Here is a 56,092-nt window from a genome sequence, read left to right as displayed (position 1 = left end):
GAGCCGCACCGGAACCGGCACCGGCAGCTCCAGCAGGAACCAGTGCTCGAGGTTGTGGTCCGCCTCCGGGGCGTAGCGCTCGCGCCAGGGCGGGACGATGGGAAAGCGGCGGGTCACCCCGGCCGCGGACAGCCCGCCGGCAGACAGCCCGGACTCCTCGGCCAGCTCACGCCGCGCCGCTTCCGCCGGACTCTCGTCCCACTCCAGGCTGCCGGTCACCGACTGCCAGAAATCCGCCGGCTCGTGCCGCCGCAGCACCAGCACCTCCCCGGTGCGGGTATAGACCAGCACCAGCACCGACTCCGGCCGCTTGTACGCCATTCCGGCCATGGGGGGGAAGCACCTTAATGGACAGGATTAACAGGATTTACGGGATTGAAGTCGTATACGTATCCGCTGGTAGCGTCCGCAAGTGCCAACCATGCGGACCCGGGGTATCGGCATTCACTGCAAGACAACCTGGTCTCCGCAGCTCTGTAAATAAACGATATCCTGTCAGTCGGTTATAACTGGCTCTCGATCCGCTTCAAATCCTGTCAATCCTGTCAATCCTGTCTATTGGAAAAATCTCAGCCCTCCTGCCCCGGGACGCGGCGCAGGCGCAGGTTGAGATCGCGCAGCTGGCGGTCGTCCACGGCGGAGGGGGCGCGGGTGAGCGGGCAGCTGGCGCTCTGGGTCTTGGGGAAGGCCATGACGTCGCGGATGGAGGCCGCGCCGGTCATCAGCATCACCAGCCGGTCGAGGCCGAAGGCCAGCCCGCCGTGAGGCGGGCAGCCGTACTTCAGCGCCTCGAGCAGGAAGCCGAACTTGTCCCCGGCCTCCTCCTCGGAGATGCCGAGGATGCGGAACACCTGCTGCTGGACGGCATGGCGATAGATACGCATGGAGCCTCCGCCCACCTCGGTGCCGTTGAGCACCATGTCGTAGGCACGCGAGCGGCAGGCGGCGGGATCGGACTCCAGCAGTTCGAGGTCCTCCTCCTTCGGGGAGGTGAAGGGGTGGTGCAGGGAGATCCAGCGGCCGGCCTCGTCGTCCCACTCGAACATGGGAAAGTCCACCACCCACAGGGGGCGCCAGCCGCGTTCCATCAGGCCGCGGTCCTCGCCCAGCTTCACCCGCAGCGCGCCGAGGGCCTCGTTCACCACCTTGGCCTTGTCGGCGCCGAAGAAGATCAGGTCGCCGCTCTGGGCGCCGGTGCGCTCCAGGATGGCGGCCACCGAGGCGTCGGGCAGGAACTTGAGGATGGGCGACTGCAGCCCCTCCCGCCCGGCGGCGACGTCATTGACCTTGATGTACGCCAGCCCCTTGGCGCCGTAGATGCCGACGAACCTGGTGTAGTCGTCGATCTCCTTGCGGGTCAGCTCGCCGCCGGCGGGCAGGCGCAGGGCGGCCACCCGGCCGTTGGGGTCGTTGGCGGGGGCGGAGAAGACCTTGAACTCCACCTCCGCCATGACGTCGCCCACGTCCACCAGCTCCAGCGGCACGCGCAGATCGGGACGGTCGGAGCCATAACGGCGCATGGCCTCGGCGTAGGTCATGCGCGGGAAGGGGTTGGGCAGGGCCTCCTCGAGGGCGTGGGCGAAGACCTCGCGGATCATCTCCTCCATCAGGGTCATGATGGATTCCTCGTCCATGAACGAGGTCTCGATGTCCAGCTGGGTGAACTCCGGCTGCCGGTCGGCGCGCAGGTCCTCGTCGCGGAAGCAGCGCACGATCTGGTAGTAGCGATCCATCCCGGCCACCATCAGCAGCTGCTTGAACAGCTGGGGCGACTGGGGCAGGGCGTAGAACTCGCCCTGGTGGACCCGGCTCGGCACCAGGTAGTCGCGGGCGCCCTCGGGGGTCGCCCGGGTCAGCACCGGAGTCTCTATGTCCATGAAACCGTTGCGATCCAGGTACTCGCGCAGGGCGCGGGTGACCCGGGCGCGCAGCTTCATGCGGGTCAGCATCTCGGGGCGGCGCAGATCCACGTAACGGTAGCGCAGGCGGGTCTCCTCGCCCACTTCCACGTGTTCGTCCACCGGGAAGGGCGGCGTCTCCGAGGCGTTGAGGATCTCGACCCCGGAGGCGGCCACCTCCACCTGCCCGGTGGGGAGATCGGGATTGGCGGTGCCCTCGGGCCGGCGGCGGACCCGGCCGCTGACACGGATGACGTATTCGCTGCGCAGCCGCTCGGCGTGGGCGAAGTTCTCCGGGTTGTCCGGGTCGAACACCACCTGCACCAGACCCTCGCGATCGCGGAGATCCACGAAGATGACTCCACCGTGGTCCCGGCGGCGGTGTACCCAGCCGCAGAGTTCCACATCCTGATCCAGATGGCTTTCGTTCAGATGGCCGCAATAGTGGCTGCGCATGACTCGCGGGGTCCTGTTGCTCGTTGAAACGCGTGAGATGGGATCAAAAGCGGGAATGTTACAGCCCCTGAAATGGTCAAAGCAAGGCTCGGCACCACCCGGACGCCCTTTCCGGACAAGGGCCTGCCCGCCGCGGCGCGGCTATGCCGTCGCCTTGTCCGGAGACGGACGGCGGCTGCCCGGCTTCACCACGCCGAGGGAGATGATGAGCTTCAGCGCATCATCCACGCTCATGTCCAGGAACTGGACCTCGGCCCGGGGGACGAAAATGATGAATCCCGAGGTGGGGTTTGGCGTGGTGGGCACGAACACGGTCACCAGATCCTGGCCGGTGCGGGTGCTGGTCTCCTCGGTGCCGGCCCCGGTCTGGAACGCAATGCTCCAGATGCCCTTGCGGGGGTATTCCACCAGCAGCACCCGGCGAAACGATTGTCCATCCCCGGCGAACAGGGTCTCGGCCACCTGCTTGGCGCCGGTGTAGACCGAGCGCACCAGCGGGATGCGGGAGAGCAGGCTCTCCCACAGGCCCACCAGCCGCCTGCCGAGCAGGTTGGCCACCAGCATGCCCGTGGACAGCACCACCACCACCGAGAGCACCACCCCGAGGCCCGGAACATGGAACCCCAGCAGGGCGTCGGGACGGTAGTCCGGCGGCAGCAGCAGCAGGGTGCGGTCCATGAGGTCCACCAGGACCTTGACCACCAGGACCGTCACCCCCAGGGGCAGCCAGACCAGCAGCCCGGCGATGAGATAGCGGCGCAGCGTGGTGACCACGGAGGGGCCGGTATCAGTCGGAGCAGGCCGGGCAGGCCCCGGTGCCGCAGGCGGGCGCCGAACCGCTGTCGGAGCTGGCGACGTTCTTCTTGCCGCCGCCCTTGAAGTCGGTTTCGTACCAGCCGCCGCCCTTGAGACGGAACCCGGTGGCGGAGATCAGCTTGCGCAGCTCCGGCTTGCCGCACTCGGGGCAGTCCACCAGCGGCTCGTCACTCATCTTCTGCATGGCCTCCAGGGCGTGGCCACAGGCATTGCAGGCATACTCGTAGATAGGCATTGCTTCACCTCGGAAAGACCATGGGTACGGATGGATACCGCCCACATGGGGACACGGTTTCGGATGTCAAGGCCCGCATTATACAGCGCTTTGGGGCAGAGCCACCGATTACCGCGCGGCACACGGGTAACCCCACGCGGACAGGGTGATTGGGCGCGAAAGCCGGCCCGCCCGCCACAACCCCGCCGGTTTCTGCTACCGTTTCCCTCCCCGCGGCTCCCGCGGGACACACGTTTCCGGGATTGACGGCATGATACACGGCGCACGTTACACCGAGGCGCCCCGCGTGCGGGGCCGCGACCTGAGGATCCTCGCCGGGCTGCTGCCCTTCCTGCGCGAATACCGCGGGCGGGTGCTGCTGGCGCTCGCCAGCCTGGCGCTGGCGAAACTGGCCAACGTCGGCGTGCCGCTGGTATTGAAGGAGATCATCGACGCCCTCGACACCGAGCGGGCCACCGCGCTCATCCTGCCCCTGGGGCTGCTGCTGGGCTACGGCGCCCTGCGCCTTTCCAGCGCCATGTTCAACGAGCTGCGCGACTCGGTCTTCGCCCGGGTTCGCTACCGGGTCATGCGCCGCATCTCCATCCGGGTGCTGGAGCATCTCCACGCCCTCAGCCTGCGCTTCCATCTGGAGCGCAATACCGGGGCCATCTCCCGCGACATCGAGCGCGGGACCCGCAGCGTGAGCACCCTGCTCAACTACCTGGTCTTCAACATCCTCCCCACCCTGTTCGAGTTCATCCTGGTGTCGGCCATCCTGTTCGGCAAGTACCCGGCCGGCTTCGCCGGCGCGGTGCTGGTCACGGTGGGCGTCTATGTCACCTTCACCCTGCTCATCACCGAGTGGCGCATGCACTACCGGCTGCGCATGAACTCCCTGGACTCCCACGCCAACAGCCAGGCCATCGACGGGCTGATCAACTACGAGACGGTGAAGTATTTCGGCAACGACCGGTTCGAGGTCAGCCGCTACGACGGCAGCCTGTCGGAGTGGGAGGACGCCGCGGTGAAGAGCCAGACCTCCATGTCGCTGCTCAACTTCGGCCAGGGCGCCATCATCGCCCTGGGGGTCACCGTGGTCATGGTGATGGCGGGACAGGGCGTGGTCGCGGGCGCGCTGTCCCTGGGCGACCTGGTGCTGGTGAACACCATGATGCTGCAGCTGTTCATGCCGCTCGGGTTCCTCGGCGTGGTCTACCGCCAGATCAAGCACACCCTGGTGGACATGGGCCAGATGTTCGACCTGCTGGAGCGCACCCCCGAGGTGCGTGATGCGCCCGACGCCGGCGAGCTGAGGCTGGCGCACGCCCCCGAGGTCCGCTTCGACCGGGTGAGCTTCGCCTACCAGCCGGAACGGCCCATCCTGCGGGAGGTGGACTTCGCCATCGCCCCGGGGACCAAGGTGGCGGTGGTGGGTCCCTCCGGCGCCGGCAAGTCGACCCTGGCGCGGCTGCTGTTCCGCTTCTACGAGGTGGGCTCGGGCGCGATCCGGGTGGACGGCCGGGACATCGCCGGCGTCACCCAGGAGAGCCTGCGCCGGGCCATCGGCATCGTTCCCCAGGACACGGTGCTGTTCAACGACACCATCTTCTACAACATCGCCTACGCCCGCCCCGAAGCCAGCCGGGAAGAGGTGGAGCAGGCGGCCCGGCTGGCCCACATCCACGACTTCATCGCGGGGCTGCCCCAGGGCTACGACACCCTTGTGGGCGAGCGGGGCCTGAAGCTCTCCGGCGGAGAGAAGCAGCGGGTCGCCATCGCCCGGGTGATTCTCAAGAACCCGCCCATCCTGGTGTTCGACGAGGCCACCTCCTCCCTCGACTCGCGCTCGGAGAAGGCCATCCAGACCTCGCTCGCCGAGGTGGCGGAGAACCACACCACCCTGGTCATCGCCCACCGCCTGTCCACCATCGTCGACGCCGACACCATCCTGGTGATGGACCAGGGCCGGGTGGTGGAGCGCGGCACCCATGCCGGTCTCCTCGCCGCCGACGGCATCTACGCCCGCCTCTGGGCCCTGCAGCAGGCCGAGTCCCGCGAGCCCCGCCTGCCGCCGACGGCGGCCGTGCCCGAACCGGCCGAGCGTTGAAAACCGTCAAGCAACCGCAGGTTGGCGTTGCTTCAGTGTCAATCTGCGCTTGAATCCCGACTTCTGCACCACCGTAGCCACCGGCTGGCGCGCGGTGCCGGCGGCGCCCGTCCCGGCTCTGGCCCGGACCCCGTCCGGGGTGTAAATTGGCAGCATGGGCAAGGAACCGAACGGCAACGGGCTGCTGCGGCTGCGGCGGGTGGATATCGACACCTACCGGGAGAACGTGGGCTACCTGCACCGGGAGTGTCCGGTCTACCGTGCCGAGGGCTTCCAGGCCCTCTCCAAGGTGGAGATCACCACCAACGGCAAGACGGTGCTGGCACTGCTGAACGTGGTGGACGACGAGGCCATCGTCGCCCCCGACGAGCTGGGGCTCTCGGAGCAGGCCTTCGACCAGCTGGGCGTGGAGGCCGGCGCGCCGGTGCGGGTGGCCCAGGCCGAGCCCCCCGCCTCCATGGACGCGGTGCGGCGCAAGATCGCCGGCGAACGGCTCACCGAGGAGGATTTCCACGCCATCACCCGCGACCTGGTCCACAACCGCTACTCGAAGATGGAGATGGCCGCCTTCCTGGTGGCCTCGGGCCAGACCGGCCTCGATCGGGACGAGGTCCTCTACTACACCCGCGCCATGGCCGACTCGGGACGGCGGCTGGACTGGCACGAGCCGCTGGTGGCGGACAAGCACTGCATCGGCGGCATTCCCGGCAACCGCACCAGCATGCTGGTGGTGCCCATCGTCGCCGCCCACGGCATGCTCATCCCCAAGACCTCGAGCCGCGCCATCACCTCCCCGGCCGGCACCGCCGACACCATGGAGGTGCTGGCCCGGGTCGAGCTCTCGCCCGAACGCCTGCACAGCATCGTGCGCAAGGAGCGCGGCTGCCTGGCCTGGGGCGGCACCGCCCACCTGGCCCCCGTGGACGACATCCTCATCGCCGTGGAGCGGCCGCTGGGCATGGACGCGGTGGGCCAGATGGTGGCCTCCATCCTGTCCAAGAAGCTGGCGGCGGGGGCCACCCACCTGCTGGTGGACATCCCGGTGGGGCCGACCGCCAAGGTGCGGCACATGCGCCAGGCGCTCGCCCTGCGCAAGCTGTTCGAGTTCGTGGGCGATCGCATCGGCATCCTGCTGGAGGTCATCATCACCGACGGCCGCCAGCCCGTCGGCCGCGGCATCGGCCCGGTGCTGGAGGCCCGCGACGTGATGCAGGTGCTGGGCAACCACCCCGACGCCCCGCCGGACCTGCGCCAGAAGGCCCTGCGCCTTGCCGGTCGGGTGCTGGAGTTCGACCCCGACATCCGCGGCGGTCACGGCTTCGCCATTGCCCGGGACATTCTCGACTCGGGACGGGCGCTGGCCAAGATGAACGCCATCATCGCCGCCCAGGGCGGGCTGGAGGCCAGTCCCGGGCCCAGCGAGCTGACCCACGAGGTCACCGCCGCCCAGGACGGCGTCGTGGTGGGCATCGACAACCTGCAGATGAACCGCATCGCCCGCCTTGCCGGCGCCCCCATGGACAAGGGCGCCGGGGTGGACCTGCTCAGGAAGCTGGGCGACCCAGTGCGGAAGGGTGAACCCATCTACCGCATCCATGCCGAGTTCGAGGCCGACTTCCGCTTCGCCCGGGGGCTGGCCGAGCGGGACAGCGGCTACAGCATCGGCACCACCGAGCAGCTGCCCGGCACCTACGTGGATTTCTGAACCCCGGCCACGGCGCGCCGGCGGCTGCGAAACCGGTGCCGGTGAGCTATTGTTAGTGGTCCAGGACAACCGCCAACCGGTCACCGCGATGATTCCAGACCTGAGAACGGCAACGGCAGGAGAACCCGGCCATGTCTGACATGCTGGTACTCGGATTCCCGGAATACCAGTCTCCCGCCGTACGCCTGGGCAAGGCGCTGGATTGTCCCTGCGATGCGGTCGCGGTCCACCGGTTTCCGGACGGGGAGAGCCTGGTGCGCCTGCCCTCGGAGCTGCCCGCCCACGTCATCCTGTGCCGCAGCCTGGAGCACCCCAACGACAAGCTGGTGGAGCTCCTGCTGGCCATCGACACGGCCCGCAACCTCGGCGCCGAACGGCTGACCCTGGTGGCCCCCTACCTCTGCTACATGCGCCAGGACACCGCCTTCAATCCCGGTGAGGCGGTCAGTCAGCGGATCGTGGGCAGGCTGCTCGGCGAACGGCTGGAGGCGGTGATCACCGTGGATGCCCACCTGCACCGGATCAGCGATCTGCCCGAGGTAATCCCCGGGGCCCGGGCCGTCAACCTGACCGCGGCGCCGCTGATGGCCGCACGGCTCGCCCGGCGCAGCGACGGCCCCCTGCTGCTGGGCCCCGACCAGGAGTCGGAGCAGTGGGTGGCGGGCATCGCCGCCAAGGCGGGGCTGGAGTACGCCATCGCCCACAAGATCCGCCACAGCGATCACGCCGTGAGCATCAGCCTGCCGGAGGTGGAGGTTGCCGGACGGACGGTGGTGCTGGTGGACGACGTGGTGAGCACCGGGCACACGGTGGCCGAAACCGCCGCCGCCCTCAAGGCGGCCGGCGCCAGGCGGGTGGACTGCCTGGTGACCCACCCGCTGCTGGCCCCCGGCGCCGAGCAGCTGCTGGAAAAGGGGGGGATTGACACCCTCTGCAGCAGCGACAGCATCATCCACCCGAGCAACGTCGAACAACTGGCCGGACTCCTGGCACGGGCAATCCGTTCCCTGGACGGCGCGGACACCCTGGAGCCCGACAGCCTCATCGTCGACGGGGGCTGAGCCCGTGCGCTCACCCTTCTCGCCCCTGCAGCTGCTGCTGTTCATCTTCCTCATCGCCTTCCTGGTGGTGTTCGTGCAGCTCGGCGTGCTCACCATCGCGGTGGAGAAACTGGGCCTTTCCCCCTCCTCCGCGCTGCTGCTGCTGGCCGCCTCGCTGTTCGGCAGCGCCATCAACCTGCCCCTGTTCCAGGTGGATGCCCGCCCGCCGCCCCCGGGCCAGCTCGACTGGCGCTTCCGCACCCTGCTGCGCCCGCCCCCGGCCTTCACCGGCAAGACCGTGGTGGCGGTGAACCTGGGCGGCTGCCTGATCCCGCTGACCTTCTCCGCCTACCTGATGCGGCTCCACCCCCTGGGCTGGGGCGAGGTGCTGGCGGCGGTGGCGGCGGTGGCGGCCATCAGCCACTGGATCAGCCGACCCATCCCCGGTCTCGGCATCGGCATGCCCATTTTCGTCGCCCCCCTGGCCGCCGCGGCCGTGGCCCTGCTGGTGGACCCGCAGCAGAGTGCACCGCTGGCCTACATCTGCGGCACCCTGGGCGTCCTGGTGGGCGCCGACCTGCTGCGCATCGGGGATATCCGCGCCATGGGGGTACCCATTGCCGCCATCGGCGGGGCGGGCACCTTCGACGGCATCTTCATGACCGGTATCGTCGCCGTGCTGCTCGCCTGAAGGACGGCAGGAGCGGGCGCCGCGGAAACGCCCCGGCGGCAGCGTCCGTGCAGGCGGCCCCAGTCGAAGACTCCGGGGGGTGTGAACCGGGCCACGTTCCCGGCCCCGGCAGCCGACTACGCTTAAGGACGCGTCCGATGATCGAACACGGCTGCGCCCGATTATCGGATGTGACCTTGCATGGCAACCTCTTGACAGGCGGGAACGGTCCGAGGGATCGGAAGGAGGCATTGGCGGATGCGGCAGGGTTTACTGGAGCGTTCGGGCCATACCCCGCGCCGCCGGGCCTGGTATGCCAGCGGGGGCTTCCTGCTGCTGCTGCTGGCCCTCTGGCAGCTGGGCGGGTACTGGCTGGGCGAACACCTGCGCGCCGATCTCCATGCCCGCATCGACCTCCAGGCCGATGCACAGGTGGCGCGGCTGGAATCCGCGCTCCGGCAGCGCTTCCGCCTCCTCGACGGACTTGCCGCCTTCACCGCCCACACGCCGAAGGATGCCCGCTTCAAGTCCGCCTTCGAGGATTTCTCTGCCCGTCTGCAGATCAACGATCCCGTCGTCCTGGCCTTCAGCCTGATCCCCCGGGAGGGCCGCGGCTACCGCTGGGAAGCGCCGGGCGCCGGGCTGCCCGCCGCCTCGCCACGCCTTCCGCCCGTACCCGGATTGCCGACCCCCGGCCTGGCCCGGCTCGGGCCGGTGCTCGACGCCGGTGCCGGACGCCTGGCCGTGGAAACCATCGTGCCCGTCTACGATCACGGACAGTTCTGGGGCCGCGCCACGGCGCTGCTGGCGATCTCCCCGCTCCTGCGGGAGGCCGGACTCGAGGCGGTGGATCCGGAGCTGGAATGGGCGCTGCTGAAGCCGCCGCAGCGTCTGCTGGGCGGCCACTCGGCGCTCCTGGAACGGAATCCGCGCTACTTCAGGATGAACCTGCCCGGAAGCGACTGGCGCCTGGCCATGGAGCCCAGAAACGGCTGGGAGGCGGCCGTCGCCACGCCGCTGCGCCTGTACGGCGCGGGCGGACTGGTGCTGGTGGTGCTGCTGACCGTCCTGTTCCATCTCCTGGCCGGGCGCCAGGCCTGGCTCGCCGAGAGCGTCCACCAGGGCACCGAGGTCCTGACCCGGACCAACCGTTCCCTGCAACGGGAGGCCCGCGGCCGCCAGCACCTGGAGGAACAGCTGAGGCGCTGCCGCGATCTGGTCGATCACTCGCCGGACGCCTTTCTCATCATCGAACCGGCAACCGCGGGTGTCGTGGAGATCAACAGCTCCGGCTGCAGGCTGTTCGAGCGTTCCCGCGACCTCTTGGCCAACGCCCCGTTTCCGGAACTGGTGAATCTCGGCGACGGAATGGAGGGCTGGAGCGACCTGGTCACCGCCGTGCAGACGGAACCGGGCAAACGGCTGCCCGGAGAGATCCGGTTGCGCGACGGCCGCCGGCGGCCGGTGGAAATCGCCCTCAGCCATGTCAACCGGGGCAGCGAGCGCCACCTGGTGGCGGTGGTGCGGGACGTCAGCGAAAGGAGCCGGGCCGAGCAGGTGCTGCGCGAGGAGGAGTCGCGCCTCCGGCGCATCGTCGAGGAGATGCCGGTGATGCTCGACGCCTTCGACGAACAGGGCCGGGTCCTGTTCTGGAACCGCGCCTGCGAGCGGGTGAGCGGCTACCGCGCCGAGGAGATCGTGGGCAACGCGGATGCCTTCGCCCTGCTCTACCCGGACCCCGACTACCGCCAGCGGATGCTCGAGGAACGCAACCGGCGGGGGCACAACTACCGCGACTGGGAGTGGCGGCTGACCACCCGCAGCGGCGAGGTGCGCAACATTCTCTGGTCGGACATCTCCGCCCGGATCCCGATACCCGGCTGGCCGGTATGGACCGTGGGGATGGACATCACCTCCCTGCGCCACGCCGAGGAGCGCCTCAGCCTCTACCAGGCCATCTTCTCCCACTCCACCGACGCGGTGGGCATCATCGCCACCGACGGCCACTACCTGCGCCAGAACGCGGCGCACCGGCGCCTGCTCGGTTACGAGGACGAGGTCCTGCACCGCAACACCCCCGCCCTGCACATGGGCGAGAGCAACTTCACCGAGATCGTCCGCGAGATCGAAAGCAGGGGGGACTTCCGCGGCGAGGTCACCTGCCGGCGCGCGGACGGCCGGCACATCGAGGTGGAGATAGCCGCCTTCCCGGTCCTGGACGGGACGGGCCGGCCCTTCTGCTACGTGGGCATCAAGCGTGATGCCACCGAGCGCCGGCGGGTGGAGCAGCGCCTGCGCCAGGCCGCGACCGTGTTCGAGAACACCACCGAGGGGGTCATGATCACCGATGCCCGCCAGCGCATCATCATGGTCAACGACGCCTTCACCTCCATCACCGGCTACAGCCGCCGCGAGGCTCTCGGCCGCACTCCCGACCTGCTCGGCTCCGGCCACCACCCGCAGAGCTTCTTCGATGCCATGAACGCCCAGCTGCGTGAGCAGGGCCAGTGGCGCGGCGAGATCTGGAACCGCCGCCGCGACGGCGAGCTCTACCCGGCCTGGCTCAGCATCGGCACCGTCCGCAACGACGCGGGCGACATCAGCAACTACGTCGCCGTCTTCTCGGACATCAGCTCCATCAAGGAATCGGAGCGCAAGTTCGCCCACCTCGCCCACCACGACGCCCTCACCGGGCTGCCCAACCGGCTGCTGTTCCATGCCCGGCTGGAGCAGGCCATCAACGAGGCCCGGCGCAAGGGCGGCCGGCTGGCCGTGTTCTTCATGGACCTGGACCGGTTCAAGGCCATCAACGACACCCTGGGACATGCCGTGGGAGATTCCCTTCTGAAGGAGGTGGCCACCCGGCTGAGCGGGTGCGTGCGCGAGAGCGACACGGTGGCGCGGCTGGGTGGCGACGAGTTCACCCTGATCCTGACCGGACTGCAGCAGCCGGACGACGCCGCCCTGGTGGCGCACAAGATCCTCGCCGCCATGGCGGCCCCGTTCAGTCTCGGTGACGAAGCCCGCCAGGTCACCACCAGCATCGGCATCGCCATCTACCCCCGGGATGCCGACACCCAGGAGCTGCTGGTGGAGTGCGCCGATCACGCCCTGTACGAGGCCAAGGCCGCGGGCCGCAACGCCTTCCGCTTCAGCAATGGCGGAGACGGAGGCGCGGACGTGACGGGGAAACCGGGTCCGGAAGCCACCTGAGGGCCGCGACCGGGTACACTGTCGGGCCGGTTCACCGGCATACGGGCAGCGCCAATGATCGAACAGGGCGGCGCTCGACCATTGGCAGCATCCTCAAAGGAGGCCGTCTTGAACCAACCCCGATCCGTTCTCGTCACCGGCTGCTCCAGCGGCATCGGACTGTGCGTGGCCCAGGGGCTCGCCGGGCGCGGCTGGCGGGTCTTCGCCACCGCCCGCAAGCCCGCCGACGTGCAGCGGCTGACGGCGCTGGGCCTCGAGTCGCTGGTCCTGGATCTCGACGACAGCGACTCCATCGCCACCAGCCTCGGCACGATCCTGGAGCGCACGGGTGGGCGCCTCGACGCCCTGTTCAACAATGGCGCCTACGGCCAGCCCGGCGCCGTGGAGGATCTCACCCGCGACGCCCTGCGGGCCCAGTTCGAGACCAACCTGTTCGGCACCCTGGAGCTCACCAACCGGGTCCTCCCGGTCATGCGCGCCCAGGGGCACGGGCGCATCGTCCAGAACAGCTCCGTGCTGGGACTCGTCAGCCTCCCCTACCGCGGCGCCTACAACGCCAGCAAGTTCGCCCTCGAGGGCCTCACCGACACCCTGCGCCTGGAACTGGCCGGCACCGGCATCCATGTCAGCCTGGTGGAGCCGGGCCCCATCGTCAGCCGCTTCCGCGACAATGCCCATGCCGCCTTCCGGCGCCACATCGACGCCGAGTCGAGTCCCCACCGCGAGACCTACCGCGCCATGGAGCGGCGGCTCACGAAACGGGGACCGGCCGCCCCCTTCACCCTCGGCCCCGAGGCGGTGCTGAGCAAGGTGGTCCACGCCCTGGAGAGCCCCCGCCCCAGGGTGCGCTACTACGTCACCCTCCCCACCCACCTGTTCGCCACCCTCCGCCGCCTGCTGCCCCACCGGGCCCTCGACGCCGTCCTGCACCGCGTCTCCCGCGGCGAGAACCGGTGAGGCATTTTTTCACCACGAAGGCACGAAGAACACGAAGATAAAGACTTGTTAACCGCAGATTACGCAGATTACGCAGATTTCTTTGGAGCGATACCGGGGTTGCCCAAGGGGGATTAAACCGGCAACCGAGTTGTTGTCGGTTCGTAGAGACCGTTGAGGTATTTCTGTATGCATGGCCACGCATAAGCCCATGCACCGCGACACGGAACAACAATAGTTGGGTTCTTTTTAATCTGCGTAATCTGCGTAATCTGCGGATAGATTGCTTTTGTCTTTTTCCTTCGTGCCTTCGTGGTGAACAACTTTTCCACGACGGGTATCGAAGCCCGGATGCTGACGCTTCCCGGCCGAGTGCATACAATAGGGGTTTTGCGCCCACGACCCAGGACAGCGAAACCCGACCATGCGAACCTCACGACTGCTGCTCGCCACCCTCAAGGAGACCCCGGCCGACGCCGAGGTCATCAGCCACAAGCTCATGCTGCGCGCGGGCATGATCCGCAAGCTGGCCGCGGGGCTCTACACCTGGCTGCCCCTGGGGCTGCGGGTGCTGCGCAAGGTGGAGACCATCGTGCGCGAGGAGATGGACCGGGCCGGGGCCCAGGAGGTGCTGATGCCGGCGGTGCAGCCGGCGGAGCTGTGGCAGGAGTCGGGGCGCTGGGAGGACATGGGCGCGGAGATGCTGCGCCTCAAGGACCGTCACCAGCGGGAATTCTGCTTCGGCCCCACCCACGAGGAGGTCATCACCGACCTCATCCGCAACGAACTGCGCAGCTACAAGCAGCTGCCGGCCAACTTCTACCAGATCCAGACCAAGTTCCGCGACGAGCGCCGGCCCCGCTTCGGCGTCATGCGCGCCCGCGAATTCCTGATGAAGGACGCCTACTCCTTCCACCTGGACATGGCCTCCCTGGAGGAGACCTACCGGGTGATGCACGAGGCCTACTGCCGCATCTTCGACCGCATCGGCCTCACCTACCGCCCGGTGCTGGCCGACACCGGCGCCATCGGCGGCAGCGGCTCCCACGAGTTCCATGTGCTGGCCGACTCGGGCGAGGACGCCATCGCCTTCTCCGACGCCAGCGACTACGCCGCCAACGTGGAGCTGGCCGAGGCCCTGGCCCCCGCGCAGGCGCGGCCGGCCCCCGGCGCCGGGATGGCCACCGTGGACACCCCGGAGCAGCACACCATCGAGGAGGTCTCCGCGTTCCTCGACGTGCCTCCCGGACAGACACTCAAGACCCTGGTGGTGAGGGGCGACAGCGCCGAGGCCCCGCTGGTGGCGCTGGTGCTGCGCGGTGACCACGAGCTCAACGCCATCAAGGCGGGCAAGCTCACGGCCGTGGCCGACCCGCTGGAATTCGCCGCCGACGCCGACATCCGCGCCGCGCTGGGCTGCGGCGTGGGCTCCCTCGGCCCGGTGGGTCTCGCCATCCCCGTCATCGTGGATCGCAGCGCCGCGGTAGTGGCCGACTTCGTCTGCGGCGCCAACGTGGACGGTAAGCACCTCACCGGGGTGAACTGGGGCCGGGATCTCCCCGAGCCGGCCGTCGCCGACATCCGCAACGTGGTGCCGGGCGACCCCAGCCCCGACGGCAACGGCACCCTCGCCATCGCCCGCGGCATCGAGGTGGGGCACATCTTCCAGCTGGGGGAGAAGTACAGCCGCGCCATGAACGCCACGGTGCTGGACGAAAGCGGCCAGGCGGTGGTGATGTCCATGGGCTGCTACGGCATCGGGGTCTCCCGGGTGGTGGCGGCCGCCATCGAGCAGAACAACGATGAGCGGGGCATCATCTGGCCCCAGGCCATCGCCCCCTACCAGGTGGCCCTGCTGCCCATGAACATGCACAAGTCCCAGCGCCTGCGCGAGGCCGCCGAAACCCTCTACCGGGAACTCACCGCCAACGGCTTCGAGGTGCTGTTCGACGACCGCAGGGAGCGCCCCGGCGTGATGTTCGCCGACATGGAGCTCATCGGCATTCCCCATCGCCTGGTGCTGGGCGAACGCGGCCTCGACAGCGGCGAGATCGAGTACAAGGGCCGCCGCGACAGCGAGTCCCAGAACATCCCGCTCGACGGCGTCATGGACTTCCTGCTGGAACGACTGGCGGGGTAGGCACCGACTCCGCCGTGGCGACCTGAAGGCGGAAGGAAAAAATCTGAACCGCAGATTGACTGAACCGCAGATTGACGTTGATTAGCGTTGATTGGGGGGCAGACAGCAGAGCGGCACTACTCATTGCCATGGGGGAACGAACAAGCAGCGCCGGAGTTCCGCCCTGGGGAACCGCATGGCAACCAGCCACTCTGGTGCCGGCGGGAGGCCACCTGCTGTCAAGCGCCACTCCGGGCCACCGGTGCCGCGGTAATATTCACGCAAATCAACGCAAATCTGCGGTTGGCTGAAAAAGCCTTTAACCCGTGGTGAAGCCCTCGAGGCGGGCCGGGGCGGGAACGGTCTCGCAGGCCACGTCGGTGACCTCGGCCGCCGGGGTGCCCTCCCACAGCCAGTCGCAGAGCGTCTTCACGGCTTCGGGTTCGCCGCAGGCCAGCACTTCCACGTCGCCATTGGAGAGGTTGCGGGCATGACCGCTCAGCCCGAGCCCGGTGGCCCGCTGGCGGGTGCCGGCGCGGTACCAGACCCCCTGCACGCGCCCGGAGACGATGCAGCGCAGGCAGACGGGATGGGTCACTTGAACTCCACCGTCGCCGAGAGTCCGGCCCGCAGGGGCACCTCGGCAACCGGGCTGAAGCTGACGCCCACGCTGTACTCGGGACTCCCGAACTCCTCCACCGGCTCGAGACCCAGCTCGGTCACGCTGCCGGTGTAGCGACGCCCACCCACTTCCACGGTGGCCTGCTGCCCCGGGCGCACCAGCGCCACGGCATCGGCGCCGAGGCGGGCGCGTGCCACCATGGCGGTGTTGTCGGCCACCACCAGCAGTGGCCGGCTCTCCAGCCGGCTCACCACGGTCTGTCCCACCTCGGCCCGACGCTGCACCACCACCCCTTCGATGGGCGAGCGCACCGCGCTGTCCTGCAGATCCATCCGGGCCTGGGTGGCCGCGGCATGGGCCGAGGCATACTCGGCGTCGGCGGCGGCGAAGTCGATCTTCGCCTGCTCAAGGTCATGGGCGGAGATGACGGTGCGGGCGTAGAGCTCCTCGGCCCGCTCCAGTTCCTGCTTCGCCTCGCCGCGGGCGAGCTCGAGCCGCCGCACCTCCGCCCGGGCGCGGGCCACCTCGGCCTCGAAACGGCGTGGGTCGAGCCGCAGCAGAACCTGGTCGGCAGCGACCCGGTCGCCCACCTCCACCAGCACCTCGGCCACGACGCCGGACACCGGGGTGCCCAGTTCCACTCTGCGGGCCCAATGCAGGGTGGCCTGCGCACCGGCCGTCGCTCCGGCGGCGTCCTTCCCGTCAGCCGCCTGCAGCAGGGGCGCTCCGGACAGCAGGGCGGCCAGGAGAAGGCTCTTCATCGGGTTGGTCATGAGCATATCGGTTCAGTCCTCGGAGCGTTCGATGAGGGCCCCCTGCAGGGCGTCCAGGCGTGCCCACGCAAGGGCCAGCCGATAGTCGGTTTCGACGGTCTTGAAGCGCGCATCCGTCATCTGCACCATCGCATCGCCCAGATCGGTCTTCACATCAAGCTCATAGAGCGCGCGGCTGCGGTCCAGGTAGAGCTCCCGGTAGTCGTTGAGCGCAACCATCGACTCGCGCCGCTCACGCAGGTTGGCGATCTCCTGCCAGGCCTCGAGCACCGCCTGGCGCAACTCCAGGCGCCGGGCCTCGAGCTCCGCCTGGGCCCGATGCAGGCGCGCCTGGGCCTTGGCCAGGGCGGCATCCACGCGCCCGCCCTGCCACAGCGGCACGGACAGCACCAGCCCCACCCGGGCATCATCCCGGGTGGAGGTGTCGCGGGAGTATTCGTTCAGCTCCAGTTGGCCGCTGAGAGTCGGCCCGCGCAGGGCCCGGGCGGCCTCGATCTCCCGCTGCGCCGCCTGTACCGACTCCCGCAGGGCCAGCATGGTGCTGTTGCCCGCCAGGGTCCGGGCCAGAATCTCCTCCAGCACCGGCAGCTCCCGGTCGTTGCCGGAGAGATCGGGTTCGAGCAGCGTCCCCGGCAGGTCATCGGGCCGGTTCAGGGCCATGGCCAGGCGGGAGCGTGCGGCGCGCCGGTCGGCATCACTGGCCACCCGGGTGCTCCGTGCGGCGCGGAACCCGCTCTCCAGGCGCAACAGCTCGATGTCCGACAGCTGGCCCAGTTCGTTGCGCTCCCGGGCCTTGTCATAGGCCACGAAAGCCACCGCCAGCGCCTCGTCGTCGCGGGCGAAGGCAGTGTCGGCGAGCAGGACGTCGAAGTAGCGGCGCATGATCTCGAGCCGCCGCTGCTCCCGGCTGCCGAGGTAGCGCAACTCCTCCCCTTTGACGCCATGTTCGGCGGCGGCTTCCAGCGCGCTGCTGCGGCCGCTGTCGTAGAGCGTCTTGCTGGCCAGCAGGGAGAGCCGGTTATCGTCGTGATCGTAGGGCGAGACCTCGTTCGGCTCGGTCCAGAACAGCTCTCCGTTCAGCCTGACCGTCAGGTCGTCCCCGGCCGCGGCCTGGCCCTGCAGGGCCCGCGCCTCCTCCACGCCCGCCGCCGCACGGGCCAGCGTCGGGTGGGGCGCGTCGGCGAGGGCCAGCGCCGCCTCCAGGGTCAGCGGTTCGGGCAACGGCTCCGGTGCGGACGTGGGCGCCACACCAGCTTCACCCTCCGGCAACGCCGGCTCCGCGGCTGGCTCGGGGGCGGCCACGGCGACTGGCGGGACACCGCACATCCAGAGGATGAGCAGTACGGCTAGGGAGCGGGTCCGGGGCAGGATGGTCATCAACGGATATCGGGGCTCACGGATTCTGCGCGGCACGCTGCTCCCGCTTGTAGCGGGTGAAGCGCATCTCTTTGTACTTCTCCTGCGCCACGTAGTCGGACAGCAACAGGAACTCGTTCTTGTCCCGGGTGGCCCCGGTGTACCTCACCACCTGGCGCCCTTCGAGGTCGTAGAAGGCCATGACCGGAGTGGCGCGGACATCGTTGACCTTGAAGGAGAAGTCCTTCTGGCTCATGGTCCGGCCCTGGAAATCCGTGATCTCCACATCGCCCTCGGTATCCACGCTGAAGGCGAGGAAATGGGTCTTGAAGGCATCCTGCACCTCCGGCTGGTTCAGCACGGTGGTCTTCATCCGGTGGCAGAAGGGGCAGTCCGCGGACTCGAAGAAGAGGAAGATGCCCTTCTTGCCGGCCGCCCGCGCGGTCTCCAGCTCTTCGGAGAAGTCGCCGAGGGTCTGATCGAAGAAGTGCGTCGCCGGATCGCGCGGGGCGGCGGCCTGAGCGGTCCCGCCGAGCCCCAGGCAGAGCAGCAGGGGGAGCAGCAGACTCAGTCGTTTCATGATCCATCCTCCATCGTTCTGCGGGAGGCTCCGCAGGGGAGCTCTGCACCGGTTTTTACAGGCGCCGGCCCGGGATGCCGTGGGCGCCGGAAGCCGCCGGGCAACCACTGCGGCTCCCTTCGCAGGCGGTCGGGCGCAGGGGTGGTCTGTCCTTGCCGGGTCGCGCAACCCTGGGGAAGGAGGTCGTCCGGGAACCCACGAAACCGGCTGTCGCAACCGCGCGGGCCTTGGGCATCCTCCTGGAAACGGAACAAGCGGGGCGGCCCGCGGGGTGGTGTTCAACCACACCGCTCACTGTGCCGGTTCAGCCTCTCCGCTGACACTCTCGCGGGCGCGACGGGCCAGTTCGTTGGCGGCCAGGGCGTCGCGACGCGCCGCCTCGTTGGCGCCCGCCTGGAGCTCCTGGGTAGCTCGCTGCAGCATACGCACCGCTTCGTCCAGGAGACCGGGGGCATGTAATGCGGCTCCAGCGGAACGGGCCGCGTCTATGGACTGCCGGGCATCGCTGAGTTCCTGTACCGGTACCGTGGTACAGGCCAGCGGGCCGAACCAGAGCAGTACCAGACCAGCCAGGAGTAGTCGCCGCGCCATCGCTGTCAAAACACCCCCTATGAAATCCATCCTGCACCGACAGGCATCCGCGCCCACCCGCGGGGCGGTTCATGCGGATATTATCGCTGAGAAATTTACACATGCGACCAGTTTATGCAATATCCGGACTGGAGAGCGAACGCACATTTCCACAGGAATCATGCCCGGGAGCCCCGGGCATCGAACCGGAACCGGAGGCCAGGTTGAGCGTCACAATCTATCACAATCCCCGCTGCTCCAAGTCCCGCGCCACCCTGGCGCTGCTCGAGGAGCAGGGCGTCAAAACCACCGTGGTGGAGTACCTGAAAACCCCGCCCGATGCCGGGGAGCTGGAACGCATTCTCGGGCTGCTGAAACTGGAACCCCGGGATCTCATGCGTCACAAGGAAGCGGAGTACCGGGAGCTCGGCCTCGACGATCCGGCGCTGGATCGCGCGGCGCTCATACGGGCGATGGTGGAGCACCCGAAACTCATCGAGCGTCCCATCGTGGTCAGCGGACGCAAGGCCGCCATCGGGCGCCCCCCGGAGCGGGTACTCGATATTCTGCCATGAGCCATATCCTCGTGCTGTACTACAGCCGCTACGGCGCCACCGCCGAGATGGCCCACCACGTGGCCCGCGGGGTCGAGGAGATCGCCGGGCTCGAGGCCCGGGTACGCACCGTCGCCCCGGTCTCCACCGTATGCGAGGCCGTGGCCGACACCATACCCGACAGCGGACCGCCCTACGCCAGCCTGGACGATCTCCGCGAGTGTTCCGGCCTGGCCCTCGGCAGCCCCACCCGGTTCGGCAACATGGCCGCCCCGTTGAAGCATTTCCTCGACGGGACCAGCGCCCTGTGGCTCTCCGGTTCGCTCATCGGCAAACCAGCCGGCGTCTTCACCTCCACCAGCAGTCTCCACGGCGGCCAGGAGACCACCCTGTTGTCCATGATGCTGCCCCTGTTCCACCACGGCATGCTGCTCATGGGCCTGCCCTACAGCGAGCAGGAGCTGCTGCATACCACGGCGGGCGGCACCCCCTACGGCCCCAGCCACCTGGCCGGTCCCGAAAGCCGGCGCCCCCTGAGCGATGGCGAGAAGTCACTGGCCCGCGCCCTGGGCCGCCGCCTGGCGGAGACCGCCCGGCGACTGGAACATCCCTGAGGGCCCGCGCACCCACGGCCCGGGACCGGTTCCGCCCGCATGGAGGCCTGCTCAAAGGGTCCGGAGAGGCGCCTGCAAGACGGACATTCACAACCCGACCGCGGCCACCTATGCTGAAACCATGACCAGGGACACCGGGAGGCACAGGCCATGAAACGGGTATGGGTCGTGGTGGCAAGCAGTACGGTCGCGCGGCTGTTCGCGGCGGAGTCGGCGGCTGGCCCACTGGAGGAACTGGAGGAGATGGTTCACCCCGAAGGCCGCCTGCATGAGCGGGAGCTGGTCTCCGACCTGCCGGGACGCACCTTCGACAGCACCGGCGCCGGCAGGCATGCCAAGGCGGCCGGCGTGGCGCCCAAGGAGCAGGAGGCCGTGAACTTCGCCATCCAGGTGGCCGAGCGCCTGGAGGCGGGGCGCACTGAGGGGCGGTTCGACGCCCTCGTGCTCGTCGCGGCCCCCCGTTTCCTGGGCCTCCTGCGCGGGCGCCTGAGCCCGCCGGCCCGGGAGCGGGTCATCCTGGAACTGGACCAGAACCTGGTCCACCTGGATGGCCGCGAGATTCGTGAACACCTGCCGGAGCGGCTCTACCCTACGCTGTAGCCCCGGATTCGGGCAGCAGCATACAGGGCGCTCATAGCCCCAGCACCGACTTGACGAAGGGGATGGTGAGACGCCGCTGATTGACCAGGGAGGCCCGGTCGAGGGTTTCCAGCAGTTCCATCAGGTCCCGGGGATCCCGCGCGCAGCGGCGCAGCAGGTAGGCGGCCACGCCGTCCTCGAGCTCCAGCCCGCGGGCCTGGGCGCGCAGCCGCAACAGCGCCAGCCTACCCCCGTCGTCGAGGGGCCGGAGCTGGTAGACCGGACCCCATGCCAGCCGGCTGCGCAGATCGGCGAGGCGGATGCCGAGGCCGCCCGGAGGCGTCCCGGCCGCCACCAGCAGCACCGTGCCTGCCTCCCGGGCCCGGTTGTAGAAGTGGAACAGGGCGGTTTCCCATTCCGCCGTTCCCGCCACCCGGTCCAGATCGTCCAGGCACACCAGCGCCAGCGACTCCAGCCCCTCCAGCACCGCGGGGGCGAGCAGCGCCTCCCCCAGCGGCAGATAGGCCGCCGGCAGGTCGAGGCCGCCGGCCAGGTGACAGGCGGCCTGCAGGAGATGGGTCCGGCCACTGCCGGGCGGCCCCCAGAAGCAGAGGAAGCGATCCCCCGTGCCGGCGGCGCTCGCCCGCACCGCCGCCACCAGCGCCCCGTTGGCGCCGGGAAGGAAATTCTCGAAGGTGGCGTCGTCGCGCAGGCGCAGCGACAGGGGCAGCTGTACGCTCATGCCAACCGCCCGGCCGGGGCGCCCGGGATCATGAACGGTTCACCCAGGCCATCCGCCCCCAGGTCCAGACATAGTCCACACCGCTGGTGACGGTGGTGGCCAGGACCGTGTAGATCAGCCACAGCACGAAGTGGGTTGAGAAGGGCTCTGCCGCCTGCTGCAGCACCACCACGATAACCAGCACGATCTGGGCGAAGGTGTTGGTCTTGCTGATCCAGGTGGGTGCGGGATCATAGTGGCCGATGAGGAAATGGTAGGCGGTGGCGCCGGCGAGTATGAACAGGTCCCGTCCCAGCACGACCCCTACCAGCCACAGGGGAAGCACCTCCAGCCAGCCCAGGCAGAGATAGCAGGAGACGAGCAGCAACTTGTCGGCGATGGGATCGAGGATGGCGCCCAGACGGCTGGTCCAGTGGAAGTGCTTGGCCAGGAATCCGTCGAGCCCGTCGGAGATGCCCGCGACGGCGAACAGCCACAGGGCGAGCGGATAGCGTTCCCGCAGCAGCGCCCACACCACCGGCAGTACCAGGGCGATACGCAGCAGGGTTATCAGGTTGGGAATGTCACGCGCCCTCAGCGCACCCATCGATAGGTAAGCCCCCCGTCCTCGGACGCGGCCATCCCGGCCTCCGGCGCCAGCATCCGCTCCAGGCTCACGGCGCGCTCCAGGTCCATCCGCGTTCCCAGCAGCTCCAGGCGCAGTTCCAGCCGGTCGGGACCCGCACCGGTGACCTGCACCGACTTGACCACCGGGAGCGACTCGAGCGTCCGCAACAGGCGGCCATAGTCCTCGTAACGCTCCAGGCCGATCACGGTCATCCGCTGCCCGCCGGGCTGAACCTCCGCTCCCGGCACGGAATCACCCGGTCCCCTGGCCATGGAGGGGCCGACCTGCCCGGCCAGGGTGTCGGCCGCGCGGTCCACGGCGGCGGCGAGAACCGCCGCCTGCGTCTCGCCGCGGCTGTCCCAGGTCGCCGCCACGGCACCGCCGGCAAACAGGCTCCAGTCACCACGCCAGCCGCCTTCACGGGTGCGATAGGCGCGTCCCGCCACCACCGCGTCGGCACCATAGCGCCCGGACCCGGCAAGGATGACATCCTGGAACCGGCCCCAGACGTCGCTCGCCGAAACGGCGCTCCGATCCTCCAGGTCGAGCAGGGGAAGCAGCATCGGCAGCGCCCGGACCCGGGCCTGGCCGTTGATCGCCGCCGCCGCGGCGGGGGGCTCCGATTCGGACACGAGCAACCGGTTGCGCCCGTCGTCCACCACGACCCACATGAGCGTCAGGGGGCGTTCGCGGCCCCAGACAGGCAGGCCGGCGGCGCGCAGCGCGGATTCCACGCCGGCCGGGTTGAACCGGACCCAGAGGCGCAGCGCGGGCTCGGCGCCCTCGCCGGCGGACTCGTAGCGGTACTGCTGCACATGGGTTTCGGCCGCCTCCAGCACCGGCGCCAGGGCCGGATCAGCGGCCACGCCGCGTTGGCCGGTCACCTTCACGGCCACCGCGCGCAGGGCCTCGCGCAGCGCCGGCAGGCGCTCCTCCGCCGTCTGGCCGGCCACCGGGACGGCGGCCTCGTAGAGACGCTGCGCCTCCGCCGCCCGCAATCCGGGTGCCAGGGCGAACAGCAGCAGCGTGGTCACCAGGAGTCTGTACATGAGGAAAGCCGCCATCCTTCCGGTAATGTGCAGCCGGTACCCCCCGGCCGGGATCGCACGCCGGATCGAGGCCAGGGGCGCTCACCGCGTGGCAGTGTAGTGGTCAGAGACCCGCGGGCCGGGCGCTGCGGCTGCGGCGCCGGCGGCCATGCCGCCAGCCACTGGGGCAGCCATGGTTTCACCGCCGCCGCACACTAGGCAAGCACCGTGGTGAAGTCAAGGCCGGGGCGTCCGCCCCCCGCGCCCGACCCGGTGGCCATCGCCGCCCGGGGACAACCCCCGACCGGTGCCCGGCGGTTCCCGGCGTGTACACGCCGGCGGGTCGACACCGCCGGTGTGGTTATTCTACATCAAGCGCCGGCGACACCGGGGTGAATGCGGCCGGGGAATCCCGTCCACCCCGTTGCCTTCCCCCGGACCGGGCGACCCCGCCCGCGCGGCCACATCCCGCGGGCACGCCGCCCCGGAGCCCCGGAGGTGGCTTTGTCAGGTTTAAGGGCTGTAAAATTCACTTTTCGACCCCGTCCCTGCCACCGCAACCCCATGAGATCCGGAGCACGTCCTTGAAATCCGATTCCAACCCCTCTCACACCAGGACCGGCCTGAGCTACCGCGACGCCGGAGTGGACATCGACGCCGGCAACACCCTGGTGGAACGCATCAAGTCGGTCACCGAGCGTACCCGGCGGCCCGGGGTCATGGGCGGGCTCGGCGGCTTCGGCGCCCTGTTCGAACTGCCCCTGGACCGCTACCGCCAGCCGGTGCTGGTTTCCGCCACCGACGGCGTGGGTACCAAGCTGAAGCTGGCCCTGGCGCTGCAGCACCACGACACGGTGGGCATCGACCTGGTGGCCATGTGCGTCAACGACCTGGTGGTGCTCGGCGCCGAGCCGCTGTTCTTCCTCGATTATTATGCCACCGGCCGGCTCGAGGTGGAGGTGGCGGCGGCCGTGGTCACCGGCATCGGCCGCGGCTGCGAGCAGGCGGGCGCCGCGCTGGTGGGGGGCGAGACCGCGGAGATGCCAGGCATGTATGCCGTGGGCGACTACGACCTGGCCGGCTTCTGCGTCGGCGTGGTGGAGAAGGAACGGATCATCGACGGCAGCCGTGTCGCGGCCGGCGACGTGCTGGTCGGACTGGCCTCCTCGGGCCCCCATTCCAACGGCTACTCGCTGATCCGCAAGGTGCTCGAGGTCAGTGGCGCCAGCCTCGAGGCGACCTTCCACGGGCGCACCCTGGGCCAGACGCTGATGGAACCCACCCGCATCTACGTCAAGCCGCTGCTCTCCCTCCTGGAGCGGGTCGATGTGCGCTCCATGGCCCACATCACCGGCGGCGGCCTGCCCGAGAACCTGCCGCGCGTGCTGGCGGAGGGAACCCGGGCGGTCATCGACACCGGCGCCTGGCCCCGGCCGCAGATCTTCGACTGGCTCCAGGAGCAGGGCGACATCCCCGACGCGGAGCTCTACCGCACCTTCAACTGCGGCGTGGGCATGGTCCTGTGCGTCCCGGCCGACCAGGCTGACGCAGCCATCGAGCATCTCCGGGAAGCCGGTGAACAGGCCTGGATCATCGGCGCCATCGAGGCCCATGACGGCACCGGCCCGCGGGTGGTGCTGGAGGGCGCCGAGCTGTGAAACCAGGCGCGCCCCTGCCCATCGTGGTCCTCATTTCCGGTGGCGGCACGAACCTGCAGTCCATCATCGACGCCGCCGCGGCCGGCGCGCTGCCGGTGGAGATCAGGGCGGTCATCAGCAACCGCGCCGATGCCTTCGGCCTGGAGCGCGCCCGCCGCGGCGGCATCCATACCGAGGTGCTGGATCACCGCGAGGCCCCGGACCGCGAGACCTACGACCGGCTCCTGGTGGAGCTCATCGACCGCTTCGATCCGGGGCTGGTGGTGCTGGCGGGCTTCATGCGCATCCTCACCCCGGAGCTGGTGGCCCATTACAGCGGTCGCATGCTCAACATCCACCCCTCCCTGCTCCCGGCGTTCCGTGGCCTGCATACCCACCGCCGGGCGCTGGAGGCCGAGGTCCGGGAGCACGGCGCCAGCGTGCACTTCGTGACCCCGGAGCTGGACTCCGGCCCCGTCATCGTGCAGGCGCGTGTGCCGGTGCTGCCCGGTGACGATGCGGAGGCACTGGCTGCCCGGGTCCTGGCCCAGGAGCACCGCATCTACCCGCTGGCCATCCGCTGGTTCGCCGAGGGCCGGCTGCGGCTGAACGGCGGACGGGTGTGGCTGGACGGGGCGCCCCTGGGGCCCGGCGGACACGAGTACAATCCCGAAGCGGCAGAGGCGGCGGCACCATGAGCCGGCGCCGGGGGCGGACACGGGGTCTGCTGCTGACGGCCTGCGCCCTGCTGGCCGTGTCCCTGCCCCTGGCGGCCGCCCACGCCCCCCTGCCCGAGTTCGAGGCCGACTACACCCTGTCGCTCAACGGCCTCGACGTGGCGGAGCTGCAGGTACGCCTGCACCGCGAGGGCGAGCACTACATGTACGAGTCCTTCACCCGCCCCATCGGTGTCCTCGCCCTGTTCCGCGACGACCGCATCCGCGAGACCAGCCAGTGGGTCTACGGCCGCGAAGGCCAGATCCAGCCCCTGCGCTACACCTACCAGCACACCGGGAGCAAGCGCGAACGCGAGGCCGACCTGCGCTTCGACTGGGCCGCCGGCAAGGTCCTCAACCGGGTGGAGAACGAGCCCTGGACCATGGAGATCCCCCAGGGCACCCAGGACAAGCTCGGCTACCAGCTGGCCCTGATGCTCGACCTGAGCCACGGCCGGCGGGACCTTTCCTACCACGTGGCCGACGGCGGCAAGCTCAAGGTCTACCAGGTGGATTTCCAGGGCATGGAGACGCTGCAGACCGAGCTCGGCGATCTGCGCACGGTCAAGGTCCAGCGCCAGAAGGACCGCAAGGGGCGCGTGACCACCATCTGGTGCGCCGAGAAGCTCGCCTACCTGCCGGTCAAGATCACCCACCGCGACGCCGACGGCAGCTTCTTCACCCTGCGGGTGACGGCCGTCAACGGCATCCCGGCCAGCTGACCGGCACCGGGTCCGACGCCGCCCGATTCATCCGCACCGCCCCCACCGACGGCGGCCTCACGGCGACAACCCGTCCGGTCGGGACCGCCCGCGGGCAACCGCCCCGCCCCTGTCCGCGCATCCCGGGTTGAAGATTGTTACCGTCCGCGGCGCCCGGCTCACGCCCACGGGGCCGCGTGGTACTATCATTTTCATTATGTTCCCCGCATCGACAGCCCCGATGGTGAACCCCGATGAGTGACACCCACAGCGCGCCCCGGAACCCGGCCGCGACCACCCAGCCCAAACGCCGCCCGCGGGCAAAGGCGAAGCCCAAGTACGACCTGGGCAGCTCCGAGCTCTATCTCAACCGCGAGCTCACCTGGCTCGCCTTCAACCAGCGCGTGCTGCACGAGGCCGAAGACGACCGGACCCCGCTGCTGGAGCGGGTCAAGTTCATCGCCATCGTCAGCGGCAACCTGGACGAGTTCTTCATGAAGCGCATCGGCGGCCTCAAGCAGCTGGTGGCCGCGGGACGCAACGAAACCACCGTCGACGGACGCACCCCGGCGCAGCAGATCACCGATGCCCACGCCTTCATCCGCGAGCTCACCCTGCGCAAGCGGGCCGCCTACCACCGGGTGCTGGAACTGCTGGCCGAGCAGGGCATCCGGCTGCTGCGCTACGAGCAGCTCGAGCCGGCCCAGCGCGAGCTGGTGCGACAGGAGTTCGTCACCAACATCTTTCCGCTCCTGACGCCCCTCGCCATGGACCCGGGGCACCCCTTCCCCTTCATCTCCAACCTGGCGATGAACCTGCTGGTCACCCTGCGTCACAGCGGCGACACCGACAACGTGCTGCACATGGCGCGCATCAAGGTGCCGGCCATCCGGGGCATCGCGCCGCGGCTGCTCCGGGTGGGCGGCGAGAACACCTTCGTCCTCCTGGAGGAGGTGGTGTCGAACAACCTCGACCTGCTCTTCCCCGGCATGGAGATCGTCTCCTGCGAGCTGTTCCGGGTCACCCGCAACGCCAACGTGGAGCTCGACGAGGAGCAGGCCGACGACCTGCTGGAGATGATCGAGACCGAGCTGCGCGAGCGCCACTTCGCGCCCATCGTGCGCCTGGAGGTGCAGAAGGACATGAACCCGGTCCACCGGGGCATGCTCGCCGCCGAACTGGGCCTCGACGAGGAGGCGGACGTGTTCGAAATCGAGGGCATGATGGCCATGCGCGACATGTTCGAGATCGCGGGCCTCGAGTCCACCGAGCTGCACGATCCGCCCCACTACCCCATCGATCATCCGCGGCTGGCCCACGACAAGCGCAACATCTTCCACATCATCCGCGATGGCGGTCCGATCCTGCTGCAGCACCCCTACGAGTCCTTCAGCACCTCGGTGGAGCGGTTCCTGCGCAGCGCCAGCAACGATCCCAAGGTGCTGGCCATCAAGATGACCCTCTACCGCACCTCGGGCGAGGGCAAGGTGATCGAATCGCTGGTGAACGCCGCCCGCAACGGCAAGCAGGTGGCGGTGCTGGTGGAGCTCAAGGCGCGTTTCGACGAGCAGGCCAACATCAACTGGGCCAAGCGGCTGGAGGAGGCCGGCATCCACGTCACCTACGGCGTGGTGGGGCTGAAGACCCACAGCAAGATCATCCTGGTGGTGCGCCGCGACTACAACGGCCTGCGCCGCTACGCCCACATCGGCACCGGCAACTACCACGCCGGCACGGCCCGGCTCTACACCGACCTGGGGCTGCTCACCGGCGACAACGACATCGGCCAGGATCTCACCGAGCTGTTCAACTTCCTCACCGGCTACTCGCCGCCGCCCAGCTACCGCAAGATCCTCGCCGCGCCCTACACCCTGAAGAAGACGCTGCTGGAGAAGATCGAGCGCGAAATCAGCAGCCACTCCGAGGAGAGCCCGGGCCACATCCAGTTCAAGATGAACGCCCTGGAGGACGCGGACATCACCCGCGCCCTCTACCGCGCGGCCCAGGCCGGGGTGAAGGTGGATCTCATCGTGCGCGACACCTGCCGCTTCCGCCCCGGCCTGCCGGGACTGACCGAAAGCGCCCAGGTCATCAGCATCGTCGGCCGGTTCCTGGAGCACGGCCGCATCTACTACTTCCGCAACGGCGGCGCCGAGGAGTACTACATCGGCTCGGCCGACCTGATGAAGCGCAACCTGGAGAGCCGGGTGGAGGTGGTGGCGCCGGTGGAGGACATCGATCTGCGCCAGGAGCTGCGGCTGATTCTCGACGTGCAGCTGAGCGACCGCCGCAGCGCCTGGGAGATGCAGCCCGATGGTTCCTACGTGCAGCGCCAGCCGGCGCCGGGCCAGGATGCCAAGAGTTGCCAGGAGCTGCTGATCGGTGTCGCCCAGCGCCGCCTGGCCGCGGCCGTCAAGCATAAACAGAAGAAAGTGCGCCGCAAGCTTGTGAGCCACTTCCAGCGCCGCGTCCAGTCCTGACCGGCGCAGTAGCCTGACCGGGCCGTCTCCCCAGCGGACGGTCCGGCCAGGGTATGGGGGGGGACCCCGACCAGGGAGGATGCGCAGATGGCAGAGGAGCATTCGGAGGCACCGATCCTGGTGCCGGTGGATTTCTCGCCCCACTCCGCGGCGGCACTGGAGCTCGGCTGCGAGCTGGCGGCGGCGCTCAGGGCGCCGCTGGTGGTTCTGCACGTGGTCCACGACCCGGCCGAGGCCCCCGGCTACTACACCCGCGCCCTCGGCGACAGCACCCCCCGGCTGCGCAAGCTCGAGGACCTCGCCGGCGAGGTCCTGAACAACTTCCTCGAGCGTTTCGCCGCCACCCACCCCGGGGACCCGGTGGTGGAACGGCTGCACACCGAACTGGTCACGGGGCTTCCGGTCACCCGCATTCTCGAACTGGTGGAGAAGCTGCGGCCACGGCTGGTGGTGATGGGCAGCCAGGGCCGCAGCTGCCTGGCCGATGCGCTGCTCGGCTCCAAGGCCGAACAGGTGGTACGCCTGTGCCCGGTGCCGGTGGTGCTGGTGAAACAGCCCGCCCCCCTGCCCGAACCACCCGCCGAAGAGGCCCCGGAAGGCACGGATGCGGAAACCTGAAGCCCTCGCGGCACTCCTGCTGGCGATCGCTGCCTCACCGGCCCTGGGCGCGGCCACGGAGGCGAGCCTGGACTGGTGGCAGATGAGCATGCAGCTCCTGGGCGGCCTGGCCCTGTTCCTGTTCGGCATGGAGCAGATGGCCGAGGCGCTCAAGGCCGTGGCCGGCGACGGCCTCAAGGTGCTGCTGGCACGGCTCACGGGCAACCGGGTGATGGGACTGTTCACCGGTGCGGCCATCACCGCCATCATCCAGTCCTCCTCGGTCACCACGGTGATGCTGGTGGGCTTCGTCTCCGCCGGACTGATGTCCCTGTCCCAGGCCGTGGGCGTCATCCTCGGCGCGGACATCGGCACCACCATCACCGCCCAGATCGTGGCCTTCAAGGTCACCCGCTACGCTCTGCTGCTGGTGGCGGCGGGCTTCCTGATGAATTTTGCCGGCCGCGCGGAGGCATTGCGCCAGTACGGCCAGCTCACCATGGGGCTCGGCCTCATCTTCTTCGGCATGGGGCTGATGAGCGACGGCATGCGGCCGCTGCGCGACTACGAGCCCTTCATCGCCCTGATGCAGGGCTTCTCGCACCCCCTGTACGGCATTCTCGCCGCCACGCTCTTCACCGGCCTGGTGCAATCCTCCTCCGCCACCATGGGCGTGGTCATCGCCATGGCCACCCAGGGGCTGGTGAATCTCGAGGCGGGCATCGCCCTGGCCCTGGGCGCCAACATCGGCACCTGCATGACCGCCGGGCTCGCGGCCATCGGCAAGCCCCGCGAGGCGGTGCGGGTGGCGGTGGCCCACGTCACCTTCAAGGTGGCGGGGGTGCTGCTGGTGGTGGGTTTCATTCCGGAGCTGGCGCAACTGGTGCGCTCCGTCTCGCCGGCGGCGGATGATCTCGCGGGCCTGGAGCGCCTGGCGGCGGAGACCCCGCGCCAGATCGCCAACGCCCATACGCTGTTCAATGTCGGCCTGGCACTGCTGTTCCTCCCCGCGGCCAGCTTCTTCGCCCGGTTCTGCGAGTGGGTGGTCCCGGACCGCCCGCTGCAGGAGGAGGAGGTGGTGCGCGCCCGCTATCTCGACAGCGAGCTGCTCTCCACCCCCTCCCTGGCGCTCGACGGGGTCCGGCTGGAAATCGGCCACATGGGCCAGCATGTGCAGGCGATGCTGGACCAGATGCTGCCGGCGCTGCTCACCGGCAGCCGCGCCTCCCTGCGCCGGGTGGCGGGCATGGACGACGCGGTGGACACCCTCCACGGCGCCGTCGTCACCTACCTGGGGCAGATCAGCAAGCGCTCCCTCACCAACGACCAGACCCGCGACTTCATGCATCTCATGGAGGCGGCCAACGATCTCGAGAACATCGGCGATGTCATCGAGACCGACCTGGTGGCCCTGGGGGAAAAGCGCCTGCAGGTGGGCCTGCACATCAGCCGCGCCACCCAGGAGGTGCTGACGGGACTGCACGCGGTGGTGGCGGAGACGGTGACCACCGCCCTGCGCGCGGTGGCCGATCGGGATCCCGAGGCGGCCGCGGCGGTCATCGCCCGCAAGCGTGAATTCAACCGGCTGGTGGGCTCCGCGTCCCGGCATGAAGTGCACCGGCTGGTGGCGACGGAGCCCAACCGCCTGCCGGCCTACCGCATGGAGGTGGATGTCATCGAGAAGCTCAAGCGCATCTACTACTTCGCCAAGCGCCTCGCCAAGACCGTCGTCGTCGAGGAGGATGACGAGGGAGAAGAGTGACGGGTGGTCAGAAAACGGTTTTCCGTTTCCCGCAGGATAAACCGGAGGCGGCGGAAGCCGTCAATCGGCCGTACTGCGCCGGCCGCTGATGCGCAGCCGGTGGATGCGCCGGGGCGAGGCCTTTTCCACCTGCACCTGGAGCCCGTCCAGGGTGATCTCCTCGCCGGTTTCCGGGATGCGCCCGGTGTGGGCCAGGATCCAGTAGCTGATGGTGTCGGTGGGCTTGCCCGGTAGATCCCGTCCGAAGAAGTGCTCCAGCTCCCGCAGCTCGGCGGTGCCGTCCGCCGCCACCGTCTCCGGACCCAGCTGCAGCAGCCGGGTGGGGGCCCGATCGCTCTCGTCATAGATTTCCCCCACCAGCTCCTCCACCAGGTCCTCGAGGCTCACCAGTCCTTCCAGGGTGCCCAGCTCGTCCACCACCAGCGCCAGGTGGCGCTGCTCGGTGCTGAGGGTGGTGAACAGCTGGTCGATACTGAGCGTGGGGGGGACGGCCAGGGGTTCCTGTGCCAGCGAGCGCAGCGTGATGTCCATCTGCCGGTCGGCAACGGCGGCGAGTACGTCACGCAGGTAGAGAACGCCGCAGATCTCCTCCGGCGCGTTGTCGTAGACGGGAATGCGCGAGTAGGAGGCCCCGAGTATCTCCGGCAGGGCCGCCTCCAGGCTCAGGTCGGCGGCGAGGCTGAAGATGCGCCGCCGCGGCGTCATCACATCGGTCACCTTCAAGTCATTGAAGGCGAAGACCCGCTCGATGATCTCCCGCTCCCGGTACTGGATGGTGCCTTCCGCGGTGCCGTGCTCGAGCATGTGGATCAGTTCCGATTCGGTGATCGTCGGCTCTGTCCCCAGCGCCGTGCGCCGGTGCACCCAGGTGGTGAAGAGCTCGAACACCCGCACCAGCGGCCAGCACAGGCGCATGATAGCCAGCATCAGGGGTGCCGCCGCCAGCGAGATCCGCTCGGCGTAGCGGGTGGCCAGGCTCTTGGGGGTGATCTCTCCGAACATGAGGATGAGCACGGTGAGCACGCCGACCGCCACGCCGGGACCCAGGTGCCCCAGGCGTTCCGTGGCCAGGACCGTGGCCAGGGCCGAGGCACCGATATTGACCACGTTGTTGCCGATGAGAATGGTGATCAGCATGCGGCTGGGATTGTGCTTGAGGCGGTAGAGCGCCTGCGCGCCGCGCCGCCCCTCCTTCATCAGGGCCTCGGTACGCGCCAGCGACAGTGACACCAGGGCCGTCTCCGAGCCGGAGAACAGCCCCGAGAGCACCAGCAGAACCAACAGTCCCAGAATTTCCGTCACTCGGCCTCCCATTTCCAGTTGCCCGTTGCAGATCCCGGTTGCCCGTTGACCCTACGGACAATGCCCCCGTTGATACCCCCGCAAGCCCCCGGCACTGCCTGCACCGGCGACGGGTGACCGGCAACGGGAGACTGGCCCCCTGTAACACACCCGTCGATTGTAGCTGGTAGACTATAAACGTACATTTCGTCCTGGTATCAACGCCCATGGCAGGGCCCAGATGACCGTCGATTTCCTCCAGTTGTCCGTCTCCGGCCCGTTGCAGTCCGCGGCCCGGCTGCTGACCGGTGCGCTGGGTTTCCGCGCCCTTCCCGCCTTCAGCGCATCGCGGCACTGGCTCGATACCTTCGACTGGCGGCTCCTCCGGCGCGGCGAGGCCCTGGAGTCGGAATCCGACAGTGACGACTGCCGGCTGTTCTGGTACCGCCCCGCCGAGGGCCGCGTCCTCCGCCGGCTGACGCTGTCCGAGTCCCCGCGGTTCGCACGGGCGCTGCCCCCCGGCCCCGTGCGCGAGGCCCTGGAGCCCGTCACCGAGGAGCGCGCGCTGCTGCCCCGCGCGAGCTGCCGCTGCCGGGTCGTTCCCTTCGAGCGCATCGACGCCAACGGCAAGGTTGTGCTGCGGGCCGCGCTCGAGACCTGGCGCCTGCTGGATGATCGGGGCCGGCCCCGTGGCCGGCCCTGGTACTGGCTGCGCCTCTACCCGGTGAAGGGCTACCGGCGCGTGCTGGGCCATACCCGCGCCGCGCTCGAGGCCTCGAACCTGTTCGAATGGCGCACGGACCACCCGCTGGAGCCGCTCCTGGCCCGGCTCGGCCGCACCCCCTGCGACTACAGCCCCAGGTTGCGGGTGGCCTTCGAACCCGGCCTGCAAGCCGGCGCCGCCGTGCGCAGGCTGCTGCTGCACCTGCTGGAGATGCTGGAACGCAATGTCGAGGGCAGCTGCGCCGACACCGATCCGGAGTTCCTGCACGACCTGCGGGTCTCCGTGCGCCGGACCCGGACCGCCCTCGGCCAGCTCGGCGGGGTGCTGCCGCGACGTGGCTTCGCGCGGTTCCGCAACGGGTTCGCCTGGCTCGGCCAGGTGACCAGCCCCACCCGCGACCTCGATGTCTACCTGCTGAAGTTCGAGGGCTATCGCGACAGCCTGCCGCCGGAGCAGCGCCCCCATCTCGCCCCGCTGCGGGACTTTCTCGCGGCCCACCAGCGGCTGGAGCAGCAGCGGCTCGCCCGGGTGCTGCGCTCACAGCGGTTCCGCCGCCTGGTCGCGGACTGGCGCGCATGGCTCGAAACCGAGCCGGCCCGCCCGCCCGCCGAGGCGCGCCAGCCGGTCGAGACCCTCGCGGCAGCGCGGATTCGGCACATGTACAAGCGGGTACGCAGGGAGGGCCGCGCCATCTGCGGGGACTCCCCGGCGGAGGCGCTGCACGAGCTGCGCAAGTCGTGCAAGAAGCTCCGTTACCTGCTGGAGTTCTTCCAGTGTCTCTATCCGGCGAAAAAGTACCGGCGCCTGGTGAAGGCGCTCAAGGGGCTGCAGGACAACCTGGGCGACTTCCAGGACCTGGAAGTCCAGGGCCACACCCTGGAGCGCTTCGCCGGGGAGATGCAGGCTGAGGGCGAGGTTCCGGCCGCGACCCTGGAAGCCATCGCCCACCTGGTGGAGAATCTCCACCACCGTCAGGCACTGGCGCGCAGGGAGTTCCATGCGCGCTTTTCCGGCTTCGATTCCGAATCCAACCGGCGCCTGTTCCGCAGCCTGTTCCGGGAGGAGGCACACAAGCCGTCATGAAGGTATTCGCCACCTACAACATCAAGGGCGGGGTCGGCAAGACCGCCACCGCGGTCAACCTGGCCTGGCTCTCGGCCCGCGACGGCGCCCGCACCCTGGTCTGGGATCTCGACCCCCAGGGCGCGGCCAGCTTCTACTTCCGGGTGAAGCCGAAGGTCAAGGGCGGCGGCAAGGGACTGGTGCGCGGCAAGCATGAACTGGACGCGCTCATCAAGGGCACCGACTTCGAGAACCTGGACCTCCTCCCCGCCGACTTCTCCTACCGCAACCTTGACCTGATGCTGGACGAGCAGCGCAAGCCCACCCGGTTGCGCAAGCTGCTGAAACCCCTGGCGGAGGATTACGACCGGGTGTTCCTCGACTGCCCGCCGAGCATCTCGCTGGTTTCGGAGAATGTCTTCCGCGCCGCCGACGTCCTGCTGGTGCCGCTCATCCCCACCATCCTCTCCCTGCGCACCCTGGAACAGCTGGACCGCTTCGTGGCCGACAATGGGCTGGAGCGGCTCGGGGTGCTCCCCTTCTTCTCCATGGTGGACCGGCGCAAGCGCCTCCACCTGGAGGTGATGGAGGCCCTGCCGGCGGAACGGCCCGGGGTGCTGAGAGCCGCCATTCCCTACGCCAGCGACGTGGAACGGATGGGGCTGCAGCGCGCGCCGCTGGGGGCCTGGGCCGGCCGCAGTCCGGCGGCGCAGGCCTATGCCGCGCTCTGGTCCGAGATACTCGACGCCTGCTGAAGCAGTACACTAGCGCGGCAGATCGCGCGGCCTGACCAGGCCGAGCAAGCGGGCGCAGCCGCTCTCCAGGCGCCGCCAGTCCGCCGGCATCGCCAGGCGCGCCAGCGCCGCGGTGGGCAGGAGCTTGCCGTCGGCCGGCGTCTCCAGCGCGCCGCAAAGGTGGCGCAGCAGCTCCTCCAGGCCCGGGTTGTGCGCCACCAGCAGCACCCGCCGCGGCATGCCGGACAGTGCCTGCAGGCAGCCGATCAGCGTGCCGGGGCCGGCCTCGTAGAGGCGGGGCTCCCACAGGATCGACTCGCGCGGATAGCCGAGCGCCTTGCACACCCGGCGCGCGGTCTGCCGCGCACGCCGCGCCGGCGAGGCAAGCACGAGATCCGGCACCAGCCCCACCGTGTAGAGCCATTTCCCCAGGCGCGGCGCATCCTGCCGGCCGCGGACATTGAGGGGGCGGTCGAAGTCGGTGGCCGCCCCGGTGTTCCAGTCGGACTTGGCATGACGCAGCAGCAGCAGTTCGCGCCCCGGGTCGGCGGGGTGGTCGCCGTCCCCGGCCACGGTCAACCGAACACCCCCTTCAGGATGAAGAAGAACAGTGCCGCCAGGATGCCCCCCACCGGCAGCGTGACCAGCCAGGAGGTCACGATGCCGCCAATCACCCGCAGGTCGATGGCACCGATGCCCCGGGCCAGGCCCACGCCGATCACCGCCCCCACCGCGATATGGGTGGTGGAGACCGGCAGTCCGGTCCGCGAGGCGAGCACCACGGTGGCGGCCGCGGCCAGGGTGGCGCAAAACCCCCGGCTCGGGGTCAGCTCGGTGATACTGGTGCCGATGGTGCGCATCACCCGATAGCCCAGGGTGCCCAGCCCCACCACGATGCCGGCGCCGCCCAGGATCAGAATCCACAGCGGCAGCTCGGCCTTCTGGGCCACCTCGCCGCCGCTCTTGACGATGCTCACCACCGCCGCCATGGGACCGATGCCGTTGGCCACGTCATTGGAGCCGTGGGCGAAGGCCATGGCGCAGGCGGTGAAGATCATCATCGGCGCGAAGACCTTCTCCACGCTGGCATAGTGGAAGGTGCGATCCGCGGCCGCATCGATGCGCACGCGCCGGATCAGCACCCAGCTCACCAGCGCCACCGCCGCCCCTATGCCCACGGCCAGCACGAAGCTCATGCCCACCGAGAGGGTCAGGTCGAGGTGCTTCAGACCCTTGAACAGCGTCACCAGGGCAATGATGAACCCCACCAGGAAGACGTAGAAGGGCCCCCAGCGCTTGGCGCTCTCGAAGGGATGCTCGGTGTTGAGAATGAAGCGCCGGATGCTCAACATCAGCAGGAAGGCCAGCAGGCCGCCCAGCACCGGGGAGACCACCCAGCTGGCGACGATCTGGCCGATCTTGCCCCATTGCACCGCGTCGATGCCGATGCCGGCCACTGCGAAGCCGACGATGGCGCCCACGATGGAGTGGGTGGTGGAGACCGGCCAGCCGCGGGTGGAGGCGATCATGAGCCAGATCGCCGCCGCCAGCAGCGCGGCGAGCATGCCGTAGACCAGCAGCTCCGGATGTCCGGCGAGTGGCCCGGCATCGATGATGCCCTTGCGGATGGTGGCGGTCACGTGGCCGCCGGCAATGAAGGCCCCGGCGAACTCGAACACCGCGGCGATGAGGATGGCCTGGCCGACGGTGATGGCGCCGGAGCCCACCGAGGTGCCCATGGCGTTGGCCACGTCGTTGGCACCGATGCCCCAGGTCATGTAGAAGCCGAACAGAACGGCCAGCACGAGGAAGAACGTACCGTAGTTGCTGATGATATCCACACCCATACCCGCTATGTCATGTTGTCGTTGTTGCGGAAGACCCCTCGATTGTCGTTGTTGTGAGGTCTGTTCCGTGCGGGAAGACGCACCCCCCCGCGGGCTATCGCTCCCTGCGGCCTCGGCCGTCGGCCGAGCCGGCAGCGTCAGCGCGCGATGAGCAGCCGCAGCCGGTCGCCCACCTTTTCTGCGTAATCGGCCAGGTCGCCGATCCAGTTGATGAGCTGGTACCACATCATCACCGAGACCGGGTTCATCTCGTCCTCGTGGGCGAAGAGGCTGCGCACGAGGCGGATGCCGAGTTCGTCGGTTTCGTCCTCGAGGCGGTTGAGCTCGTCCACCATGGTCTCCACCTGGTCGGCCTCGCGTCCGCGGAAGCCCATTTCCAGCAGCTCGTCGAGCTCCTCGATGACCCGTGCCGAGTGCTCGCACACCTCGACGCAGCGCCGGGTCAGCGCCAGCAGAGGCTCGCGCAGCGGCTCGGGCACCTCCATGGGCCGCTCCACCAGCAGCCCGGCGATATCCTGGGCGGTATCGGCGATGGAGTCCTGCATCTGCAGCACTTCCAGCAGGTCACGCCGGTCCACGGGCATGAACAGGCTCTTCGGCAAGTGCTGGCGCAGCTGGTTCTTGATGCTGTCGGCGGCGGCCTCACGCTCGAAGATGCGCTGTTCGATCTCCCGCACCCGTTCCTGGTCGCCCGCGCTCAGGGCCTCGAACAGGGGAGTGACCTCCCGTGCGCACTCCAGCACCACCCGCATATGCTCCTGCAGCGCCTTGAATGGCGAGCTGCCGAGCAGGCTCGCAATGGGATTCTTGAACACCGTCCGCTCCTCTCCTCTGATGATCGTCCACGACCCTGGGAAATGTCCCATGCGGCAAGCCGCCCCTTGACTCCGCCCCCGGCGGGGGGCCGGGCAAGGCCACGCCGGGTCTGGTGCAGCGGGATCAGTATAAGCCCCGGAGGGGGATCACTCCTCTCCCAGCACCTGCTCCAGCTTGTCGCACAGGGTGGACATCACCTTGATCCGGGCATAGGGCTTGTCGTCCCCCTCCACCAGGTTCCAGGGCGCAAGCCGGGTACTGGTATGCTCCACCATGTCGTTGACCGCCAGCAGATAGTCATTCCACTTCTCGCGATTGCGCCAGTCATCCGCGGTGAGCTTCCAGCGCTTGTGGGGCGTCTGCTCGCGGTCCTGGAAGCGGCGCAGCTGCTCCTCCTTGCTGATGTGAACCCAGTACTTCATCAACACGATCCCGTGCTCGATGAGCTGGGCCTCGAAATCGTTGATCTCGGAGTAGGCCCGCCGCCACTCGGTCTCGCCGGCGAACCCCTCCACCCGCTCCACCAGCACCCGGCCGTACCAGCTGCGGTCGAACAGGGTCACCCGGCCGGCCCGGGAGAGATGGCGCCAGAAGCGCCACAGGTAGTGCTGGGCCTTCTCCTCGTCGGTGGGCGCGGCGAACGGCAGCACCTGGTAGTTGCGGGCATCGAGCGACTCGGTCACCCGGCGGATGGCGCCGCCCTTGCCGGCGGCATCGGGGCCCTCGAAGACGAGAATGGTGGAGATCTTCCGCTCCTGCGCCCGCCGCTGCAGCTCGTTGAGGCGGCCCTGGAGCTGCTTGTAGGCCTTCCTGTACCCCCGCTTGTCCAGGCGCTTCATTTCGAGGCTGTCGAGCACCGTCACCGGTGCCGGCGGCTCCGGCTCCGTCCCGGCCGTTCCGGGGCGCCTGCGGCGCGCCGGCTTCGCCTCCTCCTTGCCGGCCTGCATCTCGGCCTGGAGCCGGCGGCGGGCGGCCACCTCCTCCAGGCGCCGGCGCACCGCGTCGCGGATGGTGCGCCCCACGGTGACGCTGCGGTAGTAGGGATCCACTCCCTCGACGATGGACCAGGGAGCCTTGCCGGTGCTGGTGCGCATGATGACCCGCTCCCCGGCCTCGAGGAACTGGTCGTAGAGGCGCCAGTGGTGCCAGTCGGTCTCGGTCACCTGCCAGCGGGTCAGCGGGTCCTTCTCCAGCGCCTTGAGGCGCTTCTTCTGCGCCTCGCGGCTCAGGTGCATCCAGAACTTGATGATGAGCGCGCCATCGTCGGCCAGGGCATTTTCGAAGTTGATGACCCGGTCCAGCCGCTCGTCGAAATCCGCCTCGTCGATGCTGCCGTAGGCCCGATCGATCACCGGCCGCGAGTACCACGAGCGCAGGAACAGGCCGATGCGTCCCTTCGGCGGCAGGTCGCGCCAGTAGCGCCAGTACTCGGGCCGTTCGCGCTCCTCGTCGGAGGGCTCGCCGTAGGCGCGGGTGATGAGCCAGCGCGGATCCATCCAGGCGTTGAGCCGGTTGACGGTGGCATTCTTGCCGCCGCCGTCCACACCGGCGAAGACGATGATGACGGGGAATCCGTCCTCGAGACGGAGCGTCTGCTGCAGCTCCAGCAGCTCCTGGCGGAGTACGGGTTCGATCTCCTTGTACTCGGCTTTCGGAATTTTCCGGCCCAGTTCGGCGGTTCTGAACATGCCTCCCCCTGCGTGTCCGGGTGCGGCCGGCACGCCGCCCCTGTTATGATGACATCATAATCGGAGTGTAACGCCGCAGTACCGCCAAGACCCTACTTTCGATGGCCTTTGTCACACCTTGACACAGACTGGAGGCAATCCGCAGCCCCATGGCCAAGATCCTGGTCACCGACCCCGGGGAAGGCACCCGGGTTCCCTTCCTGCGCGGCATCCTCACCCGCTCCCTGCAGGATGCCGGCCTCGCCTTCGAGCGCGCCTACGATATCGCCTCGGCCATTCGCACCGAGCTGGGTGAAGGCGCGGGAGAGACCCGCGAGATCAGCACCGCCGAGCTGCGCCGGCTGGTACTGCGCCGCCTGCAGCGGCTGGCCTCCCCCGAGCAGACCCGCGCCTACCAGGCCAGCGGGCGGGGCGTGGAGGCCATCCAGGTCCGCACCGCCGCCGGCAACGTATCGCCCTTCTCCCGCGCGGAGCTGCGGCGCTGCCTGGAATCGTGCGGACTCACCAGCGAGGAATCGGCGGACATCACCCGCAAGGTCCACGTGGAGCTGCTGCGGGAGAACGCCACCCACACCAGCTCCCACCACCTGCGCCGCCTCACCTATCGGCGGCTGAAGGAGGATCTCGGCGCGGGCTCCGCCCGTCGCTACCTGGTGTGGATGGAGTTCCTGCACAGCGGCCGGCCCCTGCTGCTGCTCATCGGCGGCGTGCCGGGCTCGGGCAAGAGCACCATCGCCAACGATATCGCCCATCGGCTGGACAGCGCCCGCACCCAGTCAACCGACATGCTGCGCGAGGTGATGCGCATGCTGGTGCCGAAGCAGCTGATGCCGGTGCTGCACGCCTCCTCCTTTACCGCCTGGCGGGCGTTGCCGGGCAGCCGGATGGGCCGTGAACCGGGCGCGAACGCCGTGCTGGACGGCTACCATGCCCAGGCGGAGCTGGTCTCCGTGGCCGTGGAGGCCGCGATCCAGCGCGCGCTCACCGAACGGGTGTCACTGGTGATCGAGGGCGTGCACCTGCATCCCGCGGTGCTGCAGCGGGTCCCCCACGATACCGATGCCATCGTGGTGCCCATCCTCCTCGCCGTACTCAAGCCCGAGCAGCTGCGCGCCCGCATCCGCGGCCGTGGCCGCAAGGTGCCCGATCGCCGTACCGAGCGCTACCTGGATCACTTCGACGACATCTGGCGCCTGCAGTCGGACCTGCTGTCACAGGCCGAGCAGGACCCCCGGAACAGCATCAACATCATCGTCAACGACAACAAGGAGAAGGCGATCCGGCAGGTGATGAGCACCATCATCGACGCGCTCGCACATGCCTTCAGCAGGGACAGCGAAGCCAGGACGGGCAACGATTGAACCACCGTCACGACGCCGGCCGCCGCCCGGCCGCCATGGATTCGGGCTGAGGGAGGCAGGCGCCATCGCCAGGGAGAGAGGAAGGAGCGCGTGGCGATCAAACGACAGGTAGAGCGTTACGCCGCCTACTATTTCAACTGGTGCCAGGCCTTCGGCGAGCACGACGCGGTGGCCGACGAGACCGGCGCGCTCACCTGGCTCGTCGGTGAGGACCGGGTGGGTGTCATTCTCGCCGCACGGGAACGGCGCGAAATCCTGCGCGAACTGATGCACCAGGAGCGGGCCACGCCGGAGCTGACCATCAGCCCCGAATACATCCAGGTGAACGATACCCGCATCGCGCTGCCGAGCCTGCCCGACACCACGGCCCTGGATCGCCTGCGCGGCCTGTTCGAGGGGCAGGATCCCCTCCACCTGTTCCTGACCTACCACGTGTTCTACCCTGCCGGCACCCGCATCATCACCTTCTCCCGCAAACACCCCCTCGGCCTGCTCTACAAGACCGTGGGGAAGCTGCAGGTGCGGTTGCGCTGAACGCCGGTGCCGACCCCGCCACGCCCATGATGGACGCCCCCTTCACCAGCCTCGATTTCTGGATCGGCACCGCGTTCATCATGCTGGACCTCGGCATCGTGCTGCTGCTGGTACCCAAGATCCTGCTCCAGCAGCGCGAATCGGGGGCCACGCTGGCCTGGATCCTGCTCATTGTGCTGTTGCCCTTCCTCGGTCTGCTGGCCTTCTGGATCCTGGGCACCACCCGGCTCAAGTTGCGCCGGCGCCGCCGGCGCCGCTCGGAGAGCCGCCTCGCCCCCCAGCTGCATCCGCTGACCAGCGAGATCACCGTCGCGGCCCGCCAGGGGGCGGACACCCCCCCGGTGCGCCCGGAACTGCTCGCCCTGGCCCGCCGCCTCGATGCCAGCGGTCCGCTCGCCGGCAACCGGGTGACCCTCTACCGGGATGGCGACCACTGCTTCGATGCGATCATCGCGGCAATCGAGGCGGCCCGCCACCACCTCCACCTGCTCTACTACATCTGGCAGCCGGACCGGACCGGCACCCGGCTCCGCGACGCGCTGATCCGGGCCGTGCGCCGGGGCGTGGAAGTCAGGGTGCTGGTGGATGACGTGGGATCGCGCACCACCCGGCCGGCTTTCTTCGCCCCGCTGCTGGCGGTGGGCGGACGGGTGGAACGGTTCCTGCCGGTCAACCTCTTCAGCCGCCAGCTGGCGCTGAACTTCCGCAACCACCGCAAGGTGGTGGTGGTGGACGGCAGCAAGGCCTTCACGGGCGGCATGAACGTGGGCGACGAATACACCGGACTGGCAGCCCCGTGGCGCGACGCCCACGTGGAGGTGGGCGGTCCGGCCGTGATCCAGCTGCAGGAGATATTCGCCCAGGACTGGTACCAGGCCGCCGGCGAGGATCTGGCCACGCCGGAGTATTTCCCCCAGGTCGCCCCTGTGGGTGAGGCCTGGGTGCAGTTCCTGGCCAGCGGCCCGGCGGACCTGCGCTGGCGCTCGATCCATACCTTGCTCTTCTCCGCGCTCAACCTGGCCCGGGAGCGGATCTGGATCGAGACGCCCTACTTCGTCCCCGATCAGGCGATGCTCATGTCGCTCCAGACCGCGGCCCTGCGCGGGGTGGACGTCCGCCTCGTGCTCCCCGGCAACTCCGACCATCCCCTGGTGCTCCACGCCGGACGCTCCTTCTACGCGGAACTCCTGGAAGCGGGCGTGCGCATCTTCGAGTTACCCCAGCATATGCTCCACGCCAAGACCGCCACCGTCGACGGCTGCTTCTCCACCGTGGGCTCGGCCAACCTGGACCGGCGCAGCTTCCGCCTCAACTTCGAGGCCAACGCCTTCTTCTACGGGCCCATCATGGCCAATGCGCTCGAAGTCTCGTTCCAGGCCATCCAGGCCGAGGCCACCCCCGTCACCCTGCCCGAGCTGCGCCGCCGTCCTTACCGCACCCGCCTGCTGGCCGCCACCGCCCGCACCCTGGCGCCGCTGTTGTGAGCAGGGCCCCTGCGGGGCGGGAAAGGGAAGCAAGGCTGAAGGGCGCGGGAGTGCGGGAATGGGCACAGCGATCACCTCACGCACTCACGATGACGAGCGCTGTTTCATGAAGTGATGGGAATTGTGGCGTTCTCCTGATCACCACCCCATCACCCATCACCCATCACCCATCACTCCGAGTGCGTGGTGCCGGGTGCATCCGGCCAGGTAGAGCCCTGACCCCGGCACCCATGTACGGATGAATCTGCACCCGCCCCTTGCGTTCTCCTTTCGTTCTCGTCTAATCTCTGATCCAAGGGAGAACGAATGGAGTACGGCTGAAGATGCGGCCCGGCAGGATGCCCCTCCCTCCCAATCAGAGGAGTCCCATGCCATGCACAGTCACCACGTTTTCATGCAGGACCAGGTCCGCAACCGCGTTTCCGCCATCATGGCGCTCGATCCCCGCCACCCGGAGCGCCGTACCCGGCGCTGGCCCGCCGGAATGCTGCTGTTCGCCGTGGTCACCGCCCTCTACAGCCTCGCGGTTTCCGCCCAGGTCTGAGGCGATACGGTCACTGCGCGCCCAGGATCGCATCCCGACCGGATCCCGGCACGGCGTCGCATCATCACCGGATGCAGAGAGGCCGGAAAACAGTGCCGGGCGTGCCCTGATGCGCGCCGTACACCCGGCAGGCGGCCGCCGGGCGCGACACCCCCTGCGCCGGGACCGGGCGAACCGGAAGTTCCGATGCGACCGGCTGGTGATGCAACGAATCAGCCGCTGCAGGCTCTAATGCTCTAGAGCCATCAAGGCGTGTGCCTGGAGATCGCATGCGCGCGCAAACCGTGACATCCCTGTCGGGTCCTTCGCGCACCGACATCATTACCGCCATCCAGCGCCTCGAGCAGGCCCTCGCGGTGTGCGGGCACGTGGATACCCGTACCGCCCATGTCCAGCTGCAGTACTACCGCAGCCAGCTCACGGCCATGCAGGCGCGTCGGCTGGAACGCTGGGATGACTGGGGGATCTGACCCGGGAAATGTGCCGATGCCACGGATAAAGTCTACCGGCCGACGGGCTTCGATCCCCATGACACCCCGGCGTCCCGGGCTCGAATCCCTGCTGGACACGGACCCTCCCGCCACGCTCCCCGGACCGACCGGTTGACCCGGGGTGTACGCGGATCCCGGTCCCGCCCGCATCCGGCGGACACCCGGTTCAGCCCGGCCCCGAGGCCGCCGGCCCGGGAGGGATGCGCGGCGTCCGCCTGCCGAGCGCCATCCTGTCGGCCTCCTCCTTGAAGATCTCGATGATCCGCTCCTGGAACCGGCGCAGGTAGCGATCGCGCAGATAGGCGATGCGGGTGGTTTCCCAGGGAAACAGGTGGCTCAGATCACGCATGCCCAGGTCCCCATCGGACACCGGTTCGAACGCCGGCGCGGCGATGATGCCCACCCCCATACCCTCCCTCACATAGGTCTTGATGATGTCCGTGTCGGTGGCGCTCAGCACCACGCGGGGTCTGAGGCCCACCCGCGCGAAGGTGTCGCTGAACTGCCTGCGCCCGGTGAAGCCGGCCACATAGGTGATGATCGGATACTCGCAGAGCCGGCCCAGGGTGACGGGGCTGGCTTCGAGCAGGGGGTGGCCGAGGGGAGCGATCAGGCAACGGTTCCAGCGGTAGCTGGGGATGGTCGCCAGGCCCGGGTAGTCGTGGAGCGCCTCGGTGCAGATGGCGAGATCCACCTGGTCCTGCACGGCCATGATCGCGAGCTGCTGCGGCGTGCCCTGGAGGATCTGCAACTCGACCCCGGGGTACTCCTCCCTGAACCTGCGGATCACCGGCGGCAGGACGTAGCGGGCCTGGGTGTGGGTGGCGCCGAGACGCAGCACGCCGCTGTCATGGCGGGTATGGTCCTGGCCCACGGCCAGGATGCTGGCCGTGCCCGAGAGCACCTGCCGCGCATGCATCAGGACCCGCTCGCCCGCCTCCGTGAGGCCCGCCAGACGCTTGCCCTGGCGGGAGAACAGCAGCGTGCCCAGCTCCTCCTCCAGCCGCTTGAGATGCTGGGAGACCGCGGGCTGGACCAGGTGCAGCCGCTCGGCGGCGCGACTGACGCTGAAGTCCGCCTCCACCACGGCGATCAGGGAGCGGAGCTGCCGCAATTCCATATCATTATTCGCAATAGAACCAATCTAAATATTATTTAACATGATTTCTTTCAGAGAGGACAATTTTCGCCATGGGCCTGAATCCGGTGGAATGCCACGGGACAGGCCACTGTTGTTGGACACGGAGGACCGTTCCATGCAGACAACCGCGCCGGAAACCCGGATACCGCCCGCCGCCAGGCCGCTCTTCGACGAGGAGGGCTTTCTCCACGACCACCATCTCTGGACCGATGATATCGCCACAGACATCGCGGCGATGGAGGGGCTGACGGGTCTTACGGAGGCACACTGGCGGGTGCTGCGCCAGGTGCGCGGCAAGTTCGAGCGGCTCGGCGCCATACCCAACATGCGCCAGGTGTGCCGCGAGACACGGCTCTCGAAGGACGAGATCTACGGCCTGTTCGGCAGCTGCCTGGCCATCTGGCGCATCGCCGGCCTGCCCTACCCGGGCGAGGAGGCGAAGTCCTACATGTCCTGAAGCGGGACCGGCGCCGACAGAGGAACAGCGGCAGCAACCGGGGGGTCTGCATGCGCACCCTCCCGTGGCGGGGCCGCCGCACGGACAGGGGACCCTGCGCGTTCGACCTGCACACAAAAAAGGCCTGCGCAACGCGCAGGCCTTTCCCATTCCGGTTCTGTCACTTTGGCGGAGAGGGTGGGATTTGAACCCACGGACCCCGTGAGGGGTCACTTGATTTCGAGTCAAGCCCGTTCGGCCGCTCCGGCACCTCTCCTGAAGGCGCATAAGGATACCCCGTCGCGCCCGGCGCAACAACCTGCCACGGGCCCGGAATCACGGCGGTTGCCACAGAATCCATTCGCAGATTATCCAGCGATTGCCCGTCGGCACAGGGCCCTGGAGGTCCCTGCGATCCCGCACCGGGCCGGAGGACCCGCACTACGCACTGAACCAGCCATGAAATCGGCGCAATCCGGGTAATCGGCGGAGAATCAAGCGCCCCCTCAGCGGACTTCGCGCCAGCCGAAACCCTGTTCCTGGCAGGCCACGTCGATCTCCTCCGGCCGGCACCCCAGCACGCCGGCGAGGCCGGCCCGTACATGGGCCGGGGTGTTGTTCTTCTCGCTCAGGTGCGCCGCGACCACGTGCTGCAGCCGTCCCCGGTCCACCTCCGAGAGCAGTTCCACGGCCTGTTGATTGCTCAGGTGGCCGAGTTGGCCGCCCACCCGCTCCTTCAGGAACCGGGGATAGGGGCCGCGGGCCAGCAGTTCCGGGTCGTGGTTGCACTCCAGCAGCAGGGCGTCGCAGCGGGCGAGCGTCGCCACGATGTGGGGGGTGATCCAGCCGCTGTCCGTCAGCAGGCCGAGGGTGGCGGCGCCGTTGCCGAAGCGGAACTGGGCCGGTTCGCGGGCATCGTGGGGGACGGGATAGGGGGTGACCTCGATCGCCCCGAGGGCGAAGGGCTCATGGGCATTGAACAGTTCGAGGCCTGGAATCTCCTCGCCGGCGCAGGCGGCGCGGGTCCCGGGCGTCATCCAGACCGGGAGCCGGTAGCGCCGGGCCAGCACGCCGACACCCCGCAGGTGATCGCCATGCTCGTGGGTGACGAGGATTGCGCTCAGCTCCCCGGGCGCCCGGCCCAGGCGGGCCAGGCGCCGTTCGGTTTCCCGCGCCGAGAAGCCGCAGTCGATCAGCAGGCAGGTGGAACCCTCTTCCACGAGGGTTCCATTGCCGCGGCTGCCGCTGCCCAGCGAGGCGAAGCGCACTACTTGAGCTGTTCTTCCAGCAGGCTCAGGATGCGATAGGCGGTGTCGCTGCGCTCCGGCTGACCCGCCTCGTCGAGGACCACGACGCGGGTGCCGGCCCCGTCCCCGGTGACCAGCCGCACCAGGTAGCTGGTGCCCTTGGTGCCGGTTTCGTCGTCCTGCCAGAAGGCGAGCTTGGACAGCAGCCCCTCCTTCTTCTTGGTGTCGGCGAGCGGATCGTTGTAGCGCACGTAGTAGACGCCGCGGGAGCGGTCACGGTCATCCACCGTGAAGCCGGTGCGATCCAGGGCGATGCCCACCCGGCGCCAGGCACGGGAGAAATCGTCCTCCATCGCCAGCACGGCCAGTCCGTCAGCGCCGCGGGACAGTGCGGCGCGGGGCTGCTGGGCCCGGTCCGCCTGGCCCTGGCCGGCGGCGAGCAGGGCCCGGGCCTGACGCTCCTCGGTGCCGAGGTAGACCATCAGGCGGTTGAGCATCTCGGCTTCCAGCTCGGGCTCACGGGGCCGCCGTTTCCAGACGGTACCGGTTTCCGAGGCCGGTGTGGCGCCGCCGGTGACCACCTCCTCGACGCCGAAGTGGGTCAGGTAGATCTCGGTGGTGCCGTCGCGCTGGCCCCGCTCCAGGCGCACGCGGAACTTGTCCCGGGTGGCCGAGGAGTAGAGTTGCTCGAACACCTTGCCCAGCATGTCGCGGATGAAGCCCTTGGGGATATCGGCGCGATTCTCCGCCCAGTCGGTCTCCAGGATGCCGGTCTGGGGATCGTCGATCTTGAGCAGGAACCCGGCCTGGAGCCAGAACTCCCGGATGCGCGGCCAGACGGCCTCCGGTGCGGCATCCACCACCAGCCAGCGCCGGTCGGCGTCACGCACCACGCGGATATTGGGATTCTCCGGCAGCACGGCGGTCTGGGCCTGGACCGCGCGCGGCCCGCTGCGCTCGGCGGCGTACTGGGAGTAGGTGGCGGTGCTGCGCGGATTGATGTCCGGCACCACCATCGCATCGTCGATGCTGGAGCTGGAGAGGTCGGGCGGGATCTCCAGCGAGGATTCGGTGCGGGCCTGCTTGTAGTCCGCCCCACGGTCCTTGACGATGCCGTTCTCCCCGAAGACGGAGAACGAACTGCCGCAACCGCTCAGTGCCAGGGCGAGCGCAGCCGCCGCGAGCGGCCCCACCCACTTGTTCAGTCTCGTATTCATAGTCAACTTGCGCCCTTCCCTGTCATTCAGTCGCTTAAAGGATACCAGCTGCCTGCATCGCCTCGCGCACCACCGGCCGGTTCGGCTCGGAGAGGAAGGTGAGCGGCAGGCGGATGCCGGGAGGAATCAGGCCCATCTCGTACAGGGCCCACTTGACCGGGATGGGGTTCGCCTCCACGAACAGCTTCTTGTGCAGAGGCATGAGCCGGTCGTTGATGGCGGTCGCCGTCTCCCGGTCGCCGGCAGTGGCCGCGGCGCAGAGCTCATGCATCTGCTTCGGGGCCACGTTGGCGGTGACCGAGACGTTGCCCTTGGCGCCCAGCAGAATGAGCTCCATCGCCGTGGCATCGTCACCGCTGTAGAGATCGAGCCGCTCGCCGCAGAGCTCGAGGATGCGCCGGCCCCGGTCCAGGTTGCCGGTGGCTTCCTTGATGCCCACGATGTTGGAGATGTGGGACAGCCGCTCCACCGTCTCCGGCAGCATGTCGCAGGCGGTGCGCCCGGGCACGTTGTAGAGAATCTGCGGGATCGGCACGGCCTCGGCGATGGCCTTGTAGTGGAGATAGAGACCTTCCTGGGTGGGCTTGTTGTAGTAGGGCGTGACCAGCAGGCAGGCATCGGCCCCCGCCTCCATGGCGCAGCGTGTCAGCGCGATGGCCTCGCGGGTGCAGTTGGCCCCGGTCCCGGCGATGACCGGCAGCTTCCCGGCGACCTGCTCCACCACCATGCGGATGACCTCGCAGTGCTCCCGCTCATCCAGGGTCGAGGACTCGCCCGTGGTTCCGACCGCGACGATGGCGTCGGTGCCGTTCTCCACGTGGAAATCGACCAGCTTGCGCAGCGAATCCTCGTCCACGGCGCCATCCGCGCGCATGGGCGTGACCAGCGCCACCATACTGCCTTGAAACATGGAAGGTCTCCAGCGAGGTTGGATAAACTGAAGATGTTAATGGGGCGCCAACCCCGTGACAAGGAGGGTTCGGCCCGGGAGCCGGAACCGATTGATTTCAATAAGGTCGGACTATGCCCGTATTGATACTTTATGCCCCGCCCCGGCGGCGGCTGGGGTATGCTCACCCGGGCCCGCAACAGCCTCGGGGAGGAAACCCATGACAGAATCGCAGGAAAGCATCCGCGAAATCCGCATCAACCCCATCGTTCCGGCCGAGTCGGTCCTGGTGGCCACCGCCCGCGGGATGCGCCCGCGCAAGGCGGAGGAACTCGCCCCGCGCGATACCCGCAAGCACGTGGATACCTGCCCCTTCTGCCGTGGCAACGAGGACAAAACCCCTCCCACCATCGCCGCCTATCCCGACGAGGACAGCTGGGAAGTGCGCATCGTGGAAAACCTCTACCCCGTGCTCGGGGACGACCGCAGCCGTTCCACGCTGATGTTCGGCCTGCAGCAGGCCATCGACGGCTACGGCCGCCACGAGGTGGTCATCGACCACCACGCGCACGGGATTGCGCTGCACGAGATGACCGAGCCCCACATCGCGCTGATGTTCCGCGTCTTCCGCGACCGCATGCGCGAGCTGTACGCCTCCGACGAGCGGCTGCGCTATGTCCTGGCGTTCAAGAACTTCGGCCCCGCGGCGGGGGCCAGCATCCCCCATACCCACAGCCAGATCATCGCCACGCCGGTGGTGCCGCAGAACGTCCACGACGAGGTGGAGAACAGCCGGGCCCACTACCGCAAGCACCAGCAGTGCATCTTCTGCACGCTCATCGACGAGGCGCTGACCTTCGAGGCCACCATCTACGACCGCAGCTCCGGCAGCATCCGCCGGCGCATCAACGTGGGCCAGTACGTGGTGGAACGGGGGGAGCGGTTCATCGCCATCAAGCCCTTCGCGAGCCGCTTCGAGTGGGAGGTGCACATCCTGCCCCTGGAGCACCAGAGCGACTACACCCGGCTCGACGAGGCCGACCTGGCCGACTTCGCCCGGGTGCTCCGGCGCACCATGGCGCGGCTGGACGCGGTCATCGGCGGCGCCCAGTTCAACTACTTCCTCCACACCCAGCCCCACGGGCCGGAGTATGCGGACTGCGCCCCCAGCTACCACTGGCACCTGGAGATCTGCCCGCGCACCAGCATTCCGACCGGCTTCGAGCTGGGTTCGGGCCTGTTCGTGAGCACCATCAGCCCCGAGATAGCCGCCGAGCAGCTCCGCGCCGTCAAGCTCTGAGCTTCCCGTCTTCAACGCCTGACCGCGGGCAATCACCGCCAAGACGCCAAGGACGCCAAATCCGACAAGATGCAGGGCCGGATTCATCCGGCCCGATCCGGTAGCGGCGCAACCGCCGCCAGGCAGGTGAGCCTGCGCCTGCCACGGAGCACCGCAGGTCACGGTTCCACATCACCCGGCATCGATGGAACCCTGGCGCACTTGGCGTCCTGGCGGTGAATGAAGCAAGGATACGGACCGGACTGGCCCGCACGCTTGCGGCAGGCGTCGGCAGGCGTGATAAACTGCCGGACAGGGGGGCAAGTCCGGCGGACCGACGCGGACCCTCCCGGAACGACCCGGCGGCGGGGTGCGGCCGCGCCAAGCCCGACCAGCCAACGTGCGTACTGACTCCAGCCCCAAGCAACCCGCGCAGAACCTCCTTGTCCTCTCCGCCCTGGGCCATGACCGGCCCGGCATCGTGGACCGCCTGAGCAAGGCCGTCCTGGACAACGAATGCAATATCGTCGACAGCCGCATGACGGTGCTCGGCGGCGAGTTCGCCATCCTGATGCTGCTGTCCGGCAACTGGAACGCCATCGCCAAGATGGAGAGCTCCATCCAGGCGCTGGAAAAACAGCTCGAGCTGACCATCATCAGCCGCCGCACCGGTTCCGGAAGCCATGATCTGCGACTGCTGCCCTACTCGGTCAACGTGGTGGCCCTGGACCATCCGGGCATCGTGCATCAGATCGCCAATTTCTTCTCGGTGCAGAACATCAACATCCGCGACCTCTACACCGACACCTACTTCGCGCCGCACACCGGAACCCCCATGTTCTCCCTGAGCATGACCGTGGACGTGCCCGCCAACATCCACATCGCCACCCTGCGCGAACAGTTCCTGATCTTCTGCGACGAGCTCAACCTGGACGGGGTCCTCGAACCGGCCAAGGCATGAAGGATTCCGCGACGCTGACCCACAAGGAGAATTCCGAGGCATGAACCAGCCTGTCATCGATCGGCCTGCCCCCGATTTCGAGCTGCCGGCGACCGGCGGCGGCAGCGTCCGCCTCTCCGCACTGCGGGGACGCAACGTGGTGATCTACTTCTACCCCAAGGACAACACGCCGGGCTGCACCCAGGAAGGACAGGACTTCCGCGATCACTACGCGGAGCTGCAGGCGCTGGATGCGGAAGTGCTGGGCATTTCCCGGGACAGCGCCAGGACCCACGAGAACTTCTCCGCCAAGCACGGCTTCCCCTTCCCCCTCCTCGCCGACACCGAAGAGCAGGTCTGCGCCCTCTACGACGTGATCAGGCTCAAGAACATGTACGGCAAGCAGGTGCGCGGCATCGAGCGCAGCACCTTTCTCGTCGACGCCGACGGCGTGCTGCGCCGGGAATGGCGCAAGGTGAAGGTGAAAGGCCACGTGGACGAAGTGCTGCAGGCGCTGCAGAGCCTGTAGCCCGTCCCGCCGCGACCGTTGTCGAACTCCCCCCTGACCAGGAACCAGCCGGGCGCCCCGTGCGCCCCGAGAGCCCGACGCCCATGAGCAAAGCGAGTATCGAAGGCAAGCGCCTGTTCGTCCTCGACACCAACGTGCTGATGCACGATCCCACCGCCATCTTCCGCTTCAAGGAACATGACATCTACCTGCCCATGGTGGTGCTCGAGGAGCTCGACCGGGCCAAGAAGGGGGTGTCCGAGGTCTCCCGCAACGTGCGCCAGGCCACCCGGTTCCTGGATGAGCTGCTCACGCGCGTGTCCATGGATGAGATCCATGCCGGACTGCAGCTGGAGACCAATCTCAAGCTGGGCGAGAACAACGGCCGCGGGCGCCTGTTCTTCCAGACCGAGAACCTGCCCTCCAACCTGCCCAACACGCTCCCGGGCAACACCCCGGACAACAGCATCCTGGCCACCGCGCTGAAGCTGCAGGAGGAGCGCGGCGGAAATCGCGTCACCCTGGTTTCCAAGGATATCAACCTGCGCATCAAGGCCTCCGTGGTGGGCATCCATGCGGAGGACTACTACAACGACCAGGTCCTGGATGACGTCAACCTGCTGTTCACCGGCGCGCTGGAGCTCCCGGGCGACTTCTGGGACAGCCACGGGCGGGACCTGGAGTCATGGCAGGAGAGCGGACGCACCTACTACCGCGTCACGGGGCCGGATGTGACCGACTGGTACCCTAACCAGTTTCTGTTCACACCGGATGAGCAGGGCTTCGAGAGCGTGGTTCGCCGGCTGGAGTCGGGCGCCGCCATCATCGAGCTGGTGACCGACTACCGCGCCCAGAGCCGCAAGGTCTGGGGCATCAGCGCCCGCAACCGGGAGCAGAACTTCGCCCTGAACCTGCTGATGGACCCGGAGATCGACTTCGTCAGCCTGCTCGGCGTGGCCGGCACCGGCAAGACCCTGCTGACCCTGGCCGCGGCCCTGACCCAGACCCTGGACGAGCGCCGCTACCGGGAGATCATCATGACCCGCGCCACCGTGCCGCTGGGCGAGGACATCGGCTTCCTGCCGGGCACCGAGGAGGAGAAGATGACGCCCTGGATGGGCGCGCTGATGGACAACCTGGAGGTGCTGACCCAGCCCCAGGAGGGCGGCGACTGGGGCCGCGCCGCCACCAACGACCTGCTCCAGAGCCGGATCAAGGTCCGCTCGCTCAACTTCATGCGCGGGCGCACCTTCCTCAACAAGTTCATCATCATCGACGAGGCCCAGAACCTCACCGCCAAGCAGATGCGGACCCTGGTCACCCGGGCCGGGCCGGGCTCCAAGATCGTCTGCCTCGGCAACGTGAGCCAGATCGACACCCCCTACCTCACCGAGACCAGCTCCGGCCTCACCTTCGTGGTGGACCGCTTCAAGCGCTGGGAGCACAGCGGCCACGTCACCCTGCGCCGCGGCGAGCGCTCGCGCCTGGCCGACTACGCCACCGAGGTATTGTGAGGTCTCGTGTGCTGAAACCGCCTGTTCACCACGAAGGCACGAAGGACACGAAGAAAGGAACTATCCGCAGATTACGCCGATTACACAGATTAGGTTCTTTGATGCCGGGATGTCCCGTTGACAATCCCGGCCACTCCAGCTGTTCCGCTGACGCAGCGGACAGGAATCTGCCCGGGCCATGAACAGAAGCACTCACGCCCCAAACAGGAAATCTGCGTAATCTGCGTAATCTGCGGATAAAAACGTCTTTTCGCTTTTCTTCGTGTCCTTCGTGCCTTCGTGGTGAAAAGAACCCTCGTGGGTGGCGGGAAGGCTCAGGCGGTCTCGGCGGGGGGCCGCGGGGCCGGCTCCTCCTCGGTGCGGGGCCAGGCGTTGAGGACGGCCTTGACGAGGGTGGCCAGCGGGATGGCGAAGAACACGCCCCAGAAGCCCCAGATGCCGCCGAACACCAGCACCGCCACGATGATGGCCACCGGGTGGAGCTTGACCGCCTCCGAGAACAGCAGCGGCACCAGCACATTGCCGTCCAGGGCCTGGATCACCAGGTAGGCGGCCACCAGCCAGGCGAAGTCCGCCCCCCACCCCCACTGGAAGAAGCCGGCCATGACCACGGGGATGGTCACCACCGCCGCGCCGATGTAGGGAATCACCACCGACAGGCCGGTGATCAGCCCCAGCAGCATGGCGTAGCGCAGCCCGAGGAGCAGGAACACCACGTAGGTGGTCACGCCCACGATGATGATCTCCAGGATCTTGCCGCGCACGTAGTTGCCGATCTGGCTGTCCATCTCCCGCCATACCTGATTGGCCAGCGCGCGATCACGGGGCAGGCGGCTGGTAATCCAGTCCAGGATCAGATCCCGATCCTTGAGGAAGAAGAACACCAGCAGCGGCACCAGGATCAGGTAGACCACCAGCGAGATGAGATCGGGGATCGAGGACAGCGAGTAGGAGAGGATGCTGGAGCCCCACTCGCCCAGCTGGGCGCGGATGGTGGCGATGAACTCGAGAATCTGCTCCCCGGTGACGAAATCGGGGTACATCTGCGGCAGCCGCAACAGGGCCTTCTGCCCGAGGGTGAGCATGCTCGGCAGTTCATTGACGAAAGTGGTGACCTGCTGCCACAGCAGCGGCATCAGCCCGAAGAAGATGAACAGCAGCAGCCCCAGGAAGGCCACGAACACCAGGAACGCTGCCGGCATGCGCGGCACATGCCAGCGCAGCAGCATCTCCACCGCCCCTTCGAGCAGGTAGGCGATGACGATGGCGGCGAGGACCGGCGCGATGGTATAGCCGAGGGTGAGCACCACCGAGAAGCCCACCACCAGCAGGACCACCAGGATGACCGCCTGGGGGTCGGAGAAATAGCGCCGGAACCAGCCGGAGAAGATCCGGATCACCTGGCCTGCTCCCGCTGCTCGAGCATGCGCCGGTAGTGGCGCTCGAACAGCACCTCGAGCTCGTCGATGACCGACACCGCCTCGCGCCCGTGCAGCACGTGCTGCGCCATCAGCGCCGAGGCGTCGTTGAGCACCTTGGCCTTGTCCAGCATGGCATAGGAGGCCGACAGACGGCGGATGGCCGCCACCACGCTCTCATGCTCGGGGCGGGGAATGATTTTCGGTTCGGCGGGGGGCTGCTCGGCCTTCACGCCGCCGCGCCCGGCCAGGAATTCGGCGAATGCCAGCAGGGTCTCCCGATCGCCGGACTGCAGCTCGGAGAAGTAACGCAGCAGCTTCTTCTGCTCGGGTGTCATGAGGGCGGTAGTGTACGGCTCGGCAATCAGTGACGCACCAGGATCAAGGGTAACCGCGACCGCCGGATGGATGCCATACCGGGCGCCGTCCGGCGCCCGGTGGCTACTTCTGCGACGCCAGGGCCGCCTCGGCGTTGCTGCGCAGCTCGCTGCAGTAGTGGCGGGCGAAGGTCAGCAGCTCGTCCATTGCCCGCAGACGGAACTTCTGCTTCTGGTGCACGAACGAGAACGGGCGCAGGAGGGGCGGCTCCAGGGGGACCGCCGCGAGCATGCCCAGCTGCAGCTCCTTCTGGATGGTGGCGCGCGAGAGGATGGAGATTCCCATCCCGGTCTCGATGGCCCCCTTGATGGACTCGGGGCTGCCCAGTTCCATCACCACGTTGAGGTCGTTGCTGTTGACCCCGTTCTGGCTGATGTATTCCAGAATGACCTCGCGGGTACCGGAGCCCTCTTCGCGGCAGATCCAGGGATTCTGACCGATGTCCTTCACCTGGAGCCTGGCCTTCCTGGCCAGCGAGTGGCCCGGCTGGACCACCATCACCATCTCGTCCATCTGGCACACTTCAACCACGAGATTCTTGTTGCTCACCGGCGCCTCGACCACTCCCAGGTCGATGACGTTGTTCTCCACCATGGAGACGATGCCATCGGTGTTGGAAACCTTGAGGCGCACGTGGACGTCGGGGTACTTCTCCTTGAAGTCCCCCAGCAGGGCCGGAAGCATGTACTCGGCGATGGTGGTGCTGGCGCCGATCATGAGCACGCCGCTGATCTCGCCGGTGAGCTCCCGTACCGCGTTCTCCATCTCGCCGTAGAGGCTGAAGATGCGGTCGGCGTACTCGTAGGCCCGCTTGCCGGCCTCGGTGAGACTGATGCGGTTGTGGGTGCGGTCGAACAGCCGCGTGTTGAAATACTCCTCCAGCTGGCGCACCTGGAAGGTGACCGCCGGTTGAGTCATGTGCAGCGCCTCGGCGGCCTTGGTGAAGCTCAGGAGCCGCGCCACGGTGTGGAAGACCTGTAGTCTGCGATCGGCCATGTCTGCTGCCTCTCCCCCCCGCTCTCTCTTTATTCGCAGAGTCTGATATTAAATCAATTTATCAAGGCATGTTAGCAGGCTTTCGGCCTTCTGGCACCTGACCGGATGGGAGAGGCGGAGGTACCTGTTCATCAGCACGAAGGCACAAAGAAAAACTATTGAATAGACAGGATTAACAGGATTTCTGGATAGGCATATGCAGAACGAGGCTCAGGTCACCCGGTCGATGTGGCAGTCAATCCGCTGGTACCTCTCCGGCCGACTTTCCATCCTGTCTATCCTGTTAATCCTGTCGATTGACGTCTTTACATCCCCCTATGCGCCTTCGTGGCGCACCCTCACAGCAACCGCTCAGGCCCGCTCGAGACGGCGCCAGTTGAAGGCGTAGTACATCACCGGGATCACCACCAGGGTCAGCAGGGTGGAGACGAAGATGCCGAACAGCAGCGACACCGCCAGCCCGCTGAA

General features: G+C 68.3%; 53 protein-coding genes and 1 tRNA gene (2 of these 54 cut by a window edge). 28 read left to right on the top strand and 26 right to left on the bottom strand.

The annotated features are described in order from the left end of the window. From nudB to DFQ59_RS14100, 4 genes are all read right to left on the bottom strand, one after another. A protein-coding gene (nudB, locus tag DFQ59_RS14115) for a dihydroneopterin triphosphate diphosphatase (RefSeq protein ID WP_170142167.1) crosses the window boundary here: on the bottom strand, window positions 1–330 show its 5' portion. It extends 120 nt beyond the left edge of the window; the window shows 330 of its 450 coding nt (coding positions 1–330); it begins with the start codon at window positions 328–330; its stop codon lies off the left edge, out of view. A 239-nt stretch (window positions 331–569) separates the two neighbouring features. Then, a complete protein-coding gene (aspS, locus tag DFQ59_RS14110) occupies window positions 570–2,354 on the bottom strand; it encodes an aspartate--tRNA ligase (protein WP_114280350.1) in 1,785 nt (594 codons plus the stop codon). Window positions 2,355–2,495: 141 nt separating this feature from the next. Beyond that, window positions 2,496–3,128, bottom strand: coding sequence for a DUF502 domain-containing protein (locus DFQ59_RS14105; protein ID WP_114280349.1), 633 nt, complete (start codon window positions 3,126–3,128; stop codon window positions 2,496–2,498). 13 nt (window positions 3,129–3,141) lie between these two features. Further along, on the bottom strand, window positions 3,142–3,405 hold the full coding sequence (locus DFQ59_RS14100) for an FmdB family zinc ribbon protein (protein ID WP_114280348.1): 264 nt from the start codon (window positions 3,403–3,405) through the stop codon (window positions 3,142–3,144). 250 nt (window positions 3,406–3,655) lie between these two features. On the opposite strand from DFQ59_RS14100, the gene DFQ59_RS14095 reads away from it, so the two are divergent. From DFQ59_RS14095 to DFQ59_RS14065, 7 genes are all read left to right on the top strand, one after another. Further along, a complete protein-coding gene (locus tag DFQ59_RS14095; protein WP_114280347.1) occupies window positions 3,656–5,494 on the top strand; it encodes an ABCB family ABC transporter ATP-binding protein/permease in 1,839 nt (612 codons plus the stop codon). Between the two features lie 154 nt (window positions 5,495–5,648). Next, the gene (locus DFQ59_RS14090; RefSeq protein WP_114280346.1) at window positions 5,649–7,199 is read left to right on the top strand and encodes a thymidine phosphorylase family protein; all 1,551 of its coding nucleotides are present in this window, start codon (window positions 5,649–5,651) and stop codon (window positions 7,197–7,199) included. 131 nt (window positions 7,200–7,330) lie between these two features. After that, window positions 7,331–8,260, top strand: a complete 930-nt coding sequence (locus DFQ59_RS14085; RefSeq protein WP_114280345.1) for a ribose-phosphate diphosphokinase — start codon at window positions 7,331–7,333, stop codon at window positions 8,258–8,260. Window positions 8,261–8,264: 4 nt separating this feature from the next. Continuing rightward, on the top strand, window positions 8,265–8,930 hold the full coding sequence (locus DFQ59_RS14080; RefSeq protein ID WP_114280344.1) for a DUF1614 domain-containing protein: 666 nt from the start codon (window positions 8,265–8,267) through the stop codon (window positions 8,928–8,930). A gap of 237 nt (window positions 8,931–9,167) precedes the next feature. Further along, window positions 9,168–12,122, top strand: coding sequence for a PAS domain S-box protein (locus tag DFQ59_RS14075; protein WP_114280343.1), 2,955 nt, complete (start codon window positions 9,168–9,170; stop codon window positions 12,120–12,122). Between the two features lie 108 nt (window positions 12,123–12,230). Further along, a complete protein-coding gene (locus DFQ59_RS14070; protein WP_425451044.1) occupies window positions 12,231–13,079 on the top strand; it encodes an SDR family oxidoreductase in 849 nt (282 codons plus the stop codon). A gap of 403 nt (window positions 13,080–13,482) precedes the next feature. Then, entirely contained in the window at window positions 13,483–15,198 is a 1,716-nt protein-coding gene (locus tag DFQ59_RS14065; protein ID WP_114280341.1) for a proline--tRNA ligase, read from the top strand. A gap of 298 nt (window positions 15,199–15,496) precedes the next feature. Here the strand turns inward: DFQ59_RS14065 and DFQ59_RS14060 are convergent, their stop codons facing one another. The 5 genes from DFQ59_RS14060 to DFQ59_RS14040 form a co-directional block, all read right to left on the bottom strand. Beyond that, entirely contained in the window at window positions 15,497–15,775 is a 279-nt protein-coding gene (locus DFQ59_RS14060; protein WP_114280340.1) for an acylphosphatase, read from the bottom strand. After that, window positions 15,772–16,572 carry an efflux RND transporter periplasmic adaptor subunit gene (locus DFQ59_RS14055; RefSeq protein WP_211314943.1) on the bottom strand — a complete coding sequence of 267 codons (801 nt, stop codon included), beginning with the start codon at window positions 16,570–16,572 and terminating at the stop codon, window positions 15,772–15,774. The genes DFQ59_RS14060 and DFQ59_RS14055 overlap by 4 nt, the downstream gene beginning before the upstream one ends. Window positions 16,573–16,584: 12 nt before the next feature. Next, window positions 16,585–17,949, bottom strand: a complete 1,365-nt coding sequence (locus DFQ59_RS14050) for a TolC family protein (protein WP_147275255.1) — start codon at window positions 17,947–17,949, stop codon at window positions 16,585–16,587. Window positions 17,950–17,965: 16 nt separating this feature from the next. Then, window positions 17,966–18,508 (bottom strand): thioredoxin family protein, encoded by a 543-nt coding sequence (locus DFQ59_RS14045; protein ID WP_114280337.1) that lies wholly within the window; start codon window positions 18,506–18,508, stop codon window positions 17,966–17,968. A 291-nt stretch (window positions 18,509–18,799) separates the two neighbouring features. Further along, entirely contained in the window at window positions 18,800–19,099 is a 300-nt protein-coding gene (locus DFQ59_RS14040; protein WP_170142165.1) for a DUF4398 domain-containing protein, read from the bottom strand. A 203-nt stretch (window positions 19,100–19,302) separates the two neighbouring features. Between DFQ59_RS14040 and arsC the strand changes: the two genes are divergently transcribed. From arsC to DFQ59_RS14025, 3 genes are all read left to right on the top strand, one after another. Continuing rightward, window positions 19,303–19,653 carry an arsenate reductase (glutaredoxin) gene (gene arsC / locus DFQ59_RS14035; protein ID WP_245937285.1) on the top strand — a complete coding sequence of 117 codons (351 nt, stop codon included), beginning with the start codon at window positions 19,303–19,305 and terminating at the stop codon, window positions 19,651–19,653. Next, complete coding sequence (gene wrbA, locus DFQ59_RS14030) at window positions 19,650–20,246, top strand: NAD(P)H:quinone oxidoreductase (RefSeq protein ID WP_114280334.1); 597 nt, start codon at window positions 19,650–19,652, stop codon at window positions 20,244–20,246. The genes arsC and wrbA overlap by 4 nt, the downstream gene beginning before the upstream one ends. Window positions 20,247–20,396: 150 nt before the next feature. Next, window positions 20,397–20,846, top strand: a complete 450-nt coding sequence (locus tag DFQ59_RS14025; RefSeq protein ID WP_114280333.1) for a host attachment protein — start codon at window positions 20,397–20,399, stop codon at window positions 20,844–20,846. Window positions 20,847–20,877: 31 nt separating this feature from the next. Here the strand turns inward: DFQ59_RS14025 and hda are convergent, their stop codons facing one another. Genes hda through DFQ59_RS14010 form a run of 3 tightly spaced genes read right to left on the bottom strand, consistent with a single transcriptional unit; the run spans window position 20,878 to window position 23,223 of the window. Beyond that, window positions 20,878–21,567 carry a DnaA regulatory inactivator Hda gene (gene hda, locus DFQ59_RS14020; RefSeq protein ID WP_114280332.1) on the bottom strand — a complete coding sequence of 230 codons (690 nt, stop codon included), beginning with the start codon at window positions 21,565–21,567 and terminating at the stop codon, window positions 20,878–20,880. 28 nt (window positions 21,568–21,595) lie between these two features. Beyond that, window positions 21,596–22,153 carry a CDP-alcohol phosphatidyltransferase family protein gene (locus DFQ59_RS14015; protein WP_342768452.1) on the bottom strand — a complete coding sequence of 186 codons (558 nt, stop codon included), beginning with the start codon at window positions 22,151–22,153 and terminating at the stop codon, window positions 21,596–21,598. Further along, on the bottom strand, window positions 22,141–23,223 hold the full coding sequence (locus DFQ59_RS14010; protein ID WP_170142164.1) for a DUF2066 domain-containing protein: 1,083 nt from the start codon (window positions 23,221–23,223) through the stop codon (window positions 22,141–22,143). The genes DFQ59_RS14015 and DFQ59_RS14010 overlap by 13 nt, the downstream gene beginning before the upstream one ends. A 563-nt stretch (window positions 23,224–23,786) precedes the next feature. Between DFQ59_RS14010 and purM the strand changes: the two genes are divergently transcribed. The 6 genes from purM to DFQ59_RS13980 all read left to right on the top strand — a co-directional run bounded on the left by purM (window position 23,787) and on the right by DFQ59_RS13980 (window position 31,095). Continuing rightward, a complete protein-coding gene (gene purM / locus DFQ59_RS14005; RefSeq protein ID WP_114280330.1) occupies window positions 23,787–24,860 on the top strand; it encodes a phosphoribosylformylglycinamidine cyclo-ligase in 1,074 nt (357 codons plus the stop codon). After that, complete coding sequence (gene purN, locus DFQ59_RS14000) at window positions 24,857–25,537, top strand: phosphoribosylglycinamide formyltransferase (RefSeq protein WP_114280329.1); 681 nt, start codon at window positions 24,857–24,859, stop codon at window positions 25,535–25,537. Before purM ends, purN begins: the two co-directional genes overlap by 4 nt. Beyond that, the gene (locus DFQ59_RS13995) at window positions 25,534–26,277 is read left to right on the top strand and encodes a DUF3108 domain-containing protein (RefSeq protein ID WP_114280328.1); all 744 of its coding nucleotides are present in this window, start codon (window positions 25,534–25,536) and stop codon (window positions 26,275–26,277) included. The genes purN and DFQ59_RS13995 overlap by 4 nt, the downstream gene beginning before the upstream one ends. A gap of 233 nt (window positions 26,278–26,510) precedes the next feature. Next, window positions 26,511–28,736: a polyphosphate kinase 1 gene (ppk1, locus tag DFQ59_RS13990; protein ID WP_114280327.1), complete on the top strand. Its 2,226-nt coding sequence runs from the start codon at window positions 26,511–26,513 to the stop codon at window positions 28,734–28,736. 87 nt (window positions 28,737–28,823) lie between these two features. After that, complete coding sequence (locus DFQ59_RS13985; protein WP_114280326.1) at window positions 28,824–29,354, top strand: universal stress protein; 531 nt, start codon at window positions 28,824–28,826, stop codon at window positions 29,352–29,354. Next, window positions 29,341–31,095, top strand: a complete 1,755-nt coding sequence (locus tag DFQ59_RS13980) for a Na/Pi cotransporter family protein (RefSeq protein WP_114280325.1) — start codon at window positions 29,341–29,343, stop codon at window positions 31,093–31,095. Before DFQ59_RS13985 ends, DFQ59_RS13980 begins: the two co-directional genes overlap by 14 nt. Window positions 31,096–31,155: 60 nt before the next feature. On the opposite strand, the gene DFQ59_RS13975 is transcribed toward DFQ59_RS13980, so the two are convergent. Continuing rightward, window positions 31,156–32,397, bottom strand: a complete 1,242-nt coding sequence (locus DFQ59_RS13975) for a hemolysin family protein (protein ID WP_170142163.1) — start codon at window positions 32,395–32,397, stop codon at window positions 31,156–31,158. A 220-nt stretch (window positions 32,398–32,617) separates the two neighbouring features. Between DFQ59_RS13975 and DFQ59_RS13970 the strand changes: the two genes are divergently transcribed. Both DFQ59_RS13970 and DFQ59_RS13965 read left to right on the top strand, forming a co-directional pair. Further along, a complete protein-coding gene (locus tag DFQ59_RS13970; protein WP_114280323.1) occupies window positions 32,618–34,183 on the top strand; it encodes a CHAD domain-containing protein in 1,566 nt (521 codons plus the stop codon). Further along, entirely contained in the window at window positions 34,180–34,917 is a 738-nt protein-coding gene (locus DFQ59_RS13965; protein ID WP_114280322.1) for a ParA family protein, read from the top strand. The genes DFQ59_RS13970 and DFQ59_RS13965 overlap by 4 nt, the downstream gene beginning before the upstream one ends. A gap of 9 nt (window positions 34,918–34,926) precedes the next feature. On the opposite strand, the gene DFQ59_RS13960 is transcribed toward DFQ59_RS13965, so the two are convergent. From DFQ59_RS13960 to pap, 4 genes are all read right to left on the bottom strand, one after another. Beyond that, entirely contained in the window at window positions 34,927–35,469 is a 543-nt protein-coding gene (locus DFQ59_RS13960) for a histidine phosphatase family protein (RefSeq protein WP_114280391.1), read from the bottom strand. A 2-nt stretch (window positions 35,470–35,471) separates the two neighbouring features. Then, complete coding sequence (locus tag DFQ59_RS13955) at window positions 35,472–36,743, bottom strand: inorganic phosphate transporter (protein ID WP_170142162.1); 1,272 nt, start codon at window positions 36,741–36,743, stop codon at window positions 35,472–35,474. 137 nt (window positions 36,744–36,880) lie between these two features. Continuing rightward, window positions 36,881–37,558 (bottom strand): TIGR00153 family protein, encoded by a 678-nt coding sequence (locus DFQ59_RS13950; protein WP_245937283.1) that lies wholly within the window; start codon window positions 37,556–37,558, stop codon window positions 36,881–36,883. Window positions 37,559–37,705: 147 nt separating this feature from the next. Beyond that, window positions 37,706–39,247, bottom strand: a complete 1,542-nt coding sequence (gene pap / locus DFQ59_RS13945) for a polyphosphate:AMP phosphotransferase (RefSeq protein WP_114280320.1) — start codon at window positions 39,245–39,247, stop codon at window positions 37,706–37,708. A 149-nt stretch (window positions 39,248–39,396) separates the two neighbouring features. On the opposite strand from pap, the gene DFQ59_RS13940 reads away from it, so the two are divergent. The 5 genes from DFQ59_RS13940 to DFQ59_RS13925 all read left to right on the top strand — a co-directional run bounded on the left by DFQ59_RS13940 (window position 39,397) and on the right by DFQ59_RS13925 (window position 43,640). Continuing rightward, a complete protein-coding gene (locus DFQ59_RS13940) occupies window positions 39,397–40,608 on the top strand; it encodes an AAA family ATPase (protein ID WP_114280319.1) in 1,212 nt (403 codons plus the stop codon). 90 nt (window positions 40,609–40,698) lie between these two features. Further along, window positions 40,699–41,142: a hypothetical protein gene (locus DFQ59_RS13935; protein WP_114280318.1), complete on the top strand. Its 444-nt coding sequence runs from the start codon at window positions 40,699–40,701 to the stop codon at window positions 41,140–41,142. A gap of 26 nt (window positions 41,143–41,168) precedes the next feature. Further along, the gene (cls, locus tag DFQ59_RS13930; protein WP_211314942.1) at window positions 41,169–42,626 is read left to right on the top strand and encodes a cardiolipin synthase; all 1,458 of its coding nucleotides are present in this window, start codon (window positions 41,169–41,171) and stop codon (window positions 42,624–42,626) included. A 373-nt stretch (window positions 42,627–42,999) separates the two neighbouring features. Then, window positions 43,000–43,170: a hypothetical protein gene (locus DFQ59_RS19890; RefSeq protein WP_170142161.1), complete on the top strand. Its 171-nt coding sequence runs from the start codon at window positions 43,000–43,002 to the stop codon at window positions 43,168–43,170. 269 nt (window positions 43,171–43,439) lie between these two features. Next, window positions 43,440–43,640, top strand: coding sequence for a hypothetical protein (locus DFQ59_RS13925; protein WP_114280317.1), 201 nt, complete (start codon window positions 43,440–43,442; stop codon window positions 43,638–43,640). Window positions 43,641–43,827: 187 nt separating this feature from the next. Here DFQ59_RS13925 and DFQ59_RS13920 read toward each other — a convergent pair whose 3' ends face one another. Next, entirely contained in the window at window positions 43,828–44,781 is a 954-nt protein-coding gene (locus tag DFQ59_RS13920; RefSeq protein ID WP_114280316.1) for a LysR substrate-binding domain-containing protein, read from the bottom strand. A gap of 136 nt (window positions 44,782–44,917) precedes the next feature. On the opposite strand from DFQ59_RS13920, the gene DFQ59_RS13915 reads away from it, so the two are divergent. Continuing rightward, window positions 44,918–45,259, top strand: a complete 342-nt coding sequence (locus tag DFQ59_RS13915) for a TusE/DsrC/DsvC family sulfur relay protein (protein ID WP_114280315.1) — start codon at window positions 44,918–44,920, stop codon at window positions 45,257–45,259. 166 nt (window positions 45,260–45,425) lie between these two features. Here the strand turns inward: DFQ59_RS13915 and DFQ59_RS13910 are convergent. From DFQ59_RS13910 to dapA, 4 genes are all read right to left on the bottom strand, one after another. Beyond that, window positions 45,426–45,515: transfer RNA gene (locus DFQ59_RS13910), tRNA-Ser, on the bottom strand. A gap of 229 nt (window positions 45,516–45,744) precedes the next feature. Next, the gene (locus DFQ59_RS13905) at window positions 45,745–46,506 is read right to left on the bottom strand and encodes an MBL fold metallo-hydrolase (protein ID WP_114280314.1); all 762 of its coding nucleotides are present in this window, start codon (window positions 46,504–46,506) and stop codon (window positions 45,745–45,747) included. Beyond that, the gene (bamC, locus tag DFQ59_RS13900) at window positions 46,506–47,702 is read right to left on the bottom strand and encodes an outer membrane protein assembly factor BamC (protein WP_114280313.1); all 1,197 of its coding nucleotides are present in this window, start codon (window positions 47,700–47,702) and stop codon (window positions 46,506–46,508) included. The genes DFQ59_RS13905 and bamC overlap by 1 nt, the downstream gene beginning before the upstream one ends. Before the next feature lie 34 nt (window positions 47,703–47,736). Further along, window positions 47,737–48,612 carry a 4-hydroxy-tetrahydrodipicolinate synthase gene (dapA, locus tag DFQ59_RS13895; protein WP_114280312.1) on the bottom strand — a complete coding sequence of 292 codons (876 nt, stop codon included), beginning with the start codon at window positions 48,610–48,612 and terminating at the stop codon, window positions 47,737–47,739. Window positions 48,613–48,811: 199 nt separating this feature from the next. Between dapA and DFQ59_RS13890 the strand changes: the two genes are divergently transcribed. The 4 genes from DFQ59_RS13890 (at window position 48,812) to DFQ59_RS13875 (ending at window position 52,832) form a co-directional block, all read left to right on the top strand. Next, window positions 48,812–49,891, top strand: a complete 1,080-nt coding sequence (locus DFQ59_RS13890) for a galactose-1-phosphate uridylyltransferase (RefSeq protein ID WP_114280311.1) — start codon at window positions 48,812–48,814, stop codon at window positions 49,889–49,891. A gap of 379 nt (window positions 49,892–50,270) precedes the next feature. Then, the gene (locus tag DFQ59_RS13885; RefSeq protein ID WP_114280310.1) at window positions 50,271–50,831 is read left to right on the top strand and encodes a glycine cleavage system transcriptional repressor; all 561 of its coding nucleotides are present in this window, start codon (window positions 50,271–50,273) and stop codon (window positions 50,829–50,831) included. Between the two features lie 40 nt (window positions 50,832–50,871). Further along, window positions 50,872–51,339, top strand: coding sequence for a peroxiredoxin (locus DFQ59_RS13880; protein WP_114280309.1), 468 nt, complete (start codon window positions 50,872–50,874; stop codon window positions 51,337–51,339). A gap of 83 nt (window positions 51,340–51,422) precedes the next feature. Then, window positions 51,423–52,832, top strand: a complete 1,410-nt coding sequence (locus DFQ59_RS13875; protein WP_114280308.1) for a PhoH family protein — start codon at window positions 51,423–51,425, stop codon at window positions 52,830–52,832. A 314-nt stretch (window positions 52,833–53,146) separates the two neighbouring features. Here the strand turns inward: DFQ59_RS13875 and DFQ59_RS13870 are convergent, their stop codons facing one another. The 4 genes from DFQ59_RS13870 to DFQ59_RS13855 form a co-directional block, all read right to left on the bottom strand. Then, window positions 53,147–54,229, bottom strand: a complete 1,083-nt coding sequence (locus tag DFQ59_RS13870; protein WP_211314948.1) for an AI-2E family transporter — start codon at window positions 54,227–54,229, stop codon at window positions 53,147–53,149. Beyond that, entirely contained in the window at window positions 54,229–54,588 is a 360-nt protein-coding gene (locus DFQ59_RS13865; protein WP_114280306.1) for a Crp/Fnr family transcriptional regulator, read from the bottom strand. The genes DFQ59_RS13870 and DFQ59_RS13865 overlap by 1 nt, the downstream gene beginning before the upstream one ends. A gap of 103 nt (window positions 54,589–54,691) precedes the next feature. Beyond that, window positions 54,692–55,624: a LysR family transcriptional regulator gene (locus DFQ59_RS13860; protein WP_114280305.1), complete on the bottom strand. Its 933-nt coding sequence runs from the start codon at window positions 55,622–55,624 to the stop codon at window positions 54,692–54,694. 351 nt (window positions 55,625–55,975) lie between these two features. Beyond that, on the bottom strand, window positions 55,976–56,092 hold the end of the coding sequence (locus DFQ59_RS13855) for an efflux RND transporter permease subunit (protein ID WP_114280304.1). It continues 3,108 nt past the right edge of the window; 117 of the gene's 3,225 nt are visible here — the last part of the coding sequence; its start codon lies beyond the right edge, outside the window; it ends in the stop codon at window positions 55,976–55,978.

Source organism: Thioalbus denitrificans, from assembly GCF_003337735.1.
GTDB classification, from domain to species: Bacteria; Pseudomonadota; Gammaproteobacteria; order DSM-26407; family DSM-26407; genus Thioalbus; species Thioalbus denitrificans.
Note: the sequence above shows the minus strand (reverse complement) of the source record. Positions and strands in the feature narration are given on the sequence as shown.

What these genes read in the sequence shown, in the direction of transcription:
- aspS (WP_114280350.1), bottom strand. Translation starts at nt 2,354, where the DNA reads ATGCGCAGCCACTATTGCGGCCATCTGAACGAAAGCCATCTGGATCAG.
- DFQ59_RS14100 (WP_114280348.1), bottom strand. Translation starts at nt 3,405, where the DNA reads ATGCCTATCTACGAGTATGCCTGCAATGCCTGTGGCCACGCCCTGGAG.
- DFQ59_RS14095 (WP_114280347.1), top strand. Translation starts at nt 3,656, where the DNA reads ATGATACACGGCGCACGTTACACCGAGGCGCCCCGCGTGCGGGGCCGC.
- DFQ59_RS14090 (WP_114280346.1), top strand. Translation starts at nt 5,649, where the DNA reads ATGGGCAAGGAACCGAACGGCAACGGGCTGCTGCGGCTGCGGCGGGTG.
- DFQ59_RS14085 (WP_114280345.1), top strand. Translation starts at nt 7,331, where the DNA reads ATGTCTGACATGCTGGTACTCGGATTCCCGGAATACCAGTCTCCCGCC.
- DFQ59_RS14075 (WP_114280343.1), top strand. Translation starts at nt 9,168, where the DNA reads ATGCGGCAGGGTTTACTGGAGCGTTCGGGCCATACCCCGCGCCGCCGG.
- DFQ59_RS14065 (WP_114280341.1), top strand. Translation starts at nt 13,483, where the DNA reads ATGCGAACCTCACGACTGCTGCTCGCCACCCTCAAGGAGACCCCGGCC.
- DFQ59_RS14055 (WP_211314943.1), bottom strand. Translation starts at nt 16,572, where the DNA reads ATGACCAACCCGATGAAGAGCCTTCTCCTGGCCGCCCTGCTGTCCGGA.
- DFQ59_RS14050 (WP_147275255.1), bottom strand. Translation starts at nt 17,949, where the DNA reads ATGACCATCCTGCCCCGGACCCGCTCCCTAGCCGTACTGCTCATCCTC.
- DFQ59_RS14045 (WP_114280337.1), bottom strand. Translation starts at nt 18,508, where the DNA reads ATGAAACGACTGAGTCTGCTGCTCCCCCTGCTGCTCTGCCTGGGGCTC.
- DFQ59_RS14040 (WP_170142165.1), bottom strand. Translation starts at nt 19,099, where the DNA reads ATGGCGCGGCGACTACTCCTGGCTGGTCTGGTACTGCTCTGGTTCGGC.
- wrbA (WP_114280334.1), top strand. Translation starts at nt 19,650, where the DNA reads ATGAGCCATATCCTCGTGCTGTACTACAGCCGCTACGGCGCCACCGCC.
- DFQ59_RS14025 (WP_114280333.1), top strand. Translation starts at nt 20,397, where the DNA reads ATGAAACGGGTATGGGTCGTGGTGGCAAGCAGTACGGTCGCGCGGCTG.
- hda (WP_114280332.1), bottom strand. Translation starts at nt 21,567, where the DNA reads ATGAGCGTACAGCTGCCCCTGTCGCTGCGCCTGCGCGACGACGCCACC.
- DFQ59_RS14015 (WP_342768452.1), bottom strand. Translation starts at nt 22,153, where the DNA reads ATGGGTGCGCTGAGGGCGCGTGACATTCCCAACCTGATAACCCTGCTG.
- DFQ59_RS14010 (WP_170142164.1), bottom strand. Translation starts at nt 23,223, where the DNA reads ATGTACAGACTCCTGGTGACCACGCTGCTGCTGTTCGCCCTGGCACCC.
- DFQ59_RS13995 (WP_114280328.1), top strand. Translation starts at nt 25,534, where the DNA reads ATGAGCCGGCGCCGGGGGCGGACACGGGGTCTGCTGCTGACGGCCTGC.
- ppk1 (WP_114280327.1), top strand. Translation starts at nt 26,511, where the DNA reads ATGAGTGACACCCACAGCGCGCCCCGGAACCCGGCCGCGACCACCCAG.
- DFQ59_RS13985 (WP_114280326.1), top strand. Translation starts at nt 28,824, where the DNA reads ATGGCAGAGGAGCATTCGGAGGCACCGATCCTGGTGCCGGTGGATTTC.
- DFQ59_RS13980 (WP_114280325.1), top strand. Translation starts at nt 29,341, where the DNA reads ATGCGGAAACCTGAAGCCCTCGCGGCACTCCTGCTGGCGATCGCTGCC.
- DFQ59_RS13970 (WP_114280323.1), top strand. Translation starts at nt 32,618, where the DNA reads ATGACCGTCGATTTCCTCCAGTTGTCCGTCTCCGGCCCGTTGCAGTCC.
- DFQ59_RS13965 (WP_114280322.1), top strand. Translation starts at nt 34,180, where the DNA reads ATGAAGGTATTCGCCACCTACAACATCAAGGGCGGGGTCGGCAAGACC.
- DFQ59_RS13955 (WP_170142162.1), bottom strand. Translation starts at nt 36,743, where the DNA reads ATGGGTGTGGATATCATCAGCAACTACGGTACGTTCTTCCTCGTGCTG.
- pap (WP_114280320.1), bottom strand. Translation starts at nt 39,247, where the DNA reads ATGTTCAGAACCGCCGAACTGGGCCGGAAAATTCCGAAAGCCGAGTAC.
- DFQ59_RS13940 (WP_114280319.1), top strand. Translation starts at nt 39,397, where the DNA reads ATGGCCAAGATCCTGGTCACCGACCCCGGGGAAGGCACCCGGGTTCCC.
- cls (WP_211314942.1), top strand. Translation starts at nt 41,169, where the DNA reads ATGATGGACGCCCCCTTCACCAGCCTCGATTTCTGGATCGGCACCGCG.
- DFQ59_RS19890 (WP_170142161.1), top strand. Translation starts at nt 43,000, where the DNA reads ATGCACAGTCACCACGTTTTCATGCAGGACCAGGTCCGCAACCGCGTT.
- DFQ59_RS13925 (WP_114280317.1), top strand. Translation starts at nt 43,440, where the DNA reads ATGCGCGCGCAAACCGTGACATCCCTGTCGGGTCCTTCGCGCACCGAC.
- DFQ59_RS13920 (WP_114280316.1), bottom strand. Translation starts at nt 44,781, where the DNA reads ATGGAATTGCGGCAGCTCCGCTCCCTGATCGCCGTGGTGGAGGCGGAC.
- DFQ59_RS13915 (WP_114280315.1), top strand. Translation starts at nt 44,918, where the DNA reads ATGCAGACAACCGCGCCGGAAACCCGGATACCGCCCGCCGCCAGGCCG.
- bamC (WP_114280313.1), bottom strand. Translation starts at nt 47,702, where the DNA reads ATGAATACGAGACTGAACAAGTGGGTGGGGCCGCTCGCGGCGGCTGCG.
- dapA (WP_114280312.1), bottom strand. Translation starts at nt 48,612, where the DNA reads ATGTTTCAAGGCAGTATGGTGGCGCTGGTCACGCCCATGCGCGCGGAT.
- DFQ59_RS13890 (WP_114280311.1), top strand. Translation starts at nt 48,812, where the DNA reads ATGACAGAATCGCAGGAAAGCATCCGCGAAATCCGCATCAACCCCATC.
- DFQ59_RS13880 (WP_114280309.1), top strand. Translation starts at nt 50,872, where the DNA reads ATGAACCAGCCTGTCATCGATCGGCCTGCCCCCGATTTCGAGCTGCCG.
- DFQ59_RS13875 (WP_114280308.1), top strand. Translation starts at nt 51,423, where the DNA reads ATGAGCAAAGCGAGTATCGAAGGCAAGCGCCTGTTCGTCCTCGACACC.
- DFQ59_RS13865 (WP_114280306.1), bottom strand. Translation starts at nt 54,588, where the DNA reads ATGACACCCGAGCAGAAGAAGCTGCTGCGTTACTTCTCCGAGCTGCAG.
- DFQ59_RS13860 (WP_114280305.1), bottom strand. Translation starts at nt 55,624, where the DNA reads ATGGCCGATCGCAGACTACAGGTCTTCCACACCGTGGCGCGGCTCCTG.